This window comes from Kitasatospora sp. NPDC001664 (assembly GCF_053596675.1).
On sequence record NZ_JBSFGS010000002.1, the window covers coordinates 341323 to 396370 of the forward strand.

The following is a 55048-nucleotide window of genomic DNA, read 5'->3' on the forward strand; positions in this document are numbered from 1 at the left end:
CTTCCAACTACCTCTGTGCGCAACGGACATGGGGGGTGTCCCTTCCCGGAGGAGAGTGCGCGCGACCGCGCCGGCGGCGCTGCGGCCCCGGTGATCTACGCGTGTTGACGTCATGTCAGGCGAGAGCATGACATGACCACGGGGGAGCCGGAGTTACCGGGAGGAGGCGGTTCCGTGACGTTCTCGCATACGCCGCGGCGGGTGGGTCGCCGTCCGGGCTGCGGAGCGTCGGGTCCAGCGTCGGTCGTCGCCCCGGCTCCGGCGGGCCGGGGCGACGACCGCCCCCGATGGGACAGGTGGTCGGGGTCGGTCCGGGCCGGGGACCGGGCCTTCGGTGGTGGCCGGCGGGAGCACGGCACTCAGGTGCTGCACGGGAGGGACCTTCTCCGGTACGGTCGGGCGGACCCGGGGCGGGGCACCTTGCCCGTGCCCCGCTCCGGGGGCCGCCGCCGGACGGGAGTTCCTCGGGCGCGTGGCGTTCCGTTCTCGAAGGGTCTCGGTGGGACCGTTTGCTCTCGGGGTCCATCCTCTCCCGGGAGGGCGGGGCGGGGCTTGTAAAAATGCGAACCCCCGCCGGGGATCCGTCAACCGACCGGCGCGCGGTCGCCGTTGGGGAGCAGGGCGGTGGTGACCTCGCCGGCGAGGCGGTCGGCGGGTTCGGCACCGAGCTGGCGGCTGCGGTGCGCGAAGAACTGGGACGGTGTGCAGCCGAGGGTGGCGCGGAACTCCCGGACCAGGTGGGCCTGGTCGAAGTAGCCGCAGTGGGTGGCGATCCGGGCGCCGTCCCGGTCGGTGGAGTCGCGGTACTCGCGCAGGGCGTGCTGGAGCCGGAGGATGCGGGCGCAGCCCTTGGGCGGCAGGCCGACCTGTTCGCGGAAGACGGTCTCCAGCCGGCGGCGGCTCCAGCCGATGGTGTCGGCGAGCTCCTTGACGGCCATCTGGCCGTTGGTGCGGCGGAGTTCGCGCCAGGCCCAGTCGACGGCGGAGGTGCAGGGGCGGCTGCGGGCCAGCCGGGAGAGCAGGAAGGCGTCCATCACCCGGGCCCGGGCGTCCCAGCCGGGGGCCTCGAAGAGCTGCTCCAGCAGTCGCTGGAAGGTGCGGTGCCCGAGGGCGTCGGCCGGTTCGACCCACTGGTTGGTGAGGTCGCCGAGGGCCGGGCCGAAGACCCCGAAGGCGGTGCGCGGGGTCATCGAGACGGCGAGCCCGTGCAGCCGTCCGTCGTGCTCGCCGATGGTGCCGGTGCGCCGCATGCCGCCGATCAGCGAGGTGAACGAGGCGGTCCTGGCCGGGTCGACGGCGTCGGTCAGCCGCATCGGGCCGTCGAAGCCGAGCACCATGGTGACCACCGCGGTGGGCACTTCGAGCCGTCGGCGCGGGTGGCGCAGGTCCATCCGGTAGCCGCGGTACTCCAGCACCTGCCCGCGCAGGGCGGTGGTCGGCTGACGGACCGCCAGCTCCCAGCTGCCGCCGTCGGCGGAGGTGCCCCAACTGGTGCCCGCGTTGGCCGTCCTGCCGGTGCCCGCTCCCGCTCCCGCTCCCGCTCCCGCTCCCGCGCCAGCTCCCGTGCCCGGCGCCGCGCCGGTGCTCACGTTCGTGCCGGTGCCCGCGCCCCTGCCCGTGCTGGTGACCATGTCCGAACCCCCCGGTCGTTGGTCTGCGCATGGTGGCACGGCGGGGCGGGCGGACCGGCGGACTCCGGGGCGCGGGGGGCGAGCTGACGAAGTCCCGGCCGACCTGTTGGACGGCTCGCCCCGCCGTCCCGGAGCCCGGAGGGAGGCCGGATCAGCGCTGGATGGCGAAGTCCGGGTAGGAGTGGTGGCCGGGCTTGTCCCCGATCTCGTCGATCGCGGTGCGGATCTGGCGGAGGTGGTCGACGGTGAGCTCCAGGACGTGCTCGTCGGGCTGGTAGGAGGCGAAGTACTGGTGCTCGACGCCAGGGGTGCTGGTCATCTCGATGTGGCAGCCGAGCACGTGGGTGACGGGGTGGGTCTCGGCGAAGGCGATCAGGCGGTCGACGGAGTGGGTGAAGGCCTCCCAGTCCTCGACGTAGAGGCGGCCCGGGTAGACGGTGTCGCCGGTGAGCAGGATGCCGGTGTGCGGGTCGTGGAAGGCGACCGAGGCGGCGTGGTGGCCGGGGATGGCGAAGCAGTTGAGCACCCGGCCGCCGCCGAGGTCCAGCGGAACGGTGGCGGTGGGGTCCTCGGTGAGGCCGAGGAAGGCGTACACGGAGTCGCGGTCGGCCTGGACGAGTTCGGTGTCCGGGCGGTCGGCGAACTGCGGGTCGCCGGCCTTGTGGTCGCCGTGGCCGTGGGTGTGCAGGACGACCAGCCGGTAGCCCTCGCGCGGGTGGGCCGCGAGCCACTGGTCGATCAGGCCGTCCACGGTGGCGCGCAGCGGGAAGTACTCGGGGGAGGCGGTCGCCCCGGTGTCGATCAGGACGGCGCGCTCGGCCCCGAAGAGCAGGAAGAGGAACGGGGCCTCGAAGTGGACGGCCTTGTTCTGACGGAGGATCAGGGTGTGCTCGTCGTACGCGTACACCTGGATGTCCGGGTCGGTGTTGTGCTTGGACGACTCCGAGCCGTGGATCCACCGGACGTCCAGGGGGAGGGCGGTCGGGGTGCTGTCGTTGAAGATGATCGTGTCCACGTCGGAGCAAGCTAACGGCTCGCCAGGTGATCGTCCAGCGACTTGTCCGTCCAGGGGGCCAGGGCGGTGCGGCAGGCGTGGTCGAGGTGGCGCAGCTCGCTCAGGTCGAGGTGGACGGGGCGGTCGGCCGGCAGGCGTTCGAGGGTCTCCAGCAGGCGGGGGAGGCGGAGGAAGGTGGCGTTGCCGGCCAGCCGTAGCGTGACGCTGCCGTCGCGGTGGTCGGTGACGGACAGGTGGAGGTGGGAGGTCTCCCAGGCGGCCTTGAGGACGGCCAGCAGCAGGCCGAGCAGGACGCCCTCGAAGAGGTTGGTGGCCAGGATCGCGAGCGCGGTGACGGCGAGCACCACGGCCTCGCCGCGGTGCGAACGCCACAGCGGCACCAGGGACTTGACCGGGATGAGCTTGGCTCCGGCGTGCACCAGGACGCCGGCCAGGGCGGCCAGCGGGATGGCGGTGAGGGCGGCGGGGATCAGGGCGGCGAAGAGCAGCAGCCAGAGGCCGTGCAGGACGCGGGAGGCCTTGGTGCGGGCGCCGGCCTGGACGTTGGCGGCGCTGCGGACGATGACGGCGGTCATCGGGAGGGCGCCGAGCAGGCCGCAGACGGTGTTGCCCGCGCCCTGGGCGAGCAGCTCCTTGTCGTACTGGGTGCGGGGGCCGTCGTGCAGGCGGTCGACGGCGGCGGCGCTGAACAGGCTCTCGGCGGAGGCGATCAGCGCGAAGGCCAGCACCGTGCCGAGCGCGTCGAGCCGGCCGAGCAGGGCGAACTCCCCGGCCCCGGGCGGGTGGACGGCCTCCAGCAGCCCGGAGACCCGGACCCGGGCCACCTCCAGGCCCAGCGCCCAGACGGCCAGTGAGGCGAGCGCGACGGCGGCCAGCGGGGCGGGCAGCAGCTGGAAGCCGGGCGGCAGGTGCCGCCAGAGCAGCAGGACGGAGACGGTGCCGCAGCCGAGGGCGGCGGCGGTGAGGGCGCCCGGCGAGGCGGCGGTGGAGGCCAGCAGCCGGGGCAGGCCGGCCAGGTTGGCCAGGCCGTGGCCGGGGGCGGGGGTGTCGGTGAGGGCGTAGAGCTGGCCGGAGACCAGCACCAGGCCGATCCCGGCCAGCATGCCCTGCACCACGGCCACCGAGATGGCCCGGAAGGCGCGGCCGAACTTCAGGGCACCCATGGCGAGTTGGAGGAGGCCGGCGGCGAGCGTGAGCACGCCGAGGGCGGCCAGGCCGAAGGTGCGGACGGCCTCCAGCACCAGGACGGTGAGGCCGGCGGCGGGGCCGGAGACCTGGAGGCTGCTGCCGGGCAGCAGGCCGGTCAGCAGACCGCCCACGATGCCGGTCACCAGGCCGAGTTCGGCGGGGACGCCGGAGGCCACGGCCACGCCGACGCAGAGGGGGAGGGCCACCAGGAAGACGACCAGGGAGGCGGCGAGGTCCTGCCGCGGGAGGACGGGACGACGGGGCATCGAGTCCCTCTCAGGTTCTTGACGGTGCGTCAAGAATGAGTAAAACAACATGGTCGGACCGGTAGCAGAGTACTTCGGGGGCGCACGGCTGCACCCGCGCCGGGCCCGGTGAAGGGCGCGTGCGCGGGCGTCCGGCCGTGCTGGGCGGCGCGGCCGTCGGCGGGTGCGGTGCGCGACGGTGCGGTGCGGTCAGGTGCGGTCAGGCGCGGCGCAGTTGGGAGAGCGCGGCCACGCCGAGGACCAGGACGACGACGGCCACCACCCGGTAGCCCTGGGCCAGGCCCTCGCTCAGCGGCCCGGTGGAGATCGCGGTGCCGACCACGGCCACTCCGAGGGCACTGCCCAACTCCCGGGTCGAGCTGTTGATGCCGGAGCCCAGCCCGGCCTTCTGCGGCGGCAGCGCGGCCATGATCCCGGCCGAGAGCGGCGGGGTGGCCAGGCCCGCGCCGCAGGCCATCAGCACCATGTAGACGGCGTACAGCGGGTACGGCGTGGCCGGGCCCGTGGTGGAGAGCAGCGCCAGCCCGGCCAGCAGGAAGGCGAAGCCGTTGGCGACCACCGTGAGCCGGCCGAAGCGGGCCGCCAGTGCGGCGCTGCGGCGGGAGACCACCAGCATGCCGACCGCCAGCGGAAGCACGCCGAAGCCGGTGGCCAGCACCGAGAAGCCCTTCACCTGCTGGAGGTACTGAGCGTTCACGTAGAAGAGGGCGAACATCCCGAAGAAGACCGCGCCGATCCCCAGCGCGCCGGCCCGGACGGCCGGGACGCGGAACAGCCGCGGGTCCAGCATCGGGTGCGCGCAGCGCAGTTCGTACCAGGTGAACCCGGCCAGCAGCAGCGCGGCGGCGGTCAGGCTGAGCAGCACGGCGGGTGAGCCCCAGCCCTGCGCCGGGCCTTCGATCACGCCGTGCAGCAGGGCGACGAAGCCGAGCACCAGCAGGACGCTGCCCACCGGGTCCTGCCGGGTCCCGCGCAGCGGGGTGACCGGGACGACGGCCGCGACCAGCGCGAGCAGCACCAGGGCGATCGGCGCGGCGGCCCAGAACAGCGACTGCCAGGGCAGCAGTTGGAGCAGCACGCCGCCGCCGACATTGCCCAGCACGCCGGCCAGGCCGGTCATCGAGGCCCAGGTGGCGATGGCCTGCGGGCGCTCGGCGGGCGGGAAGACGTGCACGATGACGGAGAGGGTGGCGGGCAGGACCAGGGCCGCGCCCGCGCCCATCACGGCGCGGCCGGCGATCAGCAGGGCGACCGAGGAGCCCGCCGCGCAGAGCACCGCGCCGAGGGCGAAGACGCCCAGGCCGGCGAGCATGGTGCGCTTGTGGCCGTAGTGGTCGCCGGCGACCCCGGCCGGTATCAGCAGGCCGGCGAAGACGATGACGTAGGAGTCGACGATCCAGAGGAGCTGGGTGGCGTCGGGGTGGATCGGGCTGGCGGCGATCGGCGGCACGGCCAGGTTGATGGCGGCGACCATGGCGATGGTCAGCACCACGCAGGCGCAGAGCAGCGCGAGCACGCGCCGCGGCCGGTGCGAGGCGGTGGTGGGCACGGACGCTCCGGGCTCGTGGAGGAGTTGAGGTGGCATGGGCCCAGGCTAGGAAGTACGGACAGTTGCGTTCAAGTGCAAAGATGGCAAGGGAGGATTGCGCCGGACGCAATCGGGAGAGGTGGGCGGGATGGCCGAGCTGGACCTGAACCTGCTGGTGGCGCTGGACGCGCTGCTGGAGGAGGAGAGCGTGACCGGAGCGGCCGAGCGGCTGCACCTCTCGGTGCCGGCCATGAGCCGCACCCTCGGGCGGCTGCGCAGGGCCCTGGGCGATCCGGTGCTGGTCCGCTCCGGGCGTGCGATGGTGCCCACACCCCGGGCGGTGGCGCTGCGCGCGCGGGTGCACGGGGTGCTGGCCGAGGCGCAGTCGCTGTTCGCCCCGGACGCGGCACCCGACCCGGCCACCCTGACGGGCAGTCACGCCCTGCTCGCCCACGACGAGATCGTGCACTCCCTCGGGGCCGGGCTGCTCGCCTCGGTGGGGCGGCTGGCCCCCGGCCTCACCCTGCGGTTCCTGGCGGAGCCCTCCCACGACAGCGACCTGCTGCGGCGCGGAGAGGTCGCGCTGGAGATCGGCGTGATCGCCGACGCCCCGCCGGAGACCAGGGTGGAGGCGCTGCTGACGGACCGTCTGGTGGGCGTGGTCCGGGACGGCCATCCGCTGGCCTCCGGACGGGTCACGGCACGGCGCCTCGCCGGGGCCCGGCACCTGTCCGTCTCCCGCCGCGGCCGGCTCACCGGCCCGCTCGACCACGCCCTGGCCGAGGCCGGCCTGGCCCGGACGGTCGCGGCCACCGTGCCCACCTTCGCCGCCGCCCTGCTGCTGCTCCGCGAGACCGATCTGGTCGGCATGGTGCCGGAGCGGCTCTGCCGCCGCACGGTCGAGGGGCTGGGGCTGTGCACCTTCCCCGTGCCGGTGGACCTCCCGGAGCTGCCGATCGCGATGGCCTGGCACCCCCGCTACGAACTCGACGGCACCCACAGCTGGCTCCGCACCCAGGTCCGCGAGGTCGCCGCGACGTACGCGGGCGCGCGGTGAGGACGGTGCCTCGGACGGGCGTGCGGGCGCGGCTCCCGCGCGTGCTCACCGCCGGCGGGGGTCGGTCGGTGGTGTCAGTCCTGCTCCGGTGCGAGCGCCAGTTGACCTGACGCGCGGGCCAGCAGGTCGATCAGCAGAGCGCGTTCCCCGGGGCTGAAGCCGTCGGCGATCCGCCGTTCGATGGCGACGGCCTTCGCGTCGGCCCGTGCGAGCAGTCGGCGTCCGTCGTCGGTGAGGTGGACCTCGGCCACCTTGCGGTGCCAGGGGTGCGGCTGACGGGTGATCAGGCCCTTCGCCTCCAGATTGGCGAGCACGGTGGCGATGGTCTGCGGTGTGACCAGGCAGGCGCGGGCGAGTGCGGCGGCGGAGAGCCCCGGCTGGTCGTCGAGCGTGTACAGCGCGGCGTACTGCGGAACGGTGAGCCCGAGCGGCCGGAGTGCCGCGTGCTTGGCCGCCATCAGCTCCTGCTCCACCCGCTTGATGTGCAGTCCGACGCGTTCCGTGACCGGCATCTCCATGGGGGCGATCGTACGCCACCGGCTCGAACCCTGGCTCATGGCAGAACTCTGCTACATGACAGAACTCTGTTATCTTCGGGGCGTCACTCGGCCACTCACCCATGGAGGCACCCCTTGGCCAGCCGCGAACCGCTCGATCACGTCGTCGCAGGGTCCGGCCCGGGTCTGGTCCTGATCCACGGCACCGGCGCCGATGCGACCTCGAACTGGGAAGCCCTCATCGACGCGATGCGTGACCGGTACACCGTCGTCGCCCCGAACCTGCCCGGCGCCGGCGACACCCCCGTCGATCCCGGACCGATCGACCTGGACTCCCTCGCCGACCGGGTCGCCGCCACCGCCCGGGCCGCCGGACTGGAACGGTTCCACCTGGTCGGTCACTCGCTGGGCTCCGTCGTCGCCACGGCCGTGGCCGCCCGCCATACCGATGCCGTGACCTCGCTCGTCCTGCACGCCGGATGGGTCAGGACGGGCCCGCGCGAGGCGTTCATGTTCGACCTGTGGGCGCGCCTGCTGCGCACCGACCCGGCCCTGCTGGCCCGCCAGTTGATCCTCACCGCGATGGGGCCCGGGCTCCTCGGAACCCTCGACGACGCGCAGTTCGCCGACATGGCCGCGGGCTTCACGGCCATGCTCGACGAGCGCATCCTCGGGCAGATGGAGCTCGACGCCCGCATCGACCTCCGTGACGCGGTGGGCCGGGTCACCGCGCCGACGCTCGTGCTGGCGAGCGCCGACGACCTGGTCATCCCGCCCCACCACCAACGCGAGCTGGCCGCCGCCATCCACCGGGCCGACCTCCTCCAGGTCCCCGGCGGCCACGGCCTGCCGTTCGAGGACCCGGCGCGGTTCTTCTCGCTCATCGCCGAGTACGTGGACAGGCGCCAGGCGCAGGACGGGGCCTGAGCCGTCGTCACCGACTCGCGGCGGGTTCGCCGCGAGTCGGTGCGGGCCCGGGGTGCGACGGCGACTAGCGGGTCAGCCTCAAGGTGACCAACTCGAAGGGGCGCAGGCGCAGTTCGACCGCGTCGCCGTCCGTGGTGGCGGAGCCCGTCGGGCGTTCCAGGAGGTCGCAGAGCTGCGCCCCCGCCAGCGGGAAGCCGGTGGTGAGGCGGGCGGTGGCCCGGGTGCCGTGGGCCTCGTAGAGGCGGACCACCACGTCGCCGCTGCCGTCGTCCGCCAGTTTGACGGCGCTGAGCGCCACGGCCTCCTGATCCACCGTCACCAGCGGTGCCACCCCGTCCGCCGCGCCGGTGATCCGCCGTTCCGGCAGGTTGATCCGGTACCCCTCGCGGACCGCGTCGCCGACCGTCGCGCCCGGCGCCAGCGCGTGGTGGAAGCGGTGCAGCCCCTGGTCGGTGTGGGGATCGGGGAAGCGCGGGGCGCGCAGCAGTGAGACCCGGACGGTGGTCGTGGTGCCGTGGTCCTCGGGGCGCACCGTGCGGGTGACGTCGTGGCCGTAGGTGGAGGCGGTGACCAGGGCCACGCCCCAGTCGGGCTCGCCGAGGTGGAGGAAGCGGTGGTTGCAGGCCTCGAACTTGGCCGCCTCCCAGCTGGTGTTGGTGTGGGTGGGCCGGTAGAGGTGGCCGAACTGGGTCTCGGCCGCGTACCGCTCGGTGTGCAGGTCGAGCGGGAAGGCGGCCTTGAGGAACTTCTCCGTCTCGTGCCAGTCCACCTCGGTGTCAAGGTCGAGCCGGCGGGCGCCGGCGGCCAGGGTGAGGGTCTGCGTGACGGTGGAGGAGCCGAAGGACCGGCGTACCCGGACGGAGACCAGGCCCGGGGAGTCGGCGGCGACCTCCAGCGAGTCGAGCATCGTCAGGTCGGTGCCGGTGTTGCGGTAGAACTGGTCCACGTCCCAGGCGTCCCACATGTTCGGGAAGTCCGGGTGGAGTTGGAGCAGGTTGGCCGCCGCGCCGGGTGCCACCGCCTCCCGGCCGGTGGCACCGTCCAGCACCGAGACGACCAGGCCGAGCCCGTCCACCTCGACCGTCAGCAGGCCGTTGGCCAGCCGGAAGCCGCCGCCGTCCCGCTCGGTCACCGAGCAGCCCGCGCCGGGAGCCACCACCGCGCCGGCCCCGGCCGGAACGCCCGAGCGCCCGTGCGGCGCGGCGTTGAAGACCAGTTCGGCGGAGCCCTCGCCGGCCAGCGCGGCCAGCGCTCCCTCGATGATCCCGGTCAGCTCGGCGGCCACCGCCGCGTAGGTGGCCTCGGCCTCCCGGTGCACCCAGGCGATCGAGGAGCCGGGCAGGATGTCGTGGAACTGGTGCAGCAGCACCGTCTTCCAGATCCGGTCCAACTCCTGGTGGGGGTAGGGGAATCCGGCCCGGACGGCGGCGGTCGCGGCCCACAGCTCGGCCTCCCGCAGCAGGTGCTCGCTGCGGCGGTTGCCCTGCTTGGTGCGGGCCTGGCTGGTCAGGGTGGCGCGGTGCAGTTCGAGGTAGAGCTCGCCGACCCAGACCGGCGGGGCCGGGTACTCGGCCTCGGCCTTGGCGAAGAACTCGGCGGGGCGCTCCCAGCGGACCCTGGGCGAGCCCTCCAGGTCACGCAGCCGGGCCGCCTTGCCGACCATCTCGCGGGTGGTGCCGCCGCCGCCGTCGCCCCAGCCGGTCGGCGCGATGGAGTGCCTGGCCCGGCCCTTGTCCTTGAAGTTCCTTGCAGCGTGGGCGATTTCGCGCCCGAGCATGGAGCAGTTGTAGGTGTCGACGGGCGGGAAGTGGGTGAAGATCCGGGTGCCGTCCAGGCCCTCCCAGAGGAAGGTGTGGTGCGGGAACTTGTTGACCTGGCTCCAGGAGATCTTCTGGGTGAGCAGCCACTTGGAGCCGGCCGCCTTGATGATCTGCGGCAGCCCGGCGGCGAAGCCGAAGGTGTCCGGCAGCCAGGCCTCCTCGTTCTCGATCCCGAACTCGTCGAGGAAGAACCGCTTGCCGTGGACGAACTGACGGGCCATCGCCTCCGAGCCGGGCATGTTGGTGTCCGACTCCACCCACATGCCCCCGGCCGGGACGAACCGGCCATCGGCCACCGCCTTCTTCACCCGGGCGTAGACCTCGGGGCGGTGCTCCTTGATCCAGGCGTACTGCTGGGCCTGGGACATGGTGTAGACGAACTCGGGCTCGTCCTCCAGCAGCGCGGTCATGTTGGCGGTGGTGCGGGCCACCTTGCGCACCGTCTCGCGCAGCGGCCAGAGCCAGGCCGAGTCGATGTGGGCGTGGCCGACCGCGCTCAGCAGGTGGGCGGTGGGCTCGGCGGGGGAGGCGAGCACCGCCTCCAGCTGCGAACGGGCGGCCGCGGCGGTGGAGTTGACGTCCTGGAGATCGAGGGCGTCCAGGGCCCGCTCGACCGCCCGCAGGATCTCCCAGCGGCGGGCGCCCTCCACCGGCAGCTCGGCCATCAGCTCGCCGAGCACCTCCAGGTCGAGGACCAGCTCGTGGACGGTTCGGTCGAAGACGGCCAGGTCGAGCCGGGCGAGCCGGTACTGCGGCTCGGAGCCGGCCGTCTCCTTCTCGCCCAGCTCGGTGGGCAGGAAGGGGTGGTAGTCCAGGATCACCGGGTTGGAGGCGGCCTCCACGTGCAGCAGCACCTCCTCCCCGCCGGCGGCCGGGTCGGCGATCCTGACCCACTGGTTGCGCGGGTTGAGCCCCTTCACCGGGGTGCCGTCGGGCCGGTACACCAGGCCCTCGCACTGGAAACCGGGCATGTTGGCGTCGAAGCCCAGGTCGATCAGCGCCTCCACGGTCCGGCCCGCCCACTCCGCCGGCACGGTGCCGCTGACGGTCAGCCAGCTGGTGCCCCAGGGTGCGCCCCAGCGGTCACCGGCCGCCACCGGCGTGCGGGGAGCGGCGATCCCCTCGGCGACCGGCACGGGCTCGTCCGGGGCGGTCCAGATCCCGGCGGTCAGTGGCACGCTCTCCGGGTACACCGCCGGGCGGACGCGCTCCTCCAGGACGCGCTTGAGCCGGGCTTCGACAAGGCTGCGGTCGTCGTGCATGGGGTGAGGGCTCCCTGGAGTGGTCAGCGGACGTCGTCGACTGTGAGGATCTCGGTGATGCCGCGCGCGGCCAAGTGGGCCTCGTCGTTCACGCGTTCGAGCAGAAGGGCGGTCGGGCGGGCACCGTCGGCGGCGAGCGCGGCGAACGCCTCGAAGTACGGGCCGCCGGGTGCGCAGACCGAGCGCTTGGGCGCCTCCCGTTCGCCGCCCACGTCCAGCACCAGCGCGGTGCTGCGCGGGGCCGGCGGCCGCCAGTCGGCCCGGGCCTCGGCGACCGCGGCGGCCAGCGCCAGGCCGGCCGGCTTGGGGCGCCGGTCGTTGGTCAACAGGCCGAGGGTGTACTCCAGTTCGGGGAAGTCCGCGAGCGAGCGGCTGACGTCGTGGGAGCACCACCAGGTGATGCCCCACAGGTCCGGGCAGTCCAGCGCGGCGGCCACCGTGGCGGCGGTGAAGCGGTCCGCCCGCCCGGGCGGGACGTGCGGGGCGGGGGCGCCCACCTCCTGGAGCCAGACCGGCCGGGCGGGGTCCTCGGCCCAGGCCTTGGCCAGCTCGATCAGGTAGGCGGCGTGGCCGGTGGTGGCGGGGGCGTCCGGGCCGTGCCGCTGGGCGGTGCCGTTGAAGACCCAGGAGTGCACGGCGGTGGCGCCGCCGATCCGGGCCGCCTGGCCGGGGGTGAAGGGGTGGTCGTCCTGGTGGTACGCGGCGTCGTACTCGGCGTGCACGTGCAGCTTCCCCGGGGCGCCGCGCTCGCAGGCGGCCAGCATCCGGGCCAGCCAGTCCTCGGCCTGCTGAGGGGTGATCAGGTCCGGGTCGGGGTGCGGGCCGGAGGAGAACTGGTTGATCTCGTTGCCCACCGTCATGCCGAGGAAGTTCGGCCGGCCGGCCAGGGCGGCGGCCAGGGTGCGCAGGTACTCCTCCTGGGCCGTCGTCACCTCCGGGTCGGTGAAGATGTTCCGCCGGTGCCAGGTCTGGGTCCAGGCGGGCAGGAAGTCGAAGCTGGACAGGTGGCCCTGGAGGCCGTCCACCGCCACGTCCAGCCCGCGTTCGGCGGCCGCGTCCACCAGGTCGGCCAGCTGCTCCACGGCGCGCGGGCGGATCAGGGTGCGGTTGGGCTGGAACAGCGGCCAGAGCGGGAAGACCCGGAGGTGGTCGAGGCCGAGCGCGGCGATCGAGTCCAGGTCCGCCCGGACGGCGCCGGGGTCGTAGTCCAGCCAGTGGTGGAACCACCCCTCGCTCGGTGTGTAGTTGACGCCGAAGCGCGGTACGGCAGTTGACCTGGTCAACCCTTCACTGCTCCTTCCTCGACCCCGCGGAAGAAGAACCGCTGGAGGGTGGCGAAGACGACGACGATCGGGAGGAAAGCGATCATGGTCCCGGCGGCGATCAGCCGGGGGTTGGCGCTGAAGGTGCCGTTCAGGTACTGGAGCCCGACGGTGAGGGTGTACTTCTGCGGGTCGTTCAGCACGATCAGCGGCCAGAGGAAGTCGTCCCAGGCGCCGATGAAGGTGAAGATGACGACCACGCTGAGCATCCCGCGCACGTTCGGCAGCCCGACGTGCCACAGGCGCTGCCACACGTTGGCGCCGTCCACCAGCGCGGCCGCGTCCAACTCCGGCGGCACGGCGGCGAAGGCGGTGCGCATCAGCAGCACGTTGAGCATCGCCAGCGCGCCGGGCAGCGCCACCCCGAGCAGGGTGTCGGCCAGCCCCAGGCCGCGCACGGTGACGTACTGGGAGACGATGGTGACCTCGCCCGGCAGGATCAGGGTGGCGAGGAAGAGGCCGAGCAGCAGCCGGCCGCCGCGGAAGCGCAGCCGGGCCAGCGCGAAGCCGGCCAGGGTCGCGCCGACCGCGTTGCCGAACACCGCGACGGCGGCCACCAGCAGGGAGTTGGCGGCGTAGGTCCAGACCGGGATGGTGTCGGCGACGGCCCGGTAGTTGGCCAGTGTCGGGTGCTCGGGGAGGAAGGCCGGGGTGCGGGTGTAGATGTCCTCGGCCGGGCCCTTGAGCGAGGTGGAGAGCTGCCAGAGGAAGGGGCCGACGGTCAGCAGGAGGACCAGCAGCAGCAGCGCGTAGCGGACGGCGTTCCCGGACGGGGAGGGGGAGTTGAAGCCGCGGCGGGCGGTCCGGGCGGTCCGGGCGGTCCGGGCGGTGCGGGCGGTCGCGGCGGTGCGGGTGGCGGGGCCGGTACGGGTGGGCATCGTGGTCAGGCCGCCTTCCGGTTGAGCCGGGCCAGCAGCAGCATCGGCGCCAGGGTGATGGCGAAGAGCAGCAGGCTGAGCGCGGAGGCGTAGCCGAGGTGGCCGGTGAAGCCGCGGCTGTACATCTGGATCAGCATCACCACCGACATGTCGCGCCCGCCCGGCCCGCCGGTGCCGTTGGAGAGCACGTACAGCTCGGAGAAGACCCGCAGCGCGGAGACCGAGATCAGGACGGAGACCAGCAGCATGGTCGGGCGCACCCCGGGCAGGGTGACGTGCCAGAACCGGCGCAGCGCGGAGGCCCCGTCCACGGCGGCCGCCTCGTGCAGCTCGCGGCCGACGTTGGCCAGCGCGGAGAGGTAGATGACCATGTAGTACCCGAGGCCCTTCCAGACCGTCAGGGCGATGGCGCTGAGCAGCAGCAGCCACCGGTCGGTGAGGAAGGGGACGGGGGCGGTGACCACCCCGAGCTGCTGGGCCAGGCCGTTGACCACGCCCCGGTCGTCCAGCACCCAGCCCCAGATCAGCGCGACCACCACGGCGGAGGCGATCACGGGGGTGTAGAAGGCGGTGCGGAAGAAGGTGATGCCGGGGAGGCGGTGCTGCACCAGCAGGGCGAGCAGCAGCGGGAGCAGGGTGAGCAGGGGGAGGCAGACCAGCAGGTAGACGATGCTGTTGACCAGTGCGTCGGCCAACTGCTCGTCGCTGAAGGCCCGTTCGTAGTTGGCGAGGCCGGTGAAGTGCCCGCCGCCGAGCGGCTTGGCGTTGGTGAACGAGAGCACCACCGTGTTGAGGGTGGGCCAGAGGTTGAAGACCGCCAGCCAGATTACGGCGGGGCCGGCCAGTAGCCAGGGGGTGAACCAGCGGCGGTGGGTCATCCGTTCCTTCCTGGGGCCGGGGGCGTCGGGGTGGGGGGAGCGGCGGAGCCGGGGGTGCGTTGGGGGCGCGGCCCGGCTCCGCCTGACCTGGGGGTGCGTCAGTTCTTGAGCAGCTGGTTGCAGCGGGCCACCGCGGTGTCCAGGGCGGCCTGGGAGGTGGTGTCCCCGCTGATCGCCAGGGCGATCTGCTGGTTGATGACGTCGCTCATCGCGTCCTGCACCTGGACGGGCTGGAGCATCTTGGCCTTGGCGAGCGAGCCGAAGGCGATCACCTTGGCGTCGCTCGCGTTGGTGCCGTCGCTCTTGGCGAAGTACGGATCGCCCGCCGAGGCCTTGGTGGAGGGGAAGATGCTGGTCAGGTGGGCGAAGGCGGCCTGGTTCTCCGGGCTGGTGACCCAGCGGGCCAGCGCGATCGCGGCCGGGGCGTTCTTGGTGGACTTCGCCACCGAGACGCCCTGGACGTAGAGGGGCGGGGTGCCGAAGGCGGCGGAGGGCACCACCTTGGGGGCCAGCGTCGGGTTGTCGGTGGCCAGCGAGGTGATCAGGTTGCCGCCGCCGGTGGTCCAGGCGACGGTGCCGGCGGTGAAGAGCTTGGAGTTCCCCGCGTACTTGTCGGTCAGCACGTCGCGCGGGAGCAGGCCCTCCTTGAAGGCGGCCCGGTACTTGTCCAGCAGGGCGGCGGCCTGCGGGGTGTTGAAGGTGAAGCTCTTCCCGTCGGCGGCCATGATCGGCACGCCCTCGTTGGCCAGGTCGCCGAGGCCGGGCTTGCGGCTCATCAGGTAGGCGTCGGCTCCCGCCTTCTCCTTGAACACCCGCGCCTGGGCGATGAGTTCGTCCAGGTTGGTGGGGAGCTTCCGGGGGTCCAGGCCGTACTTGGCGAGGAGTTCGGAGTTCCAGTAGTTGACGTCGGTGTTGAGGTACCACGGGTATCCGTAGGCGCCGTCCTGGCCGGGGAAGCGGTAGGCGTCGATGCCGCCGGCCACGTACTCCCCGGTCAGCTTGGGGTCGGACGTGGCGAGGTCGAGCAGCAGACCCTGCTTGGCCAGCGGGAGGGCGAAGTCGGGCGGGAGGTTGACCACGTCCGGCAGGGTGCCGCCCGCCGCCTGGCTGAGCACCTTGTCCGAGTACCCGTCACCGGGCTGGTCCAGCCACTCGACCTCGGTGCCGGGGTACTGCTTCTGGAAGCCGTCGATCACGCCCTGCACGTAGGCGGTGAACTTGGGCTTCAGCGCCCAGGTCTGGAGCGAGACCTTGCCCTTGACCTCGCCGCCGACGGGGACGGTGTCGTGGCTCTTGCTGTCGTTGCCCAGGCCGCAGCCGGTGAGGGCGGCGGTGGCGAGCACGGCGGTGGCCAGTGCCGCACGGATTCGTCTCATGAGGGTTCCGGTGTCCGTCCTGCCGAGGGGTGGAAGAGGAACGTGCTAAACCGGTCTAGTGACGTCGGGGAGCATGCTCCTGGCTAGACTCCGGTGTCAAGAGAGAGGTCAGGTTCGATGGGCAGACCGACGATTGCCGACATCGCCCGCGAGGCGGGGGTCTCCAAGGGCGCGGTCTCGTTCGCGCTCAACGGGCGGCCGGGGGTGAGCGAGGCCACCAGGCAGCGCATCCTCGCGGTGGCGGAGCGGATGAACTGGCGCCCGCACAGCGCCGCGCGGGCGCTCGGCGGGGCCCGGGCAGGAGCGGTCGGGCTGGTGATCGCGCGCCCGGCCCGGACCATCGGGGTGGAGCCGTTCTTCGCCCAGCTGCTGTCGGGTCTCCAGGCCGGGCTCTCCGCCCGCTCGGTGGCGCTGGAGCTGATGGTGGTCGAGGACACCGCCGCCGAGACCGAGGTCTACCGCCGCTGGGCGTCCGAGCACCGGGTGGACGGCCTGGTGGTGGTGGACCTGCAGACCCGGGACCGGCGGATCGCCGTGCTGGAGGAACTCGCCCTGCCCACCGTGGTGCTGGGCGGCCCCGGTGGCCACGGCACGCTGTCCAGCGTCTGGGCCGACGACCGCGAGGCGATGCTCTCGATCGTGGACTACCTGGCCGCGCTCGGGCACCGCCGGATCGCCCACCTGGCCGGCCTGCCGGCCTTCCAGCACACCCAGCGCCGGATCCGGGCCGTGCGGGACGCGGCGAAGCGGCTCGGCCTGGAGGCCGTCTCGGTGCCCACCGACTTCAGCGACGCGGAGGGCGCGGCGGCCACCCGGGCGCAGCTGGCCAAGGCGGCCCGGCCGACCGCGCTGGTCTACGACAGCGACGTGATGGCGCTGGCCGGGCTGGGCGTGGCGGCCGAGATGGGGGTGTCCGTGCCGGGAGAGCTCTCGGTGGTCTCCTTCGACGACTCGGTGCTGACCCGGGTGGTGCACCCCGCGCTGACCGCCCTCACTCGGGACACCTTCGCGCTCGGCGAGCAGGTGGCCCGCACCCTGCTGTCGGCCGTGGACGAACCGGGGCGGCAGGCGGTGCTGCAGATGCCCACGCCGCGCCTGGTGGTCCGGGAGAGCACGGCCCGCTGCGCGACCCCGCACCCTTGACAGGGACAGCTAAAGCGATTTAGGTTCCCGCCCAGCCCGGCCGCACACCTCGACGGCCGGGCCACAGCGCCATCCGCACCAGCCCACCCTCTCGGCGTCCCCTCGCCGGATCGGAGCACTCGGATGAGACGAACCCTTCTGCCCCTGCTGCTCAGCGCCGCCCTGGGCACCGCCGCGCTCGCCGTACCGCAGGCGGCTGTGGCGGCTCCCGTCGCAGCGGCGGGGAACCAGCCCTACGCGTCCTACTGGCACCCCAGCACCATCCTGAACTGGGACCCGGCCGCCGACCCCGACGCCCGCTTCAACCGCTCCAAGGTGCCGCTCCAACCCCGGTTCTCCGACCCGCAGTTGAAGGCCAACCCGAACGCCAGGGCGGGCGAGGGTAAGGTGGTCTCGCTGGTCTCCTTCGGGCCCACCTCCAACAACCCCTCCCAGGGCTCCGCCAGCCCGAACTACTACGCCTTCAGCCACTGGCAGTACGTCGACACCCTGGTGTTCTGGGGCGGCTCCGCCTCCGAGGGCCTGATCCTGGCCCCCAACTCCACCGTGATCGACGCCGCCCACCGCAACGGCGTGAAGGTCTACGGCACCGTCTTCTTCCCGCCGGCCGCCTACGGCGGCCAGCTCCAGTGGGTGCGCGACTTCGTCCAGAAGTCCGGCTCCACCTACCCCGTCGCCGACAAGCTGGTGCAGGTCGCCCAGCAGTACGGATTCGACGGATGGTTCGTCAACCAGGAGACCGGCGGCGGCGATGCGGCCCTGGCCACCGAGGTGCGCAACACCATGCGGTACGCCAAGTCCAAGGGCGCCGTCGACTTCATGTGGTACGACGCGATGACCGAGGGCGGCTCGGTGAGCTGGCAGAACGCCCTCACCTCGGCCAACGACGCCTTCCTCCAGGAAGGCTCGCAGCGCACCTCCGACTCGATGTTCCTGAACTTCAACTGGAGCTCCTCCGGGCTCAACTCCTCGAAGAACCTGGCCCGTTCGCTCGGCCGCAACGAGTTCGAGCTCTACTCCGGCATCGACACCGAGGCCAACGGCTACAACACCTCGGTGGACTGGGCCTCGCTCTTCCCGGCCGGTCAGCCGCACACCACCTCGCTCGGCCTCTACCGCCCCGAGTGGACGTACAACTCCTCGTCCTCCCGGGCCGATTCGCACGCCCGCGAGGCGCGGTACTGGGACGGCGCCAACGGGGACCCCTCCAACACCACCACCTCCTCGTCCTGGAAGGGCCTGGCCGCCTACGTGCCGGAGTCCTCCCCGGTGACGGCCAAGCCCTTCGTCACCTCCTTCAACGGCGGCCAGGGCGACTTCTGGAACTCGGCCGGGACGCGGGTGAGCCCGACCGGCTGGAACAACCTCTCGCTCCAGGACGTCCCGCCCACCTACCGCTGGCTGGTCTCCTCCTCCGGCAGCAGGCTCACCCCCTCGGTCGACTTCACCGACGCCTACGAGGGCGGCTCCTCGCTGCGCCTGTCCGGCACCCTGGACGCCGTCAACACCCTGCGGCTCTACCAGACCCGTCTGCCGGTGGCCGCCGACACCAAGCTCTCGGTGGTACTGAAGACCCCGGCCGCCGGGGCCTCCAACCTCAAGGCCGCGGTGGCCTTCAGCGACGCACCGACCACCTTCGTCCCGCTCGACCTCGGGGCCACCACCGGCACCGGCTGGGAGCGCAAGACCCTGGACCTGTCGGCGTACGCCGGACGGACCATCGCCCAGCTCGGCCTCCAGGTCACCGGCGGCGCCGCCTCCTACGATGTGAAGGTGGGTCAGCTCGCGGTCCACGACGGCGCGGTGGACGCCCCCGCGGCGCCCTCGGGCCTGACGGTGCTCGGCTCCACCGACGTGACCGCCGCGCAGAAGTCGCTCCGCCTGGCCTGGACGGCCTCCTCGGGCGGCGCCCCCGTGCACCACTACGAGGTCTACCGCCGCAACGCCGACGGCAGCCGCACCCTGCTCGGCGCGACCCCGAACGACGCGCTCTTCGCGCCCCGGCTCGACCGGGCCGGCAGCGAGACCACCACCACACTGGAGGTGGAGGCGGTCTCGACCGAGTACGGCCGCTCGGGCGTCGCCACCACCACGGTCACCTGGGGCGGCACCACCCCGCAGACCAACCTCGCCCTCAACCGCCCCGCCACCGCCTCGGGGACCTGCAACGCCAACGAGGGCCCGGCCAAGGCCGTCAACGGCAGCGTCTCGGGAGGGAACGGCGACAAGTGGTGCACCCTCACCTCCACCAAGTGGCTGGAGGTGGACCTCGGCGCGGCCAAGCCGCTCTCCAGCTTCGTGGTCAAGCACGCGAGCGCGGGAGGCGAGAGCACGAGCTACAACACCCGCGACTTCACCGTCCAGGTCCGCAACGCCACCACCGACGCCTGGACCACCGCCGTCACGGTCACCGGGAACACCGCCGGCACCACCACCCACCCGGTCAGCCTCACCGCCCGGTACGTCCGGCTGGTGGTGAGCAAGCCGACCCAGACCACCGACCCGGCCGCCCGGATCTACGAGTTCGAGGCCTGGGGCTCCTGACGCCCCGTCCGCGTTCGAGGTGACGAGAGAGAGGACCAGCCCCGTGCCGGTCAGCATCACCGCCGTCGAGTCCACCGACCTGTTCACCGGCACCGCCGAGGCCCCGCGCCAGCTCCTGCGGGTCACCCTGGACGGGCCGCCCGCCGTGGTCACCGTGACCGGGCCGGGGGTCGAGGGCGCCGCGGCCGGCACGGGGACGGTCGAGGTCCCGCTCGACCTCACCGCCCACCCGGTGGGCACCGAACTCCCGGTCACCGTACGGGCCGGGGACGCCCTGGCGGCCGCCAGCGTGGTGGTCGCCGAGCCCGGCTGGACCATGTACATGGTCTCGCACTTCCACTACGACCCGGTCTGGTGGAACACCCAGGCCGCCTACACCTCCCCCTGGGAACTGCTCGCCGGGGACGCCACCACCCGGCCGCTCTGGGAGCGCAACGGCTTCGCCCTGATGGAGGCCCACCTCGACCTGGCCCTGCGCGATCCGGACTACCGCTTCGTGCTGGCCGAGGTCGACTACCTCAAGCCCTACTTCGACCTCCACCCCGAGCGCCGGGCCGAGCTGCGGCAGTTGACGGCCGAGGGCCGGGTGGAGCTGGTCGGCGGCACCTACAACGAGCCCAACACCAACCTCACCGGCGCAGAGACCACCATCCGCAACGTCCTCTACGGCATCGGCTACCAGCGCGACGTCCTCGGCGGGGACCCGCGCACCGCCTGGCAGTTGGACGTCTTCGGCCACGACCCGCAGTTCCCCGGGCTGCTCGCCGAGGCCGGGCTCACCGGCAGCGCCTGGGCGCGGGGGCCCTTCCACCAGTGGGGCCCGATCCAGAAGAACTTCCGGGAGGCCAAGGACGACGCCACGGTGATGCAGTTCCCCAGCGAGTTCGAGTGGCTCGCGCCCTCGGGCCGGGGCGTGCTCACCCACTACATGCCGCACCACTACTCGGCCGGCTGGTGGATGGACAGCTCGCCGGACCTGGCCGCCGCCGAGGCGGCGGTGTACGGGCTCTACCGCAAGCTCAAGCCCGTCGGCGCGACCAGGAACCTGCTGCTTCCGGTCGGCACCGACTACACCCCGCCCAACAAGTGGGTCACCGAGATCCACCGCTCCTGGGCCGCCAAGTACCTCTGGCCGCGCTTCGTCTGCGGCACCCCGCGCGACTTCCTGGACGCCGTCCGTGCCGAACTCGCCTCGTCGGGACGGGCCTTGAGCCCGCAGAGCCGGGACATGAACCCGGTCTACACCGGCAAGGACGTCTCCTACATCGACACCAAGCAGGCCCAACGGGCCGGCGAGACCGCCGCCGTGGACGCCGAGAAGCTCGCCACCCTGGCCGCCCTCCAGGGCCTGGGCCGCTACCCGGCCGCCGCCCTGGACAAGGTCTGGCGCCACCTCGCGTACGGCGCGCACCACGACGCCATCACCGGCTCCGAGTCCGATCAGGTCTACCTGGACCTGGCCGGCGGCTGGCGGGAGGCGCACGATCTGGCGGTAGGCGTGCGGGACGCGGCCCTGGCCGCGCTCACCGGTGCGGTCGACACCCGGGGGGAGGGGCTGGCGGTGGTGGTCACCAACACGCTCTCCTTCGACCGCTCGGGCGTGGTGCGGGTGCCGCTGCCGGAGGGCGTGACCGGCGGACGGCTGCTGGCGCCGGACGGGGGAGCGGAGCTGCCGAGCGCCGTCCGGGACGGCGAGCTGTGGTTCCGGGCCGAGCAGGTCCCGGCGCTCGGGTGGCGCTCCTGGCGGCTGCTCCCCGGCCCCTCCGCCCGGCCGCTCTGGTCGGCGGCCGAGGGCACGACCGCCGCGAACGCGCGCTACCGGGTGACGGCCGACCCGGCGCGTGGCGGCGCCCTGAGCAGCCTCCTGGACCTGCGGTGCGGGCGCGAGCTGCTGCAGGAGGGGCGGGTCGGCAACGAGCTGAGGGTCTACCAGGAGTACCCGCAGCACCCCGACTTCGGTGAGGGGCCCTGGCACCTGCTGCCCAAGGGGCCGGTGGTCGGCTCCGCCGCCGGGCCCGCCGCGGTGCGGCGGGAGACCGGGCCGCTGGGGGAGCGCCTGGTGGTCACCGGAGAAGTGGACGGTCTGGCCCACCGGCAGACCGTCACCCTCTGGGCCGGGGAGGACCGGATCGACTTCCGCACCACGGTCGTGGACCACCGGGGCGCCGACCGGCTGCTCCGGGTCCGCTTCCCGGTCGAGCTGCCCGGCGCCCTGCCGGTCAGCGAGGTGGCGGACGCCGTGATCGGCCGTGGCTTCGCCCTGCCGGACGTGGACGTGGCCGAGGCGCCCTGGACGCTCGACAACCCCGCCAACACCTGGTTCGGCCTCGGTTCCACCGCCAGGGTCCGGCTCAGCGCGCCGGACGGCTCGGCGCTGGGCGAGCGGGCGATCGGGGTGGCCGAGGTGGTCGTCCCCTCGCTGGAACGGGCGGGGGAGGCACGGGAGTTGGTCGTCGCGCTGGCCCGCTGCGGGGTGACCGCGACCACCGCCGGCGCCGACTGGGCGCGCTACGGCTGGCTGGAGGTGGACTCCAACCTGCCCGACGTCCGGATCGTCCTCGGCGGGCCCGAAGTCAACCCGCTGGCCGCGGAGTTGCTGGCGTCGGCCGGGGACGCGCACCGCGCCGTCCTGGCCGAGCACGGGCGGGTCTGGGTGCCGGCGTACAAGCCGCTGCGCGAGGTCTGGCAGCCCAACGCCGACCTGCGCGGGCCGCGGGCGCTGCCCGTCCTGATCCTGGCCGACCCCGCCTCGGTCCCGCTGGACGGCGCGGTGATCGATGCCGTCAGCCCCGACGGGCCGCTGCCCGAGGCCGAGCGGCTCACCGACCACACCGTGGCCCTGCTCAACCGCGGCATGCCCGGCTTCGCGGTGGACCCGACCGGCGCCCTGCACCTCTCCCTGCTGCGCTCCTGCACCGGCTGGCCCTCGGGCGTCTGGATCGACCCGCCCCGGCGCACCGCCCCGGACGGCTCCTCCTTCCAACTCCAGCACTGGACACACCAGTTCGACTACAGCCTGGTCTCCGGCGAGGGCGACTGGCGGGCCCTGCACCTGCCCTCCCAGGGGCAGGAGTACAACCACCCGCTGCTGCCGGCCGTGCTCCCGGCCCGGCCGGGTACCCTGCCGGCCCAGCACTCCTGGCTGCGGGTCGAACCGCAGCGGGAGGTGCGGCTGAGCGCGCTCAAACCGACCGGGAACCCGCACGCGCACGGCTCGGCCGCCCCCGCCGATCCGGCGAGCGGCGTCACGCTGCGCCTGGTGGAGTCCACCGGCCTCGGCCGGGCGGCCACCCTCTCCGGCGCGCTCACCCTCGCCGACCCGCACCGGGCCGACCTGCTGGAGCGTCCGCTCGCCCCGGTCGCGCTCCCGCTCGCACTGGACGGCGCCGGGATCGTCACCCTGACGGCCCGTCCGGCCGCGCCCGAGGCCCCCGGCGGTGCGCTGCTCGGCCCGGCGGCGGAGACGGCCCAGCCCGTCCACTCCCGCTACTGGCTGCACAACCGGGGCCCCGCTCCGCTCGGGTACCTCCCGGTCTCGGTCGGCCTGACGCCCGGCCTGGTCCCCGTGGCGGACGGCGCCCCCGTCGAGCTCTCCGCCGTCCTCGCCTCCCAGCTGGTGGACGCCGAGGTGGAGGGCACCGCGGAGGTGATCGCCCCCGAGGGATGGGGCGTGAACCCGCGCCGCCGCCCCTACCGGCTCGCCGCCTCCGGCCACGTCCGCTTCCCGGTCACCCTCGCGCCGCCCGCCGACGCCGCGCCCGGGCTGTACTTCGTGGCGGTCCGGACCGAGCACGACGGTCAACTGGTCGAGGACGTCTGCACGGTGGCCGTCGGTGTCGACCTGCCTTCGCCCGGGCCCGCGCCCGAGGAGTGGTCCCAGACCAAGGGCACCACCGCCACCGAGGGCCGGGACACCGGGCTCACGGTCGACGTCGCCGCGGACACGGTGCGGGTCGCGCCCGGCGGCCGGGCCGAGCTGGTGCTGCGGCTGGCCAACCGGACCCGGGGCGAGATCCGCGGCGAGCTCCAACTGGTCTCCCCCTGGGGGAGTTGGGAGCTGCTGCCCGACCCGGTGCGGGGCTTCCACATCGCGGGCGGTGCCACGGCCGAGGTCCCGTTCACCGTCCACGCCCCGACCGGCAGCGCACCGGGCACCTTCTGGGCCGTCATCAAGGTGATGTGGTACGGCCGCTGCCAGTACGCCCCGACCGTCGAGTTGGTGGTGTCCCCGTGAACGGCCCCGCCGTCCCTGGCGCCGCCGGCGGTCACGGCACCCACGGCACCCACGGCGCCCCGTCCGTGCTGGGGCTGCTCGACGGGCGTCCGATCCCGCGCACCGGGCTGGACCGCCGCCTGGCGGCGCTGCGCTCCGGCCCGCGCTCCTCCGCCCTGCCCGCCCCCGGCAGCGCCGAGGACCGCCAACTCACCCGCTGGGTGGCCCAGGTACTGCTCACCGAGGAGCTGTGCGCCGCCGTCGCCGCCGAGCGCGGCCTCGACCTCGCCGAGCCCGGCCCCGTCCGCCTGGACCAGCGCGCCGCCGTGGAGCTGGGCTCCATCACGGCCGCCGCCTTCGAGGGCAGCGCCGCCGTCCGCGCCGTCTACACGGCCGTCACCTCCGCCGTTCCCGCCCCGCCCCCACCGCCTCCGCAGCCGGTCGATCCGCTCTGGCAACTGGCCACCCCGGACGGAGAGTTCGAGGCCGCGCCGGAGAGCCTCCCGGCCGCCCTCGCCGCCGCCCTGCGCGCCGCCCCACCCGGCACCCAGGTCACCGCCGACGGCTGGACCGCCACCCTGGTGGGCCTGCGCTCCCGCCCCGCCACCACCCCCACCGCCGACCCCCACGGAGCCGCCCGCCGCCTCACCTTCGCCCGCTGGCTCGACCACACCCGCGCCACCCGCCTGACCCTCGTCCCCGGCCTGGAACACCCCGGCGACCCGTCCCAACCGGACAACCACCACCGGCACTGAGGGTCACCCCGCCGACGCCTCCCGGAGCAGCAACTCGCGCAGGGCGAGGGCGGTTTCGGAGGGATCGGCCGCGGTGAGCACCACCTGCTCGGCAGCGGTCGACGGCCCGGTCAGCGGTACGGCCCGCAGCCCGGGCGGAGTCACGTCCAAGGCCGACTCGACGGTGATGCCGATGCCCGTGCCGGCCGCCACGTGGGCCGCGATGGCGTGCACGCTGTCGGCGGTGCGGATGATGCGCAGGTCGGCGCCGCCGATCCGGAAGGCGGTCAGCAGGCGGTCGCAGAGGCCGCTGTTGACCTGGTGCGGCCAGGTGAGCAGGCTGCTGGCGGAGAGCTCGGAGGTGCTCAACTCACTCTGCCGGGCGAGGGGATGGGTGACGGGCAGCAGAGCCACGAACCGCTCCGTGGAGAGTGCGGTGGCGCTGACCCCGGTGACCTCGCCGAGCGCCCACGCGACGCCCAGCCCGAGCGTCCCGGCCCGCAAGGCGGAGACCTGGGCGGCGGTGGACATCACCTCCGGCACGATCGTCACCTCCGGGAACCTCTCGCGCAGCAACGGCAGGCAGCGCAACAGGAGTTGGTGGCAGGTGTACTCGGCGTGCGCGACCACGAGAGTGGTGTGGGCCCGCTCGCCCGCCGCCAGCGAGCGTCCGCGCTGCTCGAAGCGGAGCAGCTGCGCCAGCGTGGCCCGGGCCTCGGGCAGCATCGCCTCCCCGAGCTCGGTCAGCGAGACCCGGCGGCTGGTGCGGTGGAACAGCCGCCCGCCCAGGCTCCCCTCCAGCCGTCGGACCGCCTCGCTGACGGTGGGCTGCCCCCGGTGCAGCCGGGCGGCGGCCCGGCCGAAGTGCAGCTCCTCGGCGACGGCGACGAACGCTTCCAACTCGATCCTGTCCACGGGAGCCACGCTACCCCGACCGATCGCCGCGGCCGATCGCTGCGGTCCGCAGATCGCCGTTGATGGCCCGTCAGCCACGGGGTGTGATGGACGGCGAGAGCGAAGGACCGACGAACGGAAGCGGTGAACAGCTGTGATGACCTCGCACGATCCGGACGGCACTCCCACGGTGACCCTGGCGGTGGTGTACCACTCCATCCACGGACACACCGAGGTGCTGGCCGAACACCTGGCGGCCGGGGCCCGGTCGGTTCCGGGGGCGGAGGTGCACCTGGTGCCGCTGCACGCCGCGGACGTCAACGCCGGCCGCTGGTACGACCCGGAGGTGATGGCCCTGCTGGAGCGGGCGGACGCGATCGTCTTCGGGTCCCCGACCCTGATGGGCAGCGTCTCGGCGGTGTTCAAGGCCTTCATGGAGGCTGCCTTCACCCCGTTCACCACCCAGGCCTGGAAGGACAAGCTGGCCGGGGCCTTCACCATGTCGGCCTCGCAGAGCGGCGACAAGCTCACCGTCCTGGAACAACTCGCCGTGTTCGGCGCCCAGATGGGCATGCAGTGGGTCGGCGTCGGCGACATGCCCGGCAACAACTGGAGCGGCGGTAGCCGCGACGACCTCAACCGCCTCGGCTCCTGGCTCGGCCTGATGAGCCAGAGCCACGCCGACCAGGGCCCCGAGAGCGCCGGCTCCCGCGGCGACCTGCTCACCGCCGAACGCTACGGCGAGCGGCTCGCCCGCCTCACCCAACGCTGGGTCAACGCCGTCCCCTACGAGACCCCCCGCATGACCGAACACGAGGCCCGCGCTCTCTCCGCCTCCCTCCGCGCGCCCGGCTCCTGACAGCACCTTCGGTGGACCCCTCGGGCCCGCCCCGTAGGAGGCCGGGACCGCCGTCCGGTCACCCGCTCCCGGCGAGGGCGGCCACGGCGAGGGCCGCGGCGGTGCCGATGGCGGTGCTGATCGCGGCGTCGTCCGCGCCGGGGGCGGAGCGGGTGAAGACGGCGGCGGCGTAGCGGCGGCCGTCGGGGAGGGTGACCACGCCGGCCTCGTTGCGGACGATGCCGAAGAGGCTGCCGCTCTTGGCGGCGACCCGGGTGGGTGGGCGGAAGGCGCTGCCGAGGCGGTGGCGGGTGAGTTGACGGGCCATCACCGAGCGGACCCGGGCGCAGGCGGCGGGCGGTCCGGCCCGGTCGGTCCAGATCAGGGCGAGCAGGCGGGCCATGTCGCGCGGGGTGGTGCGCAGCGGGGAGCGTGCCGGGTCCAGGGTGCGGGAGGCGAGCAGCAGCCGGTCGGCCTCGGCGTGCTGTAGGGGAGTGGCGGTGGGGGACCAGCGCTGGAGGTCGGCCCAGTCGGCCCGGCCGAGGTCCTCGCCGACGGTGTCGAGCATGGTCCGCAGGTCGGAGCCGAGCACGGTGCCGGCGAGGCCCAGCCGTTCGGCGGTGGCGTTGACGGAGGCGGTGCCGACCCGGCGGAGCAGCTCGTCGGTGGCGGGGTTGTCGCTGACGGTCAGCATCAGCACCACCAGGTCCCGCAGGGAGAGTTCGACGTCGTCCGCCAGCAGCGAGAGCCCGGTGGGCCCGTCGGTCCGCTCCCCGGCCCGCAGCACCACCCGCTCGCGCGGGTCGAGCCGGCCCTCGGCGAACCAGGTCTCGACCTCCAACGCGATCTGCACCTTGCTCACCGAAGCCGCCACCACCGGCGCCTCGGCGTCGAGCGCGACCTCACCCTCACCGCCGACCTCCAGGACACACAGCGCGCCCTCGCAGCCGGCCGCCTCGAAAACCGCTCGGATGTCGTTCCCCGTCATGACGCCGATTGTGCCGGACGCCCCCGCCCGGGGAGGGGGCGGGGGCGAGGGGGTCAGGACAGCTGGGCGTCCGAGAGGGGGCGGACCGTCGCCAGCGTGGCGACCTCGGGGGCGGTCACCGGGGGGACCGTGCGGGTCTCGGTGCGGTCGGCGTAGCGGAGGAACTGCGGGAGGCGGTCGACCCGGCGGAGGTGACCCTTGATCAGGGCCAGGCCGTGCAGGTGCTCGCCGTCCTCGCGCCAGCAGACCAGCGGGACGCGGTAGGTGTCGCCCTCGGGGGTGCCGAAGACCGCCTCGTAGGACTGGGCGTCGAGCAGGCTCATGCCGCGCCCTCCTTCGGGGAGACCGAGAACAGGTGGCCGTAGTCGGTGACGGCGGCGGCCAGGTGGGCGGCGTCGGCGAGGTGCAGGGCGTGCCACATGAGGACCTGGTTGGCCGTCAGGACGTGGAAGCCGAGCTCCTCCTCCAGGGGCCTGATGGTGCCGACCGCGCGGATGCCGTTGCCGGCCACCAGGACGGCGTCCGGGCGGTGCGCGGCGACGGTGGTGCGGATCCAGGCGGAGAGGTTCTCCGGGGTGATCGCCTTCTGGTTCGAGGGCAGCCCGCACGGGCCGTGGTGGATCACCTGGTAGCCGAACTCCTGGAAGTAGTCGGCTCCTTGGGTGGAGAGCGCGTCGTCGAACCAGGGCGGGTTCACCACCGCGATCCGCCGGGCGCCGAGTGCGTCGAAGGCGGCCCGGGCGGCCTTGGTGGTGCCGGTGAGCGGCAGTCCGCGGGTGACCGGCAGCAGCCGCTCGTAGAGCTCCTGCTCGCCGGCGGCCTTGAGCGCGTACGAGGAGGAGGTGAACCCGAGGGTGAGGGCGTGCAGCGGGGAGGCGGCCAGCAGCTCGACCGCCTGGTCCAGATAGGGGGCCTGGACGAAGGAGCGGATCGGGTCGTGCGGGATCTTCTCGTCCATCTCGCCGCCGGCCCTCATCGCGGCGAAGTGGATCCGGGAGCCGTGGATGGTCACCGACTCCGGTGCGAGGGCCTGGAGTTCGGCCTCCGGGCCGACGTCGGCGTGCGGGACGACGACGCCGATCCGGGTGGAGGCGTCCCAGCCGTCGACGGGCGGGGGAGTGCTGCTCATCGTCGCTCTCCTCAGTGGGTGGGGGCGGCGGCCTCGTCGGCCAGCCGTCCGCCGGACACGGTGCCGGTGCCGGTGTCGTCCAGGAACTTGGGGTGCTTGCGGCGCATGTTCGCCAGCACGAAGTCGTACGGCAGGTCGTCGTAGGCGCCGTGGTCGGTCAGGAACTCCATCGAGCCGCCGCCCTCGGCGGTCGGGTGGTAGAGGCTGTCGGTGCGGCCGTCGAACTCCAGCGGCTGCATGCCGTAGAGCTTGCAGAGCAGCTTGTTGAAGACGGGAGTGGCCTTGACCCACTTCCCCTCCAGGTGCACCTGGGTGAGCGAGTGGAAGAACACGTCGCTGCCGATGTGCTCCAGCAGCCGGGGCGAGGCGAGGTGGTTGCGCACGTCGCTGTAGAGCAGCCGGGAGGGGATGCCGACGGCCCGGACGGCGGCGGCGTAGAGCACCGACTTGTGCATGCAGAAGCCGGACCTGGTGGTGACGGTGTTCGAGGCGCGCAGGCCCTCGGGGGTCAGCGGGGCGCCGTAGACCTCGTAGAAGACGCCGTCGCGGACGGCGTAGTAGAGCTCGACCGCCTTGGTGACCGGGTCGGCGGAGCGGTCCTTGACGGCGTGGTCGACGAAGGCCTGCACCTCCTCGGTCTGGTGGTCCAGGAAGGCGGTGGGGAGTATGAGGTGGTCCAACTGCTCGGTCATGACGGGAAGTTCCTCTCGGAGGGCCCTCTCAGAGCCCGAGAAGGGTGGCGATCCGGTTGCGCTGGATCTCGGAGGTGCCGGAGTAGATCGTCCCGGCGATCGAGTTGCGCAGGTCGCGCTCGATGCCGTACTCGGTGAGCACGCCGCGGCCGCCGTGGATCTGCACCGCGTCCAGCGCGGTCTGCAGGTTGGCCTCGGAGACCACGGTCTTGGTGGCGGCGAGGTCGAGGGCGGAGTCCTCGTTGCGCTCCACCTTGGCGCCGGTGTCGGTCAGCCACTTGCGGGCGGTCTCGATCCGGATCTTCATGTCGGCGATCTTGTGCGAGACGGCCTGGTAGTCGCCGATCGGCCGGCCGAACTGGTGACGCTCCTTGGCGAAGGCGATGGTGGTCTCCAGCCGCCTGGTCATCTCGCCCAGGGTGAGCGAGAAGCCGAACAGCACCTCGCGCTTCATCACGTGGTCCAGCACCAGGAAGCCGGTGCCCTCCTGGCCGACCCGCTGACGGACCGGCACCCGCAGGCCCTCGAAGGAGAGGGTGCCGATGGGGCTGGTGCGCAGACCGATCTTGTCCATCGCCGGACCGACCGTCAGGCCGGGGGTGCCGGCCTCCACCAGCAGGGTGGTCAGGCCGAACGGACCGGGCCTGCCGGTGCGGACGTAGAGCAGGAAGAGGTCGGCGACGGGCGCGTTGGTGATGAACATCTTGCCGCCGTCGACCACGTAGTGGTCGCCCTCGCGGCGGGCGGTGGTGGTCAGGTTCGTCGCGTCCGAGCCGCCGCCGCTCTCGGTGATGGCGTGCGCGGTGACCGCCTCGCCGGAGGCGATCCGGGGCAGGTGCTGCTCCTTCAGCTCCGGGCTTCCGAAGCGTTGGAGGGGCACTCCGACCGAGACGATCTGGGTGGAGGCGGAGAAGGAGAGCCCGGCGTCGTGCGAGACGTACCCGAGGCCCTCCAGGGCGCGCATGGTGGCGGTCAGGCCGTGGCCGGCGCCGCCGTACTCGGTGGCGACGTGGGTGCGGAGCAGACCGGTCTCCCGGAGCACCTCCCACTTGTCGCGCGGGAACTCCCCGGCGGCGTCCGACCTCGCCAGGTCGGCGTTGAGCCGGTCGGCCCAGGGCGCGGTGAGCTGGTACAGGTCCTCGGTCACGTCAGGCTCCTCGGGTGGGTCGCGCGCGGGCCGGGTCCGCCGGCCGCTCGGGTCGGGCCCGCCGCCAGGGGGTGCGGCGGGCCCGGGTGCGGGGCGGATCAGTACTGCGAGAACCCGTCCTCGGAGAGGGTGTGCTTCTCGGTGCCGACGATCGGCGGGTTGAAGATCGAGACCAGCAGCAGGTCCTCGTCGTCCGAGGCGATCAGGTAGTGCGGGTCGTGCTGGTCCAGGACGTAGATGGTGCCCTTGGTGATCTTGTGACGGGTGCCGTCCTTCTCCACGACCTCGCCGGAGCCGCCGACGCAGTAGCAGGCCTCCAGGTGGTTGCGGTACTGCAGCGCACTGGAGGTGCCCTTGCGCACCAGGGTGTCCGCGACGGCGAAGCCCATGCCGTCGGACTTGGTGAGCAGGCGGTGGCTGGTGCCGTTGCCCCACTCGACCGGGGCGACGTCATCGAGGCTGCGAACGAACATGTCTGTCTCTCCTATGCGAAACGCGGAAGGTGTTCCGTGTGGGTGGTGGGGTGCCGGTGGAACGGTGACGCGGTGGAACGGAGGGTGCGTCAGACGGTGGCGGGGCTGTGCTCGAGGATCAGCGCCACCATGGAGTCGATGGTCCGGAAGTCGTCGGGGGTGAAGTCCAGGTCGTCGACGGGGAGTCGGTAGGCCTCGGTGAAGTGCGACAGCAGGCGCACCAGGCCCAGGCTGTGGAGCACGCCGGACTCGATCAGGTCGTAGTCGCCCGTCAGGTCCGAGGCGTCCTCGCCGGCCAGGAACTCGGCCGCGACGTAGGTGCGGACCTCGTCGGCGATCTCGGTGCTGCTGCTCATGTGTCGCTCTCCTTCAGGCGGTTCTGCTTGATGAGGTTGCGGTCGGGCTTGCCCGTCGAGGTGCGGGGCAGGGCGGTGCCGGTGACGTGCACGGAGCTGGGGATGGCGTGGCGCGGAAGGTGGCGGCCCAGGTGGGTGCGCAGCCGCAGACCGGTGAGCGGGGTCCCCGGCCGGTGGGTGACGTGGGCGTGCAGGCGGACCCCGGCCTCCGGGTCGGGCAGCGGGACCACCACCGCCTCGGCGACGTCCGGGTGGGCGGCGATGACGTTCTCCACCTCCTGGAGGTTGGTGCGGATGCCGCGGACCTTGACGTGCCAGTCCGCGCGCCCCTCCAGGAAGTGACGGCCGTCCGGGGCCCGGCTGACGATGTCGCCGGTGCGGTAGAAGACCTTGCCGTCGAGCTCGGTGAAGGCCGCCGCGTTCAGCTCCCGGCGCAGGTAACCGGTGGTCTGGAACGGTGTGCTGACCAGCAGCTCGCCGCTCCCGGGGCCGGCGATCCGCCGGCCGTCCGGGTCCAGGACCAGGGCGTCGGTGCCGCGGATCGGCCGGCCGATCGGCATCGGGCCGGACAGGTCGGCGAGGTCCAGCCGGTGGATGAAGGAGTCGTTGGTCTCCGTGCACCCGAACACGTTGTGGAACGCCGCCCGGGGGAAGGCCGGTGCGGTGCGGCCGAGCAGTTCGGCCGGCATCCGGTCGCCGGTGAAGACGGCGTGCCGGACGGTGCGGAAGACCCCGGCCCGCTCGAGCATCAGCCGGTACATCATCGGGACGCCCTGGAGGAAGCTGACGCCGTGCCGGGCCACCAGGTGGGCCAACTGCTCGCCGTCGGTGGACCGTTGACGGTCGACCAGGACCACGGTGGCGCCCAGCCGGAGGAAGGCCCAGACGTCCAGCAGGGCGAGGTCGAAGTTGAGCGGGGCGTAGGACAGGGCGGTGTCGTGGGCGGAGAGCCCGAACTCCTCGGTGGCCCAGTCGGCGAAGGCCTCGAAGCCGTCCTGCTCGATCGGCACGATCTTCGGCGTGCCGGTGGAGCCGGAGGTGGTCAGCAGCAGCCTGGTCCGGGCCGGGTCCGCCACCGCGAAGCCCTCGGCCTCCAGCTCGTCCGCCGCGACCGGGGCGGCGGCGAGGGCGCCGTTCTCCTCCGCGGTGAGCACCCGCACCGCCCGGGCCTGCCGGGCGAGGCGGTCGAGCACCTCGCGGCCGAGGTCGGGCGAGGGGGCCAGGGCGACGTGCCCCCGGCCGGCCAGGGCCAGCAGAAGGGCGACGGTGCGCGGCGTCTTGTGGGCCGGCACGCAGACGGTGCTGCCTTCCGGCAGCGCCAGCTGTGCCAGTTTCCTGCTCAACTCCTCTGTGAGAGTGAGCAGTTGACCGTAGGTGACGGCCTGATCGTGGTGGTGGAGTGCGATCTGGTGGGGCCGAGTGCGGCCGTGGGAGGCGACGGTCTCGGCGAGGCGGGACGATGGCACGGCGGGATTCCTCGCGGTCGCAGCCTGGGGCAGTCGGGGTGCCGTTCGGCTGTTCGAATCGTGCGCTGTCGAGAGAAAAGTTAGCCGAGCAGGTACATGCTTGGTCAAGCATCCACTTGGCGAAGTGGTTGTGATGCGGACCACTCAACTTGCTTGTGCAAATAAAAATGACCCCGAACGCCGAGGCGTTCGGGGTCGGGCGCGAGGCCGGGCGGTCAGCCCTGGGCCGCGCGCAGTGCCTGGACCGTGGGGCCCAGGGCGGGGTCGGCGGTGAAGGTGTTGAGCGCGGAGGAGAGCACCTCCGCGTAGGTGGCCCTGGCCGCCTGGTAGCGCTGGCGGCCCTCGTCGGTGATGACGGCGTAGACGCCCCGCTTGTCCGACGGGCACAGGTCCTTGAAGGCGAAGCCGGCCGTCTCCAGGCGGCCCACCAGGCGGGTCACCGAGGACTGGCCGAGGCCGACCTTGTCGGCCAGGTCCTGCATGCGCAGCTCACTGGTCGCGGAGTGCTGGAGGTGCTCCAGGGAGCGGTACTCGGACAGTCCTATCCCGTGCCTGCGCTGCAGGGCCAGGGCCAACTCGCGCTCCACGTAGGAGTGCAGCGTGAGCACGCGGTTCCACACCGCGTGGTCGGAGGTGGGTAGGGACACGGGTGGAGAGTTCGCCATGGTGCCTCCTCTGGGGTTGCTGCGGTCTCCCGGGAATGATACATGCTCATGCAAGTTTCTGGGTCGGGCGGTCGGTTTTCCGGCCCGCGTACTGACGGAGCAGCCCCCGGACAACATCGGGAAGGGGTGCTTCCGGGCATTCGGATTTGACGGAGTGGTGGCACTACTTTCCGCCGGTGGAAAACGGCGCGGACGTTCTTTACTGTGAGGGAAGCCCGAATTGACGCCGCGTTTGAGCAGCCACGGGAGGGACCAACGACATGAGCAGGCGGGATCCCGTCGCCCAGTTCTCGGACCAACTGTTCGCCCACTTCCGCAGATCCGACCAGCGCAGGTGGGCACACGCGTATGTGTACGGCCTGCTCGGCACCTCCGGCAAGAAGTCGGTGCGCCGCCTGGCCGAGCTGGCCAGTGACTCGCCCACGGCGGCGCAGGCGCTGCACCAGTTCGTCAACGAGAGCCCCTGGGGCTGGGAGCCGGTCCTCGACCGGCTGAGACAGTGGACCGAGGACCGGGCCAGTCCGCGGGCCTGGACGGTCACCCCGGTGGTCCTGCCCAAGCGCGGGGACAAGTCCTGCGGCGTTCACCGCCGCTTCGTCCCCGGCGCCGGACGCACCGTCAACTGCCAGGTGGGCACGGCCGTCTTCATGTCCACCGACGCGGGAGACCTCCCGGTCGGCTGGCGGCTGCTGCTCCCCGAGTCCTGGACGGGCGGCGCGCTGCGCGAGCAGGCCCGGATCCCGTTCGCGGTCACGGCCACCACCGAGGAGGAGGTCCTGCGGCTGGTCGACCTGACGGTGGGCCGCTCGCGCCACGCGGCCGTGCCGCTGGTGGTGGACCTCGACGGATACCTGGATCCGGCCCCGATCGCGGAAGGGCTGAACCGGCGCGGTCTGGAATTCCTGCTGGCGATTCCGGACGGATTCCCGCTGGCCCCGCTGGACGTCCGCGCCTGCAATTCCGGACGGGCCGTGATGCCCGCGGTGCGGATCCTCGCCGACTGCGGCGGAGGCGATCCGGCCGCGCCGGGGCGGGTGGGGGAGCGGGGCGGTCTGGTGCAGGTGCCCGGAGTCACCGCGGCCGCCGGCCGGGCCCGGCTGCACCGCGTGTTCGCCCAGCCCGCGCTGCGCGCCAAGGAGCAGGACCGGCTGTGGATCACCAACATGGTGACCCGTCCGGCCGGAGAGCTGCTGGCCTACGCGGAGCGCCGGCCGGCGGCCGAGGAGACCCTCGCCCAGCTCCAACGGGGCTTCGGGCTAAGGGACTTCGAAGGGCGTTCCTATCCGGGCTGGCACCACCACATGACGCTGGTGGCTGCTGCCTTCGCCTACAGCAGGCTCGCCGCCGCCCCCGTCGCCGAGGCCTCCGAGGACGTCCTCCGGGCCGCCTGAGCTCGGTGCTTGACAGTCAGATGCTTGCTCATGCAAGCTTTATTCATCGCCAGGCCCCAGTCATGGGGCCCTGTGCGAGAGATGAAGATGCATATACATGCAAGTGCTTCGGCTATGACCAGGGGGAAGCATGCGTCACTCCGAGATCTCGGAGAGCGAGCTGACCGAGTACGTCCGCGAGGCGGTCCGGATCAGTCGCGAACACGTGGCCAGGGGCGGCATTCCGTTCTCCGGGGTCGTCGTCAACCACGGCCGCATCCTCGGCACCGGCTTCAACCGGGTGCGGGAGGACAACGACCCCACCGCGCACGCCGAGGTGGTGGCACTGCGCCAGGCGGCCGCCACCTACGGGCTGCACGCCACCGCAGGGGCCACGCTGATCGCTTCCGGCGAACCCTGCGCCCTCTGCTACATGGCCTCGCTCTACTTCAACGTGTCCCACATCGTGCACGCCGTCGACCGCCTGACCGCCGCCCGGTACGGCTTCGACTACACCGGCTCGTACTCGATCTTCGCGGACGACCCGGAGAGCTGGCCGCTGCGCGTCACCTCGCTGCGCACCTCGGGTGACACCGAGCCCTTCGAGGACTTCCTCCGTGTGGATCGCACCGACCTCAGCGCCGCCGACCGCACCACCACCCGCACCGCCGACCGGGAGCGACCGTGAACGAGCTGGAGAACGAACCCGCGGCCGAGAAGGTCCGGATCAAGGTCTGGTCCGACTACGTCTGTCCGTTCTGCATGCTGGCCGAGGGCCCGCTGCACGAGGCCACCCACGACCTCGACGTCGAGATCGAGTGGATGCCCTTCGAGCTGCGGCCCCACCCCACCCCGACGCTGCGCCCCGAGGACGCCTACCTGCCGGCCGTCTGGGCCAGGTCCGTCTACCCGATGGCCCGTCGGATGGGCGTGGACATCACGCTGCCCACCGTCTCGCCGCAGCCGTACACCCGGCTGGCCTTCGAGGGCTACCAGTACGCCGCCGAGCACGGCCGGGCGGCCGAGTACACCCCGCGCCTCCTCCGGGCCTTCTTCCAGGAGAACCGGGACATCGGCCGGACCGAGGTGCTCGCCGACATCGCCGCCGAACTCGGCCTGGACGCAGAGGAGTTCAACCGAGCCCTGGCCGAGGGAAGCTACACCGAGACCCACCGGGAGGCGCTGCGGACCGCCGAGGCGTACCGCATCTCCGTCGCCCCCACCCTGATCATCGGCGAGCGCCACCGGATCGAGGGCGTCGCCACGGCGGCCCAGATCCGCAAGGCCGTGCTCGACGTCCAGGCCGAGCAGGCCGTCGCGAGCGGAGCGGCCTGCGGCATCGACGGCTGCTGACCGGCACCCGATCCCCGTCTCCGCCCGTGCTCCACCCCGCGCCACCGGTTCGACCCCAACTCCCCAGCAGCGAAAGGGCATCAGCCATGCAGTGGCTCTACCTCGGCATCGCGGTCATCTTCGAGATCGCGGTGGCCATCGCGGCCGGCAAGGCCGAAGGCTTCAAGAACCGCCCGTGGACCGCCGCCACCCTGATCAGCGGCGCGATCGGCACCTACTTCCTCAGCAAGGCACTGCAGACCTTCAACGTCGGTGTCGGCTACGCCATCTGGACCTCCGTCTCCGGCATCGGCATCACCCTGCTGGGCGCCGCGCTGTTCGGCCAGAAGCTCAGCTGGCAGAAGGCGCTCGGCATCCTCGTCATCATCGCCGGCGTGGTCGGCCTCCAGCTCAGCGGCGTCTGAGCCCCCGCACCCCACTCCGATCCACCAAGAAGGGACCGCGCACATGTCCAACACCAGCTCCACTTCCGGATCGGCCAACTCGTGGCTGATGCTACTCCTCGCCGGCGCGTTCGAGGTCGGCTACGCGCTCTCGGTCGGCGGCAGTGACGGCTTCACCAAGCTCTGGTGGTCGCTGGTCGCGGTGGTGTTCTTCCTGCTGACCCTCTGGGCGCTGAGCGCCGCGCTGCGCACCATCGACGTCAGCATCGGCTACGCGGTCTGGGCCGGCATCGGTTCGGTCGGCGCCGCCCTGCTCGGGCCGGTGGTCTTCGACGAGCACCTCACCGTGGTGCAGGGCGTCTGGCTGGCCGTCATCATCGTCGGCGTGATCTGGCTCAAGCTCGCCGACCGGATGCAGGGCAGCGCCGCGGCGCCCGAGGTCGAGCAGCCGGCCCGGCCGGAGGCCCCCGTCCAGCCCGTGAAGATCTGACGGATGCCCAGCCCCGCAGCCGGGGGCCGTCGTCCGACCCGGTGGGCCGTCCCCGCGCAGCGCGGAGGCGGCCCACTGCCGCGTTCCCGCCCGGGGGAGTAAACGCTTCATCCGTACGGGTGAGCGGCGCCCAGGGGCGCGTGCCGGATGGCCTACGCTCCCCCGGGGACGAGGACCGGGAGAGGGGTGCCGCCGTGGAGCTGTGGCTGCTGAACGGGCTGGACACCGCGGCGTTGAGCCTGGTGGTGGTCGGCGGGATCGTCCTGCTGGCCGTGGCGGGCGCGCTGCTGACCAGGCGCCGCTTCCCGCAGACCGTGCACGGTGAGCACAACGAGATGGTCGGTGTGGTGCTCGGCATGTTCGGCGCGATCTACGGCATCATCCTGGCGTTCGTCATCGTCACCCTCTGGACCCAGCTGGAGACCACCAACTCCATCGTCGCCTCCGAGTCCACCGCCGCCGCCTCGCTGGTGCGCAACGTCCGCGCCCTTCCCCCGCAGGAGCAGGACCGGGTGAACGCCGCGATGAGCGGCTACCTGCACGCGGTGGTGGACGTGCAGTGGCCGCTGATGCGCGAGGGCGAGCCCAACTACGAGTCCACGGCCCGGAGTCTGGACGCGGTCTACGACGCGCTCCAGTCCTACGAGCCGCAGACCGAGACCCAGCAGACCTTCTACGAGCTGGCGGCCGGCAACCTCAACGAGGTGGTCGCCCAGCGCCGGGCCAGGATCACCATGGCCACCCAGCAACTCCCGCTGCTGCTCCAGGTGCTGGTCTTCGGCGGGGCGCTGGTGATCATCCCGCTGACCTTCCTCTACGGCGTCCGCAGCCGGCGGATGCAGCTCCTCTTCGTCGGTACGGTGGCCGCGCTGGTGGGCTTCAGCCTGCTGCTCACCCTGGTGCTCGACCGCCCGTTCTCCGGCGAACTGAGCGTCAGCCCGGCGCCCTACAAGGAGGGCGCGCTGGCGCAGTTCTGGTACGGGCAGCCGGGCGCCGGGTCCGTGGTCGCACGCTGAACCGCGCCGCCTCCCGGGAGGTGCGCACCCGCCGGGCTGCCGGGCGGTGTCGCTCCGCCGCGCTACCGTGGGCCGCATGAACGATCACAGGGCCCGGCCCGCCGGCGGGATGCTCACGGGGGCGGCCGGGGCACTGCTCCCGGCACTGGGGCGGATCACCGTCAGCGGTGCCGAGCAGCTCGCGGAGGGCGGCGGGCGCGGCCTCATCCTGACGGCCAATCACACCTCGCTCGCCGACCCGGTGCTGATGCTCGGTGTGCTGGGGCGGCTGGGCGTACGGCCGGTGGTGCTGGCCACCGCCGGGCTCTGGAAGGTCCCGGTCCTGGGCCGGGCCCTCGTCAGGGAGGGCCACGTCCCGGTCCACCGGGGCACCGCCCGCGCGGGGGACGCGCTGGTCGCCGCCGGGGCGGCGCTGGCAGCCGGACGCTGCGTACTGCTCTACCCCGAGGGCGGCCTGCCCCGCTACCGGGCCTCGGCCGACCGGCCGCCGCGCCCGCTGAAGTCCGGCGCGGTCCGCCTCGCCGAGGCCACCGGCGCCCGCCTGCTCCCGATCGGCCACGCCGGTGCCCGCCGCGTCGCCTCCGGCGGCACCGCCAAACAGCTCGCCGGCTGGGTCACCGCCCCGCTGCGCCGCCCCCGCGTCCACGTCCACTTCGGCACCCCCCTCCACCCCGACCGGGACGGTGCCCTCGAAACCGCCCTGGCCGAGGCCTGGAGCTCCGCCGTCCGCGCCCTCGACCCCACCGACGTCCCCGACCTCTACCGCTGACGGGCGCGGCGGTAGGGGCGGCAGTTACTTGACACTCTCAACCATTTAGGTCTACGGTCGGTGAAGTACTTGAGGAGCTGAAACATCTAGTGCCTCAAATCTTTATGCACAGGAGTGTCACCATGAAGGCCATCACCTACCGTGCCTACGGCGGAGCCGACGTCCTCGAGTACGGCGAGGTCCCGACGCCGAAGGTCGGCCCGGACGCGGTGCTCGTCAAGGTCCGCGCCGCCGCGGTGAACCCGGTGGACTGGAAGATCCAGGCCGGCTACCTCGACGGGTTCCTGGACGCGGTCTTCCCGGTCATTCCGGGCTGGGACGTGGCCGGTGTGGTCGAGCAGGTCGGCGTCGGGGTGACCGAGTACGCCGTCGGCGACGAGGTGATGGGGTACGTGCGGGAGGACATGGTCAGCCGCGGCACCTTCGCGGAGTACGTGGCCGCCCCGGTCCGGACGCTGGCGCACAAGCCCGCCGCGCTGAGCTTCGAGCAGGCGGCCGGTCTGCCGCTGGCCGGGCTCACCGCGCACCAGGCGCTGACCCAGGCGCTGGCCGTCCGGGCCGGCGAGACCGTCCTGGTGCATGCCGCCGCCGGTGGCGTCGGCTCGCTCGCCGTCCAGATCGCGGTCGCCCTGGGCGCCAACGTGATCGGCACCGCCAGCGAGCGCAACCACGAGTTCCTGCGCGGCCTCGGCGCCGAGCCGGTCGCCTACGGCGAGGGCCTGGCCGAGCGGGTCCGCGCGCTCGCCCCGCAGGGCGTGGACGCCGTGCTCGACCTGGTCGGCGGTGACGCCCTGACCGTCTCCCCGTCGCTGCTGGCCGAGGGCGGCCGGCTGGCCTCCATCGCCGACGGCGCGGTGCTGGCCCTGGGCGGCCGGTACGTCTTCGTCCGCCCCGACACGGCCGGGCTGACCGAGCTCGCCGAGCTGGCGGACAAGGGCCTGCTCACCGTCGAGGTGGCCGCCACCTTCCCGCTGGAGCGGGCGGCCGAGGCCCAGCGGCTGAACGCCGAGGGCCACACCCGCGGCAAGATCGTGGTCACCGTCGCCTGAGTGGCGTGAGCCAGGGCCCGCACCGTCGCGACGCGGTGCGGGCCCTTCCGCATGCCGGGCCCTCAACACCCTTGTGGAGGACGGAAAATCACTTGGGACGCGGTGGTCGGCCGACGATACTGACGCGATGTTCACCGACGCCGAAGCGGCCGCGCTCTACGACCAGCTGAACCCCTGGGACCCGGACCACTGGCCGGGTGACGCCTTCTACGACGGCCTGGTGGCGGCCGCACCCTCCGTCCTGGACGTCGGGTGCGGGACGGGGCAGATGCTCCACCGCGCCCGCGAACGCGGCCACACCGGTCGGCTCGCCGGGATCGACCCGGACCGGGCCTCGCTGGCGCGGGCCCGCCGCCGCACCGACGTGGAATGGGTCGAGGGGACGGCGGCGCAGTCGGCCTGGGACGCCGAGTTCGACCTCGCCACCATGACCGGCCACGCCTTCCAGTGCCTGGTCACCGACCAGGAGGTGACCGCCTCGCTGGCCGCCGTCCGGACCGCCCTGCGCCCGGGCGGCCGCTTCGTCTTCGAGACCCGCCACCCCCGGGCCCGCGCCTGGGAGGCCTGGAACCCCGCCAACGCCTCCGAGCTCACCACCGCCACCGGCCGCAGCCTCCGGGTGGAGCACCGCGTCGAGTCCGTCACCGGCGACGTGGTCACCTTCACCGAGACCACCGCCGAGGCCGGACGGGTCGTCCGCACCGACCGCGCGAGCCTCCGCTTCCTCGACGTCCCCGCCCTCGACGCCTTCCTCGCCGTCGCCGGCCTCCAGGTCGAGGCCCACTACGGCGACTGGCACCGCGGCCCGATCACCCCCGACAGCCGCGAGATCGTCACCGTCGCCCGCCGCCCGTAGCCCGGTCCGTCCGCCGTGGCGGGGGCCGAGCCGGCGCCGGGAGTACCCACTTAATTGTGCGTACTGGGCAGGGCGGGGCGGGGCGCGCAGACTTGTGGGCAGAGGGGAGATGACAGCGGGTCAGGAGGCCGGACGTTCGGCCGCCGCTTCGGCGGCCAGCAGGTCGAGGCGCTCGTGGCCCAGGTCGGAGACCGGGCCGAGGGCGACCGAGAGGCGCCGGCCGAAGTCGGTGAGGGAGTAGACCGTCTTCAGCGGCAGCACGTCGTGCACCTCGCGGTGCACCAGGCCGTCGGCCTCCATCTCGCGCAGCGCCTGGGTGAGGACCTTCTCGCTCAGGCCGGGCAGCCGTCGGCGGATTTCGGCGGGGCGGTGCGGGCCGGCCTCCAGCAGCCAGAGCAGGGACGTCTTCCACTTGCCGTCGATCACGGCGATCGCGGCGGTGACCCCGCACACGTTCGGGTCCACGGCCTGACTGCGCGTCATCTCTTCCCCCGAGGTTCTTCGTTGTCCACCACCATGTCTACAGGAGACGCCGTATGTCCACCAACCACGCCTTCCCGTCCGTCACCGTGCTCGGCCTCGGCCCGATGGGCCGCGCCCTGGCCGCCGCCTTCCTGGCGGCGGGCGTCCGCACCACCGTCTGGAACCGCACCCCCGGCCGCGACGCCGAGCTGCTCGCGTCCGGGGCCGCGAGTGCGGCGACGGCCGAAGAGGCGGTGGCGGCGAGCGAGTTGACCGTCGTCTGCCTGGTCAACTACGACGCCTCGGACGCGGTGCTGCGCCGCCCCGAGGTCGAGGCCGCGCTCAAGGGCCGCACCCTGGTCAACCTCACCGCCGACTCCCCGGACCGCGCCCGCGACACCGGCGCCTGGGCGGCCGGGCACGGCATCGACTACCTGGACGGCGCCATCATGACCCCGGCCCCGAGCATCGGCGGCCCGGAGGCGGTCTTCATCCACAGCGGACCGGCCGCCCTGTACGAGCGCTACGCGCCGGTCCTGGCGGTGCTCGGTGGCACCCACACCCACCTCGGCGAGTCCATCGGTCGGGCGGCGGGCTTCGACATCGCCCTGCTGGACATCTTCTGGACCGCGATGGCCGGCTACGTGCACGCGTTGGCGCTGGCCAAGGCGGAGGGCATCAGCGGACGGGAGCTGGCGCCGTTCGCCCAGGGCATCGGGGCCATCCTGCCGCCGCTGTTCGCGGAGTTCGCCGAGGACTTCGACAGCGGGAGCTACTCCGGCGCGATCAACCCGCTCACCTCCGGCGTCTCCACCATGGCGCACGTGGTGCACACCGCCGAGGCGCACGGCATCGACTCCGGAGTGATGCGCGCCGCCGAGGGGCTCACCCGCCGCACCATCGCCCTCGGGCACGGCGCGGACGGCGTCAGCCGGCTCGCCGAGGTGCTCGGACGGCGCTGACCGCCGAGGTGGCGAAGGGAGTTCAGGCGATGGCATCGAGTTCGCTGAGCAGTGCGGACACCCCCAGGCCGGTGGTGAGGTACTGCACGAACACCTCGTTGTTCAGCGCCCAGGGCGAACGCCGCCGCCGGATCAGGTCGATCGCGTCGGGCACCCGGTGGCCCAGCCCCACCAGGGCCTGCGCGGTCACCAGCCCCGAGCGGTTGTAGCCGGAGTGGCACCGCACCAGCACGGTGCGGCCGCTCCGGACGGCGCCCGTCACCGAGGCCGCGAGGCGCTCCGCCGCCCGCAGCTGAGCACCCGTCAGCCGGGCGTCCGGCATCTCGGCCACCAGGTGCTCCACCCCCGGGGCGGGGCCGTGCCCCGGGCTGCGGTACAGGCTCGCCACCAGGTCGAACTCGCCACCGACCACCGCGAGATGTAACTCCCCGGTTCGGTCGGTCCAGACGTGACCGCCCATCCAGAGCCCGGGAACGATCTCGTTCCACGGCTGCTCCGGCCCCGGCGCCTCCCGGTCCTGCTGCCTCGTACGCATCGTACGCATCCCTCCTTTCCGCCCCAACGGGGGAGCCTGCGCCGGAGTTCCGGGCTGTGGTTAGGGTGTCGGCATGGCGGATGACCTCGGCGCGGCGGCGCAGCGGACGGCGGACGGACTGGCGCGGGAACGGGTCGGAGTGGTGGTGGCCGCGCTGGCCGGCGGGGCGGTGGAGGTCCGGGCCGCCGGGGCGGTGGGGGTCGACGACGTCTTCGAGATCGGCTCGGTGACCAAGCTGTTCACCGCGCTGGCACTGGCGGCCCTGGTGGTGGACGGTGAGCTCCGGCTCGACCAGCCGCTGGCCGAACTCCTCCCGGAGGCGGGCCACTTGCACCGGGACGGGGTCGCGGTGACGCTCGGTCAGCTGGCCCAGCACACCTCCGGCCTGCCGCGCCTGCCGCACGGCATGATGCTGCGCGCGCTGCTCCGCCCCTCCACGCCCGACCCGTACGCCGGACTGACCGAGCCGGTGCTCCTCGGCACCCTGGCCAGGACCCGGCTGGGCGCGGTGCCCGGCAAGCGCCACCGCTACTCCAACCTCGGCGCCGGACTGCTCGGTCTGGCGCTGGCCCGGCACACCGGAACCGACTACGAGTCGATGCTGGCCCGCCTGGTGACCGGGCCGCTGGGCCTGCCCGGGGTGCGGGTGGTCACCGAACGGCCTCAGACCCAGGGCCACGACCGCCGCCGCCGTCCCGTCCCGGCCTGGGACCTGGCCGCGCTGGCCGGGGCGGGGGCGCTGCGCGCCACCGCCGGGGAGCTGGCCTCCTTCCTCGGGGCCCAGCTCGCACCGGAGAGCGGCGCCCTGCCCGAGGCGATCGCCCTCACCCGGAGCGTCCGCCACCCGCTGACCCCGTTCGCCCGGGCCCATCTCGGCTGGTTCGGCCAGGACCTGCACGCCAAGCTGGGCGGCGGCACCGAGCTCTGGCACAACGGCGGCACGGGCGGCTTCTCCTCCTTCGTCGGCCTCGCCCCGGAGCGCGGCACCGGCGTCGTGGTGCTGACCGACACCCAGCACTCGGTCGACGGACCGGCGTTCGCCCTGCTGCGGGAGCTGTCGTCCCGGCAGGTGGAGAACGGCTAACCCCGCACGGCCGGCAGGCCCAGGGGGACCGGTCCGGCGGCGGGCCGGGTGCAGACGTCGTGGCAGTCGGCGTCGAGGCTGCAGCAGAGGGAGCAGATCGTCCCGCTGTGGAAGGGGCAGGAGGCGGTGTCGGGGATCTCGTAGTGGCCCTCGCAGACCACGCACTGCCGGGTCTCGGTCGAATCGGTCATCCCCGCTTCGGGGTTGGGCCGGGCGAGGTAGTAGCGCCCCTTGGTGGCCCAGGCGATGAGCGGGCAGAGCGCCATGGCCAGCGCGAGGGCGATGAACGGGCTGAACGCCTCGGCGTAGGTGCCGAACAGCCCGAAGAAGGCGGCGATGGAGACGGCGGCGGCCACGCACATGGCGCCGAACCCGGCCGGGTTGACGGGGTGCAGGTGGGCGCGCTTGAACTCGATGTGCTTCGGGCTCAGGCCCAGCGGCTTGTTGATCACCAGGTCGGCGGTGACGGCGCCGATCCAGGCGATGGCGACGTTGGAGTAGAAGCCGAGCAGGGAGCCGAGCGCGCTGAACATGTCGAGTTCCATCAGCAGCAGTGCGACACCGCAGTTGAGGAAGATGTACCAGACCCGGCCGGGGTGGCGGTGGGTGATCCGGGAGAAGAAGTTCGACCAGGAGAGCGAGCCCGAGTAGGCGTTGGTCGAGTTGATCTTGATCTGGGAGACCACCACGAAGAGCCCGGCCAGCGGCAGGGCGGCGCCGCCCAGCCAGGGACGCAACGACTCCACGTACGGGGCGATCGGCTCCAGCGCCTTGGCCTCGCCGACGGCGCCGAGCGCCGCGAACGCCAGCAGTGCGCCGCCCAGTTGCTTCAGGGCGCCGATCACCACCCAGCCCGGGCCGGCGGCGAGCACGGCGAGGTCCCAGCGCCGGGCGTTGGCGGGCGTCCGGGCCGGCATGAAGCGCAGGTAGTCGGCCTGCTCGCCGATCTGCGCGATCAGCGACAGGGCGACGCCGGTGCCGAGGCCGAAGCCCAGCAGGGTGAAGCCCGAACCTACCCCGTGGGTACCGCCGAAGGAGGTGAACTCCCGGAAGGAGGAGGGTGATTCGACAGCCAGGATGACGAAGGGGGCGACCAGGCCGACGATCCACACCGGCTGTGTCCAGGACTGCATCCGGGCGATCCACGCCATTCCCTTGAAGACGATCGGGACGACGATCACCGTGGTCAGCAGGTAGCCGAGGGGCAGCGGCAGGCCCAGCACCTCGTGGAAGGCCTGCGCCATGATCGAGCCTTCGAGGGCGAAGAAGATGAAGGTGAAGCTCGCGTAGACCAGTGAGGTCAGGGTCGAGCCGAAGTAGCCGAAGCCGGAACCCCGGGTGAGGAGGTCCATGTCGACCCCGTTGGCCGCACAGGCCCGGGCGATCGGGATGCCGGTCAGGAAGATCACCACCGCGGCGGTGAGGATCGAGGCCAGCGCGTTGGTGAAGCCGTAGGACATGACGATGCCCGCGCCGATCGCGTAGTCCGCGAGGTAGGCGATCCCGCCCAGGGCGGTGGAGGCGACCGCCGCGGGCGACCAGCGGCGGAAGGAGTGCGGGGCGTACCGGAGCGAGTAGTCCTCGAGGCTCTCGTCCGCGGCCGACTTGGCGTAGGAGCGCCGGGGGCCCGGTGTCGGGGCGCCTGCCGTCGCTTCGCTCGCTGCTTGGGCGGGCGGACTGCTGATCTCGGTCATCGCCACTCCTGGGAGTCGGAGGCAGATGACCGGTGAGGCTAGGGACGCCGTGTGAAGCCGTGGTGCCCGCGCCGTTTCGTCCGGGTAACCCCGTGAACGGCCCGCCGTGTACGGCAGTTGGTGCCCCGTCAGGCCGTGGGACGGGCGTGTGGGAGCTCGTCGTCGAGCCAGCAGGCGGCGTCCTCGGTGACCAGCAGCAGCTCCTCGAAGGCGACGCCGACACCGCGGAAGGCGACCCGGGGGGCGATCGACCACAGGCCGGGCGGCAGCCGCTGGCCGTCCGGGAGGGGCCGGGCCGGGTGCACGACGACGCCGCCGGGCAGCGCCCGGTCGACGGCGGCGTAGCCGTGCCGGGCGGCGAGGACGTCGACGGCCCGGCGGATGCGGAACAGCGGTCTGCCGCACCGGACTTCGTGGAGGACGAGGTCGCGGTAGGCGGGCAGGTCGGCCCGGAGGGCGTCCCAGACGGGGTTGCCGCCGAGGTGCCCGGCGAGCGCGATGCCGATGGTGCAGCCCTGCGCGGTGACGACCGCGTCGAGGAGGTAGGGCGTGCCGTCCCGGAGGCGCTCCGGTTCGCGCAGCAGGGAGAGGAAGCGACCTCCCGTGCGCGCCAGTCCGGCGCCCGCCAGTCCGACGCCCGTCGGCCCGGCGGCCGTCCGCCGTCCGAACCGGGCCGCCGGCCGCCGGACGAAGCCGCCGAGGCCGGCCGCCCGCAGGGACTGCCGCAGCCACTCGGCCGCCTCGGACTCCCGCATCCCCGAACGCAGTTGCCCCGCAGCCCGTTCGGCCACCCGGTAGGCGAGTTGCTGCAGGTCGCGGTAGCGGTCGAGGTCCGACTCCTCGTAGGGCAGCGCCGGACCCCGGGTGCGGGCCGGGGCCGTGCCGGGCGACCGGAGGGGGCTGCTGGGCATGGCGGGTACCTCGCCTCGCGGGTCGGCCGGACGGAGCTTGTTGAGTAGTACTCAAAAGTAGCCATGAGTGCGGTGAAGTCAATAGGATGCGCAGATGCTTCCCCCACCCCGCGCCGGACGGCGGCTCTCGGCGGACCAGCGCCGCCGCCAGATCCTGGACTCCGCCCGGGAGTTGGTGCACTCCAGCGGGCTGGAGACGCTCTCCGTCGAGTCGGCGGCCCGTTCGGCGGGGGTCTCGCCCGGGCTGCTGTTCCACTACTTCGGCTCCCAGCGCGGGTTCCGGTCCGCGGTGGTGCAGCTGGTGGCGGAGGAGCTGCTCGGGCAGGTCGCGCCGGACCCGACGCTCAGCGGGGCGGAGCAACTGCGCGGCGGGATCGAGACGTTCATCGCCTTCGTCGGACGCCACCCCACGCTCTACCTGGCGGTGGTCCGGCAGGTGGAGCGCGGCGGCACGGGCACCATGGCCACGCTGCACCGCGACCTCCGGGCCCGGTTCGCGGAGTGGATCCTGGCCGCTCTGGTCGGCGCCGGGACGCCCCGGACTCCCGCCGTCACCGCCACCGTGCACGGCTGGCTCGCGTACATGGAGGAGCTGCTGGTCGGCTGGCTGGACGGGACCGAGCTGACCGCCGCCGAGCTCGCCGATCTGTGCGAGCGCAGCGCCTACCAGCTGGTCGCGGTGGCCGTCGACGACCCGCACCGCTGGCGGGAGATCCGGGCGGCCCTCGACCACCGGCCCTGAATCCGGGGCGGTCCCGGGTCTTCCCGAACGGCCGGTGGCCCGGCTACCGTCCCACACCGGCGAGCGGTGATCGGCGAGCCGTGCCCGGCATCCGCGTCCGTGCTCGCATCCGCATCCGCATGCGCATCCGCACCGTCCACTGGCCCTCTCCCCTCAGGAGCGCCCGATGTCGACTGCCCAGCCCGCCACGGGTGTTGCCGTGGACGCCGAGTCCGCGCCGCCGCGTCGCCTCCTCGCCCGGGTGCTGTCCGGCGTGCTGGTGGGACTGCTCGTCGCCTGCGTCCTGGCGGCGGTGGCGGTCGCCGCGCTCGCGGTGCGGGTGGACGGGTCCAGCATGCGGCCGACGCTGGCCGACGGTCAGCGGCTGCTGACCGTGCCCGGCAGCGACGGGACGGACGTGCACCGGCTGGACGTGGTGCTGCTGAAGCGGCCCGGCCGGGACGAAGTGATCGTCAAGCGGGTGATCGGACTGCCCGGCGACCGGGTGGAGATCTCCTCGACGCCGCAGGACACGTTCGCGGTGCTGGTGCAGCCGGGCGGCAGCGGCCCGTGGTTCCGGGTCGGCCTCCCCGCCTGGACGGCGCAGGCGCACCGGACCGTCAGCTGCTGTACCCCGGACGGCACCCGGACGGCGGGGCCGGCCACGCAGACGGTGCCACCGGGGCGGCTGTTCTTCCTCGGGGACAACCCGGACGGCTCGGAGGACTCGCGCACCTTCGGCTGGGGCGACCTCGCCACCGTCTCGGGCCGGGTCGGCCTGCGGGTCTGGCCCCCGGCCGCGTTCGGCGGGCTCGACGCCGCGCCGACCCTCACCGAGGTCCCGGCGCCGACCGACTGACGTGCGGCGCCCGCCTCAGGCGCGGGCGACCCGGACGAAGACCTCGGCGATCCGGCGGGCGGAGGCGCCGGGGTCGTCCGCGCCCTGGACGATGTGACTGGCGGTCAGGCGCACGGCCGTGTCGACGGCGAGCTCGCGCGAGTCGGGGTCGATCGCTGGCCAGGCCGCGGCGGCGTAACCGTCGAGCATGGCCGTGGCGGTGGTGAAGGCCGACTCGGCGCGGGTGGTGAGGTAGGAGAGCAGGCCGTCCTCGCCGTCCCGGGTGGCGGTGAGCATGGCCTTGACCAGCGGGTTGCGCCCCGCGAGCCGGAGGGTGAAGAGGGCGGCGGCCTCGGCCGCGGCCCGCGGGTCCTCGGGGTGCTCGTCGAGCTGCTGCTCGATGCCGCCGAGGCAGAGTTCGAGCTCGCGGTTGAAGAGCGCTTCGCCGAGCGCGTCCTTGGAGCCGAACTCGTTGTAGACGGTCTGCCGGCTGACCCCCGCGACGGCGGCGACCTGGGTCATCCGCAGCCGGTCGAAGCCGTCGGCGGCGACCAGGTCCCGGGCGGTGTCGAGCAGCCGGTCCCGCAGCAGTGACCTGACGGTCTCCCTGATCCATGCCATCCGCCGACTATAGCCACGCCGCAGGTCAGCTGAGCAGACACCTGTACCGGTCCGTGCCAACGCTATTGACACCTACTCACCTCCTGCTTACTTTCTGGACACGCAGCCGAAATATGTAAAGCGCTCCGGGGGTGTCGGGATGGGCGCTCCCGGAGCCGGCCGCGCCTCAGGTACCCGCGCACACCCTCAGCGGCGCGGGACGACGGATGGAGACCCCATGCAGGAAGAATCCAGAGGTGTCACGCGCTGGCGCAGATCCGCGCTGATCGCGGTGCCGGCCACGGCCGCCGTCGCCGCGATGACGCTGGCGATGGCCCAGGGCGTGCTCGCCGCGAACCTCTCGCTCACCAGCGTTCCGTTCACCCTGTCCTCGAACACCGTCGCGGCCTCCAAGGGCCTCGGCGCGGTCATGACCACCGTGACCGCGGGCAGCCCCACCGCCGCGGCCGAGGTCGGTCTGCCCAAGGCGGGTCTGGACGGCATCTGCATCCACGCCGTCCAGTCGGTCAACCTGCCGGTCGTCGGCACGATCGGCACCTGGTCGATGAACATCTCCTCACCGGCCGCGGCCACCCCCCTCACCACCGCCCAACTCGCCGCCGGGCAGGGCATCCAGGCGAACAACCTGATCCTGGACGCCCAGTCGGTGAAGGGCGCCACCGCGACCCTCAACGCCACCGCCGCCACCCCCAACCAGATCGGTGCGGCGGCCGACAGCGCCAACATCAAGGGCACCGGCATCACCGACGGCACCGCGGGCCAGTTCGGCCTGGACGCCACCGGCGGCCAGACCGACATCCTCGGCCTCAAGGCCAACGCCAACGGCGCCACCATCGGCGGCGCCATCACCCTGCCGAACCTGGCGATCAACCTGGCCAACGGGGACACCGCCGGGAAGGGCGCGGGCGGCGGCGACTGCTGACGGACCCTCGGTCCGCCGGTACCGCCCGCACCCGGGGTGGAGCGCCGTGCACGGACGGCGCTCCACCCACCCCCGAACCTTCGACGCCCGACCTCCGAAGACCCCAGCGAGGACCCCGATGGCAACCACCCCCGCCGCCCCCGACCACTCGGCCGACGTCTCCGGCCCGTCGGCCCCGGAAGCCCCGCCCGGGCAGACCCGGCCCGCCGCGCCCACCCGCGCACGGCTCGCGCTCCGCCGCTGGCGCCGCACCCGTCCGTTCTGGGCCGCGGTGTGGACCGCACTCGGCGGCTTCGTGATCCTCTACCTGCCGCTCGCCCCGATCGGCCAGATCCTGCACGTCGGCGTCGGCGGCATCACCGGCATGGCGGGCGGCGCCATCCTGATGGCGCTGGCCGGGCTGATGCTGCTGCTCCCGGGCCAGCGGCACACCGCCGGAGTGGTGGCCGTGATCGTCGGCGTCGCCTCGTTCCCGCTGAGCAACCTGGGCGGGTTCTTCGTCGGCATGTTCCTCTCCGTGCTGGGCGGCTCGATGGCGGTCGGCTGGCTCCCGGAGAAGCCCGCCCGCCGGCCCGGACTCCTCCGCCGCCGCACCGGCAAGGGGCTCGTCCCGTCGGCGCCCGAGACGGCGGAGGCCTGAGACGGTGATCATGAACCTGCGTCAACTCCCGCGGCGCCTGCGCGAGTCGGCGGTCGACTGGAACCGGACGATGCGCAGCGAGGCCGCCGACGGCAGCGTGCACGGCACCCGCTGGGCCCGCTCCGCCGCCGTCCTGCTGCCGGCCACCCTGACCGTCGGCGCGCTCGGCGCGGCCCTGGCCCACGGCGCGCTCGCGGCGGGCTTCAACGTCACCAACACCCCGTTCACCCTCACCTCCAACGGCGTCTCCGGCACCGGCTTCGGCGCGATCCTCAACACCCCGACCATCGAGAACGCCAACGGCTCCACCTCCACCAGCACCGCGATGGCCCGGGTCGGCTTCGCCAGCGCCGGGCTGGCCGGGCTGTGCGGGATCGTCCACCAGTCGATCGCCGGCGTGCCGTACTCGCTGCTCCTGACGGCCGGTCAGCCGGTGGCCGCGACCCCGCCGGCCACCGTCACCACCGACATCAACGCCTCGAACCTCTACATCGAGGCGCCGACGCTCACCGCTTCGGGCAACACCACGCTGCAGAACGCGGTGCTCGGCATGTCCGCCGACCAGGTGATGGTCGCCGGACAGCCGCTGACGGGAGCCCAGGCGGGCGGCTTCGGCCTGGGCTCGGCCGGGTCCGGACCGAACGGCTCGACCGTCAACCTGGCCGGGCTGAACGCCAACGCGTACACCGCCGAGATCGCCGGTTCGCTCACCCTCCCCGCCCTCAACATCCGGGTCGTCGCCGGATCGGCGAACACGTGCTGACCGGGACGCGCGCCGCCGCCAGGACGCGCGCCGCCACCGGGGCCGGCTGGCGCTGGTTCACCGCCTTCCGCCGGACCAGGCCGTTCTGGGGCGGGCTCTGGCTGGTCGCCGGTGGCTGGACGGTGCTGAAGTTCTCGCTCGGCGCGATCCAACTGGTCACCGCGGTCGGCTTCAACGCGGTGGCCGGGTACCTGGTCGGCGGCGGGATGATGCTCTGCGGGCTGATCCCGATCGCCGCGCCGCGCCAGCGGGTCACCTTCGGGCTGATCGGCACCGTGCTGGCGGTGGTGTCGCTGGTGGTGTCCAACCTGGGCGGCTTCCTGCTCGGGATGGTGCTGGGGGTGCTCGGCGGGGCGATGACGGCGGGTTGGGGGCCGCGGCGCGGCCGGGCACCTGCCGCCGGAGCCGACCGGGGAGGAGCGGGAACATCCGGTGAGAGCCGGGGAGCCGGAGGATCAGGAGCCGCCGGGGCCACCGGAGTCGGCGCCGCGGTCGGCGGGGGCGCGCCGTGATCCGCACGCGGCGGGCCGCTGCCGTCACCGCCGCCTTCGCGGCCCTGGTCGGGACGGCCCTCGTCCCCGACCGGTCGGCGGGTGCCGCCGGGCCGCCGCGGCTCGCCGCGCCCGCCGCCGTGCTGCCGGGTGAGCCGCAGCCGCTCGGAATGCCGTTCCTCCCCACGCCCACGCCCATGCGCGTCACCATCGACAGCATGGTCGCGGTCGGCCTGACGGTGAAGAACAACGTCACCATCCGGCTCTCCGACGGCACCACCCGGGTCACCACCCAGTACACCTTCACCAAGCTGCAGATCCGCGACAACATGCAGGTCCGCCACACCGCACCCGACGGCACCGCGATCTCCATCTCGGTGCCCGACACCGGCTCGCTCGGCGGCATCGACAAGGCCGGCCAGCCGGAGACCACCGTGATGTGGGGCGACATCAGGCAGATCTGCGTCCCGATCCTGCTGATCCCGATCTGCGGCATCCAGGGCCTGCTGAACTTCTTCGGCTCCTTCATCCAACTCACCGCGGGGGCCACCAACTTCGACGCCGACGTCTACGGGATCCGGACCATCGACGACCACTCCGACCTCAGCAACACCAACAACCCGGTCCACCTGCCCGGCACGATCTCGGTGACCGGCCCGTGAACGGCGAGACGGGGCGCACCCACTGGCGGCGCAGCGCGCTGATCGCGCTCCCCGCCCTGGTGGCGGCGGGCTCGCTCGGCGGCGCGATGGCGAACGGCGCGCTGGCGGGCGGGCTCCAGATCCAGTCCGGCACCGTCCAGCTGACCACCAGCAGCCTCTACGGCACCCGGTACGCGGCGGCCGTGGTCGACCAGACCTCGGTCCGGGCGGACGGCACCACCACGACCGTCCACCCGCTGCGGATGGGCTTCGCCAAGGGCGTGATCAACGGACTCTGCCTCGCCCAGCAGCAGCAGATCATGGGCGCCACCTACACCTTGATGTTCTCGCTCGGCGACAACGACCCGGCCACCTGGGAGATCGTCACCGAGAACACCGTGCTCGACCTGCGCAGCGCGACCGGCGAACTCGACATGGACGGCCTGGTCGACCTCAACATCAACGGCCCGGACACCGTGATGGCCCCGGACGGCAGCCCGCCGGTCCCCAACCCCCTCGGCAGCCCCGAGCACCGCTTCGGCATCCAGGCCGGCTACGCCAAGTTCGACCGCGTCACCGCCACCGTCCACGACCTCCAGCTCCCCGGGCTGCTCTCCACCCCGGGCCTGCGCATCACCGTCCGCCCCGGTGCCGTCAACTGCCCGGCCCCCGCCGCCCCGACGGGCACGCCGGGCACGCGCTGAGCGGCCGCGGGCTCGACGCGCGCTCCGACGCGGTGACCGTCGGCCTCGCCCCGGCACGGAACCCGCGGGCCGGGCGGCGCATGATCGTCGGTTCGGCGGCCGGGCGTCACCGTGGATTGTTAGGGTGATGGTCGATCAAGAACGGCTGAGGGGTGGGGATCCATGAGTTCGCAGGACGGCAGTGACCGTGCGGGTTTCGGGTGCGCGGCGTGCTTCGCCGAGGACGCTGCGGTGGCGCAGGCGCACCACCACAACCGTGACGGGGTCCGGCTCGAGAGCTACATCCAGGACGACTCGCATTTCATCGTCTCCGTCAAGCGGTGCGTCCTGTGCTCGCAGGCCTTCGTGAGCGTGTTCACCGAGTTCGTCGACTGGGCCGGCTCGAACGACGCGCAGTACCGCACGGTGCTGCCGATCACGGATGCCGAGGCGGAGGACCTGGTGGCGGGGCGGTTGACCCCGCACCAGGTCGGGGCGCTGGGAGCAGACCGCCGCCATCTGCACAGCGACCGGCCGACCGGTGCCGAGGAGGCGACCGTGTACTGGCGCAGCGGCGCCTTCGCGGTCGTCGAGGGGCACTGACCGCCGGACGGGGCCCCCGACCCACCACGGGTCGGGGGCCCCGTCCGTCGGTGGGTCAGCCGCAGGGGGAGCCGTTGAGGCGGAACTGGGCCGGGGGCTGGTTGGCGCCGGTGTTGGTCGCCTGGAAGCCGAAGGAGACCGAACCTCCCGGGGCCACGGTGGAGTTCCAGCCGAGGTCCTTGGCGGTGACGGTGGTACCGGACTGCGTCGCGGCGGCGTTCCAGGCGTTGGTGAGGCGCTGGGCGCCGGGGAAGGACCAGGTGAGGGCCCAGCCGTTGAGCGGGGTGGTGCCGGTGTTCTTCAGGGTGACGTCGGCGGTGAAGCCGGTGCCCCAGTCGCCGGCCATCTTGTAGGTGACGGCGCAGGAGGCGGCGGGCGGCTGGGTGGTGCTGTCCGCCTCGGTGGCGGTGAGGGTGGCGGCCTCCACGCCCGGGCCGGCGAGGGTGAAGACGGCGGAGCCGTTGGCGGTGTCGGCGTCGGGGGCGGCGGTCAGGGTCAGGTTCTGCGCGGTGGACCAGTTGGCGGCGGTGAAGAGCAGCGAGCCCGAGGCACCGAGGTCCTGGTCGCCCGAGGTACGGGTCGCGGTCACGGTGACGTTCTGGGCGGGGGCGGCCGAGAGCCGGACGCCGACCGTGGCCGAACCGCCCTCGGGGACGGTGACGGTCGGGGAGGCCAGCACCTTCGGGGTGGTGGGCGTGCCGGTCGGCCGGTCGGCGGCGAAGGAGACCAGCCAGGCCAGCGCGGCGTTCCAGTTGATCGCCACCTCGTTGGTGGAGTACGAGCCGATGTCGTCGACGTAGCACTTGGCGGGCGCGCACCCGGCCAACTTGGCCTGCGCCACCGGGTCCTGGAGCCCGGCGTTCGGGCCGCCCGCGAAGGAGCCGGCCGGCGGGTGCGGCAGCGAGGCGTCGTACTGGTGGGCCCAGAAGCGGTGGTGCTGGTTCTCCACCGCGCGCTCGCCGTAGCCGGTGACGTAGGAGAGGTCGAGCGCATTGCGGCCCAGCAGGTAGTCCAGCGACTCCAACGCGCCTGCGCGGTAGCGCTGTTGGCCGGTCAGCTCGTAGGCCACGGCCATCAGGGCGCCGTTGCCCGCCACCGCGCTGTTGGAGCCCCAGACGTAGCCGTCGGGTGCGAGCGGCACCGCGTAGCCCTGGCCGTTCTGGGTGGTCAGCTGCGCGTCCGCGACGGTGGTCAACGAGGCCCGCACCTTGGCCAGTTCGGCGGCGGGCAGCGCAACCCCCGGCACCGTGGCCAGGGTGATCCGGCCCAGCGTCCCGGTGTCGCCCCACCAGAACGGGGTGGCCGGGGCCGCCTGGACCGGGGAGTTGACCACCGCGTCGCGGTACTGGGACTCCCCGGTGGTGGCGAGGAGCTCGGCGGCGGCCCAGTAGAACTCGTCCGAGAGGGCCGAGTCCTCGTACGCCCCGCCGCCGGTGGAGTCGGTGGCCGGTGCGTAGACCGCCGGGTTGGCCTGGGCGGCCGACCAGGCCCGCTTGGCCGCGGTCAGCGCGCGGGCCGCGAAGGCGGCGTCGTAGGGGGCGTAGACCCGGGCGGCCTGGGCGGCGGTGGCGGCCAGGTTGAGCGTGGCGGCGGTCGACGGGCGGTGCAACTCGCGCTGCTCGGAGTCGAGTTCGGGCCTGGTCGGCAGGGCCGTCCACTGCGCGTCGTGCACCTTGTGGAAGGCCATGCCGGCCTGCGGCCGGCCCTCCGGCACCTGCATCCGGAGCAGGAAGTCGAGCTCCCAGCGGGCCTCGTCGAGCACGTCCGGCACGCCGTTGCCCCGCTCGGGGACCTTCAGCGTGGAGTCGCCGAGGGCGGCCTCGGTGCCCGAACGGCGGGCCCGCTCGAAGGAGTTGACCAGCTGCCAGGTGGCGATGCCGCCGTTGACCACGTACTTGCCCTGGTCGCCGGCGTCGTACCAGCCGCCGCGCACGTCCTGCCGGTAGTCGCAGACCCCGGCCTGGCAGGGCACCGAGGTGTCGCCCTTGTTCGGTGCCACCCCGAGGTGACCGGCCGGGCGGGCGTACGCGGAGCCGACCAGCGAGGCGTCGATGGCGATGCCGCTGCGCTGGTGGTGGAAGAAGGCGAGGCTGTCCGAGCGCAGGCCGTCGTAGAGGGCGGGGGAGAGGTCGAAGGGGTGGCCGGCCTGCCCGTCCACCACCAGGGTGTAGCCGGTGCCCGTGCCGGAGTAGGAGGAGAAGTCGGCGGTGTGGAGCGACTCGCCGGAGGCGCGGTCGGCGCCGCGCACGGTGGTGGTGCCGGAG

54 protein-coding genes (2 of these 54 running past the window's edge) are annotated in these 55048 nt (G+C 73.1%); 27 read left to right on the top strand and 27 right to left on the bottom strand.

The window, feature by feature from the left end:
• From ACWCYY_RS03915 to ACWCYY_RS03935, 5 genes are all read right to left on the bottom strand, one after another.
• Positions 1 to 30, bottom strand: partial view of an endonuclease I family protein gene (locus ACWCYY_RS03915; protein ID WP_380150317.1) — the 5' portion only. 774 nt of this gene lie to the left of the window's left edge; 30 of the gene's 804 nt are visible here — the first part of the coding sequence; it begins with the start codon at positions 28 to 30; its stop codon lies off the left edge, out of view.
• Between the two features lie 554 nt (positions 31 to 584).
• The gene (locus ACWCYY_RS03920; protein WP_449794999.1) at positions 585 to 1631 is read right to left on the bottom strand and encodes a helix-turn-helix domain-containing protein; all 1047 of its coding nucleotides are present in this window, start codon (positions 1629 to 1631) and stop codon (positions 585 to 587) included.
• Positions 1632 to 1782: 151 nt separating this feature from the next.
• Positions 1783 to 2646 carry an MBL fold metallo-hydrolase gene (locus ACWCYY_RS03925; protein ID WP_380150315.1) on the bottom strand — a complete coding sequence of 288 codons (864 nt, stop codon included), beginning with the start codon at positions 2644 to 2646 and terminating at the stop codon, positions 1783 to 1785.
• An 11-nt stretch (positions 2647 to 2657) separates the two neighbouring features.
• Positions 2658 to 4100: a SulP family inorganic anion transporter gene (locus tag ACWCYY_RS03930; protein WP_345282953.1), complete on the bottom strand. Its 1443-nt coding sequence runs from the start codon at positions 4098 to 4100 to the stop codon at positions 2658 to 2660.
• A gap of 199 nt (positions 4101 to 4299) precedes the next feature.
• Positions 4300 to 5685 carry an MFS transporter gene (locus ACWCYY_RS03935; RefSeq protein ID WP_345282951.1) on the bottom strand — a complete coding sequence of 462 codons (1386 nt, stop codon included), beginning with the start codon at positions 5683 to 5685 and terminating at the stop codon, positions 4300 to 4302.
• A 91-nt stretch (positions 5686 to 5776) separates the two neighbouring features.
• Here ACWCYY_RS03935 and ACWCYY_RS03940 point away from each other — a divergent pair, with 91 nt between their 5' ends.
• Positions 5777 to 6685, top strand: coding sequence for a LysR family transcriptional regulator (locus ACWCYY_RS03940; RefSeq protein WP_345282949.1), 909 nt, complete (start codon positions 5777 to 5779; stop codon positions 6683 to 6685).
• Positions 6686 to 6759: 74 nt separating this feature from the next.
• Here the strand turns inward: ACWCYY_RS03940 and ACWCYY_RS03945 are convergent, their stop codons facing one another.
• A complete protein-coding gene (locus ACWCYY_RS03945) occupies positions 6760 to 7203 on the bottom strand; it encodes a MarR family winged helix-turn-helix transcriptional regulator (RefSeq protein WP_449795000.1) in 444 nt (147 codons plus the stop codon).
• A gap of 114 nt (positions 7204 to 7317) precedes the next feature.
• Between ACWCYY_RS03945 and ACWCYY_RS03950 the strand changes: the two genes are divergently transcribed.
• On the top strand, positions 7318 to 8109 hold the full coding sequence (locus tag ACWCYY_RS03950; protein WP_449795001.1) for an alpha/beta fold hydrolase: 792 nt from the start codon (positions 7318 to 7320) through the stop codon (positions 8107 to 8109).
• A gap of 64 nt (positions 8110 to 8173) precedes the next feature.
• Here ACWCYY_RS03950 and ACWCYY_RS03955 read toward each other — a convergent pair whose 3' ends face one another.
• From ACWCYY_RS03955 to ACWCYY_RS03975, 5 genes are all read right to left on the bottom strand, one after another.
• Complete coding sequence (locus ACWCYY_RS03955; RefSeq protein ID WP_449795002.1) at positions 8174 to 11191, bottom strand: alpha-mannosidase; 3018 nt, start codon at positions 11189 to 11191, stop codon at positions 8174 to 8176.
• 23 nt (positions 11192 to 11214) lie between these two features.
• Entirely contained in the window at positions 11215 to 12474 is a 1260-nt protein-coding gene (locus ACWCYY_RS03960; protein WP_449795003.1) for a glycoside hydrolase 5 family protein, read from the bottom strand.
• Positions 12471 to 13391 (bottom strand): carbohydrate ABC transporter permease, encoded by a 921-nt coding sequence (locus ACWCYY_RS03965; protein ID WP_449795004.1) that lies wholly within the window; start codon positions 13389 to 13391, stop codon positions 12471 to 12473. Before ACWCYY_RS03965 ends, ACWCYY_RS03960 begins: the two co-directional genes overlap by 4 nt.
• Before the next feature lie 5 nt (positions 13392 to 13396).
• The gene (locus ACWCYY_RS03970) at positions 13397 to 14269 is read right to left on the bottom strand and encodes a carbohydrate ABC transporter permease (protein WP_449795005.1); all 873 of its coding nucleotides are present in this window, start codon (positions 14267 to 14269) and stop codon (positions 13397 to 13399) included.
• 98 nt (positions 14270 to 14367) lie between these two features.
• Positions 14368 to 15645, bottom strand: coding sequence for an ABC transporter substrate-binding protein (locus ACWCYY_RS03975; RefSeq protein WP_449795006.1), 1278 nt, complete (start codon positions 15643 to 15645; stop codon positions 14368 to 14370).
• Positions 15646 to 15762: 117 nt separating this feature from the next.
• Here ACWCYY_RS03975 and ACWCYY_RS03980 point away from each other — a divergent pair, with 117 nt between their 5' ends.
• The 4 genes from ACWCYY_RS03980 to ACWCYY_RS03995 all read left to right on the top strand — a co-directional run bounded on the left by ACWCYY_RS03980 (position 15763) and on the right by ACWCYY_RS03995 (position 24300).
• Positions 15763 to 16788 carry a LacI family DNA-binding transcriptional regulator gene (locus ACWCYY_RS03980; protein ID WP_449795007.1) on the top strand — a complete coding sequence of 342 codons (1026 nt, stop codon included), beginning with the start codon at positions 15763 to 15765 and terminating at the stop codon, positions 16786 to 16788.
• A gap of 123 nt (positions 16789 to 16911) precedes the next feature.
• Entirely contained in the window at positions 16912 to 19332 is a 2421-nt protein-coding gene (locus tag ACWCYY_RS03985) for an endo-beta-N-acetylglucosaminidase (RefSeq protein WP_449795008.1), read from the top strand.
• A 43-nt stretch (positions 19333 to 19375) separates the two neighbouring features.
• Positions 19376 to 23566, top strand: coding sequence for a glycoside hydrolase family 38 N-terminal domain-containing protein (locus ACWCYY_RS03990; protein ID WP_449795009.1), 4191 nt, complete (start codon positions 19376 to 19378; stop codon positions 23564 to 23566).
• Positions 23563 to 24300: a DUF7158 domain-containing protein gene (locus ACWCYY_RS03995; RefSeq protein WP_345282930.1), complete on the top strand. Its 738-nt coding sequence runs from the start codon at positions 23563 to 23565 to the stop codon at positions 24298 to 24300. Before ACWCYY_RS03990 ends, ACWCYY_RS03995 begins: the two co-directional genes overlap by 4 nt.
• A 3-nt stretch (positions 24301 to 24303) precedes the next feature.
• On the opposite strand, the gene ACWCYY_RS04000 is transcribed toward ACWCYY_RS03995, so the two are convergent.
• Complete coding sequence (locus ACWCYY_RS04000) at positions 24304 to 25194, bottom strand: LysR substrate-binding domain-containing protein (RefSeq protein WP_449795010.1); 891 nt, start codon at positions 25192 to 25194, stop codon at positions 24304 to 24306.
• 136 nt (positions 25195 to 25330) lie between these two features.
• Here ACWCYY_RS04000 and ACWCYY_RS04005 point away from each other — a divergent pair, with 136 nt between their 5' ends.
• Positions 25331 to 26032 carry a flavodoxin family protein gene (locus ACWCYY_RS04005; RefSeq protein WP_449795011.1) on the top strand — a complete coding sequence of 234 codons (702 nt, stop codon included), beginning with the start codon at positions 25331 to 25333 and terminating at the stop codon, positions 26030 to 26032.
• Between the two features lie 58 nt (positions 26033 to 26090).
• Here the strand turns inward: ACWCYY_RS04005 and ACWCYY_RS04010 are convergent, their stop codons facing one another.
• From ACWCYY_RS04010 to ACWCYY_RS04050, 9 genes are all read right to left on the bottom strand, one after another.
• Positions 26091 to 26999, bottom strand: coding sequence for a serine hydrolase (locus ACWCYY_RS04010; protein WP_449795012.1), 909 nt, complete (start codon positions 26997 to 26999; stop codon positions 26091 to 26093).
• A gap of 53 nt (positions 27000 to 27052) precedes the next feature.
• A complete protein-coding gene (locus ACWCYY_RS04015; RefSeq protein ID WP_449795013.1) occupies positions 27053 to 27322 on the bottom strand; it encodes a DUF6253 family protein in 270 nt (89 codons plus the stop codon).
• A complete protein-coding gene (locus ACWCYY_RS04020) occupies positions 27319 to 28128 on the bottom strand; it encodes a maleate cis-trans isomerase family protein (RefSeq protein WP_449795014.1) in 810 nt (269 codons plus the stop codon). Before ACWCYY_RS04020 ends, ACWCYY_RS04015 begins: the two co-directional genes overlap by 4 nt.
• An 11-nt stretch (positions 28129 to 28139) precedes the next feature.
• Positions 28140 to 28820: a transglutaminase-like domain-containing protein gene (locus tag ACWCYY_RS04025; protein ID WP_449795015.1), complete on the bottom strand. Its 681-nt coding sequence runs from the start codon at positions 28818 to 28820 to the stop codon at positions 28140 to 28142.
• A gap of 28 nt (positions 28821 to 28848) precedes the next feature.
• Complete coding sequence (locus tag ACWCYY_RS04030; protein ID WP_449795016.1) at positions 28849 to 29967, bottom strand: acyl-CoA dehydrogenase family protein; 1119 nt, start codon at positions 29965 to 29967, stop codon at positions 28849 to 28851.
• Between the two features lie 98 nt (positions 29968 to 30065).
• On the bottom strand, positions 30066 to 30440 hold the full coding sequence (locus tag ACWCYY_RS04035; protein ID WP_345282915.1) for an ectoine synthase: 375 nt from the start codon (positions 30438 to 30440) through the stop codon (positions 30066 to 30068).
• Positions 30441 to 30529: 89 nt separating this feature from the next.
• Entirely contained in the window at positions 30530 to 30796 is a 267-nt protein-coding gene (locus ACWCYY_RS04040) for an acyl carrier protein (protein ID WP_345282912.1), read from the bottom strand.
• On the bottom strand, positions 30793 to 32262 hold the full coding sequence (locus tag ACWCYY_RS04045; RefSeq protein WP_449795017.1) for an AMP-binding protein: 1470 nt from the start codon (positions 32260 to 32262) through the stop codon (positions 30793 to 30795). Before ACWCYY_RS04045 ends, ACWCYY_RS04040 begins: the two co-directional genes overlap by 4 nt.
• Before the next feature lie 215 nt (positions 32263 to 32477).
• Positions 32478 to 32927, bottom strand: coding sequence for a MarR family winged helix-turn-helix transcriptional regulator (locus tag ACWCYY_RS04050; RefSeq protein ID WP_380150314.1), 450 nt, complete (start codon positions 32925 to 32927; stop codon positions 32478 to 32480).
• Between the two features lie 260 nt (positions 32928 to 33187).
• On the opposite strand from ACWCYY_RS04050, the gene ACWCYY_RS04055 reads away from it, so the two are divergent.
• The 9 genes from ACWCYY_RS04055 to ACWCYY_RS04095 all read left to right on the top strand — a co-directional run bounded on the left by ACWCYY_RS04055 (position 33188) and on the right by ACWCYY_RS04095 (position 40213).
• Positions 33188 to 34318 carry an IS701 family transposase gene (locus ACWCYY_RS04055; RefSeq protein WP_449795018.1) on the top strand — a complete coding sequence of 377 codons (1131 nt, stop codon included), beginning with the start codon at positions 33188 to 33190 and terminating at the stop codon, positions 34316 to 34318.
• Between the two features lie 130 nt (positions 34319 to 34448).
• On the top strand, positions 34449 to 34985 hold the full coding sequence (locus ACWCYY_RS04060) for a nucleoside deaminase (RefSeq protein WP_449795019.1): 537 nt from the start codon (positions 34449 to 34451) through the stop codon (positions 34983 to 34985).
• Complete coding sequence (locus ACWCYY_RS04065) at positions 34982 to 35650, top strand: DsbA family oxidoreductase (RefSeq protein ID WP_449795020.1); 669 nt, start codon at positions 34982 to 34984, stop codon at positions 35648 to 35650. Before ACWCYY_RS04060 ends, ACWCYY_RS04065 begins: the two co-directional genes overlap by 4 nt.
• Positions 35651 to 35736: 86 nt before the next feature.
• The gene (locus ACWCYY_RS04070) at positions 35737 to 36054 is read left to right on the top strand and encodes a DMT family transporter (protein WP_345284374.1); all 318 of its coding nucleotides are present in this window, start codon (positions 35737 to 35739) and stop codon (positions 36052 to 36054) included.
• Between the two features lie 43 nt (positions 36055 to 36097).
• On the top strand, positions 36098 to 36523 hold the full coding sequence (locus tag ACWCYY_RS04075) for a DMT family transporter (protein WP_345281806.1): 426 nt from the start codon (positions 36098 to 36100) through the stop codon (positions 36521 to 36523).
• Between the two features lie 194 nt (positions 36524 to 36717).
• Positions 36718 to 37539, top strand: a complete 822-nt coding sequence (locus ACWCYY_RS04080) for a bestrophin-like domain (protein WP_345281807.1) — start codon at positions 36718 to 36720, stop codon at positions 37537 to 37539.
• A gap of 76 nt (positions 37540 to 37615) precedes the next feature.
• Complete coding sequence (locus tag ACWCYY_RS04085) at positions 37616 to 38308, top strand: lysophospholipid acyltransferase family protein (RefSeq protein WP_449795021.1); 693 nt, start codon at positions 37616 to 37618, stop codon at positions 38306 to 38308.
• Positions 38309 to 38430: 122 nt separating this feature from the next.
• The gene (locus ACWCYY_RS04090; protein WP_345281809.1) at positions 38431 to 39357 is read left to right on the top strand and encodes an NADP-dependent oxidoreductase; all 927 of its coding nucleotides are present in this window, start codon (positions 38431 to 38433) and stop codon (positions 39355 to 39357) included.
• A gap of 127 nt (positions 39358 to 39484) precedes the next feature.
• Positions 39485 to 40213, top strand: a complete 729-nt coding sequence (locus tag ACWCYY_RS04095) for a class I SAM-dependent methyltransferase (RefSeq protein ID WP_449795022.1) — start codon at positions 39485 to 39487, stop codon at positions 40211 to 40213.
• A 120-nt stretch (positions 40214 to 40333) separates the two neighbouring features.
• Here the strand turns inward: ACWCYY_RS04095 and ACWCYY_RS04100 are convergent, their stop codons facing one another.
• Entirely contained in the window at positions 40334 to 40696 is a 363-nt protein-coding gene (locus tag ACWCYY_RS04100) for a winged helix-turn-helix transcriptional regulator (protein WP_345281812.1), read from the bottom strand.
• A gap of 53 nt (positions 40697 to 40749) precedes the next feature.
• On the opposite strand from ACWCYY_RS04100, the gene ACWCYY_RS04105 reads away from it, so the two are divergent.
• A complete protein-coding gene (locus ACWCYY_RS04105; RefSeq protein ID WP_449795023.1) occupies positions 40750 to 41637 on the top strand; it encodes an NAD(P)-dependent oxidoreductase in 888 nt (295 codons plus the stop codon).
• 22 nt (positions 41638 to 41659) lie between these two features.
• On the opposite strand, the gene ACWCYY_RS04110 is transcribed toward ACWCYY_RS04105, so the two are convergent.
• Positions 41660 to 42172 carry a protein-tyrosine phosphatase family protein gene (locus tag ACWCYY_RS04110; protein WP_449795024.1) on the bottom strand — a complete coding sequence of 171 codons (513 nt, stop codon included), beginning with the start codon at positions 42170 to 42172 and terminating at the stop codon, positions 41660 to 41662.
• A 73-nt stretch (positions 42173 to 42245) separates the two neighbouring features.
• Here ACWCYY_RS04110 and ACWCYY_RS04115 point away from each other — a divergent pair, with 73 nt between their 5' ends.
• On the top strand, positions 42246 to 43256 hold the full coding sequence (locus ACWCYY_RS04115; RefSeq protein ID WP_449795025.1) for a serine hydrolase domain-containing protein: 1011 nt from the start codon (positions 42246 to 42248) through the stop codon (positions 43254 to 43256).
• Here the strand turns inward: ACWCYY_RS04115 and ACWCYY_RS04120 are convergent.
• Positions 43253 to 44950 (bottom strand): purine-cytosine permease family protein, encoded by a 1698-nt coding sequence (locus tag ACWCYY_RS04120; protein WP_449795026.1) that lies wholly within the window; start codon positions 44948 to 44950, stop codon positions 43253 to 43255. The genes ACWCYY_RS04115 and ACWCYY_RS04120 overlap by 4 nt on opposite strands.
• A gap of 128 nt (positions 44951 to 45078) precedes the next feature.
• Entirely contained in the window at positions 45079 to 45861 is a 783-nt protein-coding gene (locus tag ACWCYY_RS04125) for a M24 family metallopeptidase (protein ID WP_449795027.1), read from the bottom strand.
• 94 nt (positions 45862 to 45955) lie between these two features.
• Here ACWCYY_RS04125 and ACWCYY_RS04130 point away from each other — a divergent pair, with 94 nt between their 5' ends.
• Both ACWCYY_RS04130 and lepB read left to right on the top strand, forming a co-directional pair.
• The gene (locus tag ACWCYY_RS04130; protein WP_345281824.1) at positions 45956 to 46603 is read left to right on the top strand and encodes a TetR/AcrR family transcriptional regulator; all 648 of its coding nucleotides are present in this window, start codon (positions 45956 to 45958) and stop codon (positions 46601 to 46603) included.
• A 166-nt stretch (positions 46604 to 46769) separates the two neighbouring features.
• Positions 46770 to 47441 (top strand): signal peptidase I, encoded by a 672-nt coding sequence (gene lepB / locus ACWCYY_RS04135; RefSeq protein WP_345281826.1) that lies wholly within the window; start codon positions 46770 to 46772, stop codon positions 47439 to 47441.
• Positions 47442 to 47456: 15 nt separating this feature from the next.
• Here lepB and ACWCYY_RS04140 read toward each other — a convergent pair whose 3' ends face one another.
• Positions 47457 to 48041, bottom strand: a complete 585-nt coding sequence (locus ACWCYY_RS04140; RefSeq protein ID WP_345281828.1) for a TetR family transcriptional regulator — start codon at positions 48039 to 48041, stop codon at positions 47457 to 47459.
• Positions 48042 to 48258: 217 nt separating this feature from the next.
• On the opposite strand from ACWCYY_RS04140, the gene ACWCYY_RS04145 reads away from it, so the two are divergent.
• The 7 genes from ACWCYY_RS04145 (at position 48259) to ACWCYY_RS04175 (ending at position 52784) form a co-directional block, all read left to right on the top strand.
• On the top strand, positions 48259 to 48963 hold the full coding sequence (locus tag ACWCYY_RS04145) for a DUF6230 family protein (protein ID WP_345281829.1): 705 nt from the start codon (positions 48259 to 48261) through the stop codon (positions 48961 to 48963).
• A 118-nt stretch (positions 48964 to 49081) separates the two neighbouring features.
• Positions 49082 to 49603, top strand: coding sequence for a DUF6114 domain-containing protein (locus tag ACWCYY_RS04150; protein WP_345281830.1), 522 nt, complete (start codon positions 49082 to 49084; stop codon positions 49601 to 49603).
• Between the two features lie 10 nt (positions 49604 to 49613).
• Complete coding sequence (locus ACWCYY_RS04155; RefSeq protein ID WP_345281911.1) at positions 49614 to 50366, top strand: DUF6230 family protein; 753 nt, start codon at positions 49614 to 49616, stop codon at positions 50364 to 50366.
• Complete coding sequence (locus ACWCYY_RS04160) at positions 50360 to 50878, top strand: DUF6114 domain-containing protein (protein WP_449795028.1); 519 nt, start codon at positions 50360 to 50362, stop codon at positions 50876 to 50878. The genes ACWCYY_RS04155 and ACWCYY_RS04160 overlap by 7 nt, the downstream gene beginning before the upstream one ends.
• Positions 50875 to 51519 (top strand): hypothetical protein, encoded by a 645-nt coding sequence (locus tag ACWCYY_RS04165; protein WP_449795029.1) that lies wholly within the window; start codon positions 50875 to 50877, stop codon positions 51517 to 51519. The genes ACWCYY_RS04160 and ACWCYY_RS04165 overlap by 4 nt, the downstream gene beginning before the upstream one ends.
• Positions 51516 to 52202 (top strand): DUF6230 family protein, encoded by a 687-nt coding sequence (locus tag ACWCYY_RS04170; RefSeq protein WP_345281834.1) that lies wholly within the window; start codon positions 51516 to 51518, stop codon positions 52200 to 52202. Before ACWCYY_RS04165 ends, ACWCYY_RS04170 begins: the two co-directional genes overlap by 4 nt.
• Before the next feature lie 162 nt (positions 52203 to 52364).
• Entirely contained in the window at positions 52365 to 52784 is a 420-nt protein-coding gene (locus ACWCYY_RS04175) for a hypothetical protein (RefSeq protein ID WP_345281836.1), read from the top strand.
• 55 nt (positions 52785 to 52839) lie between these two features.
• On the opposite strand, the gene ACWCYY_RS04180 is transcribed toward ACWCYY_RS04175, so the two are convergent.
• On the bottom strand, positions 52840 to 55048 hold the 3' portion of the coding sequence (locus ACWCYY_RS04180; RefSeq protein ID WP_449795030.1) for a glycoside hydrolase family 9 protein. 236 nt of this gene lie beyond the right edge of the window; only the last 2209 of its 2445 coding nucleotides appear in the window; the start codon falls outside the window, past its right edge — the gene reads right to left on this strand; the stop codon is at positions 52840 to 52842.

Bases quoted from the DNA above. Each gene is read 5' to 3' on its own strand.
- ACWCYY_RS03920 (WP_449794999.1), bottom strand. From the start codon at position 1,631: ATGGTCACCAGCACGGGCAGGGGCGCGGGCACCGGCACGAACGTGAGC.
- ACWCYY_RS03930 (WP_345282953.1), bottom strand. From the start codon at position 4,100: ATGCCCCGTCGTCCCGTCCTCCCGCGGCAGGACCTCGCCGCCTCCCTG.
- ACWCYY_RS03935 (WP_345282951.1), bottom strand. From the start codon at position 5,685: ATGCCACCTCAACTCCTCCACGAGCCCGGAGCGTCCGTGCCCACCACC.
- ACWCYY_RS03940 (WP_345282949.1), top strand. From the start codon at position 5,777: ATGGCCGAGCTGGACCTGAACCTGCTGGTGGCGCTGGACGCGCTGCTG.
- ACWCYY_RS03945 (WP_449795000.1), bottom strand. From the start codon at position 7,203: ATGGAGATGCCGGTCACGGAACGCGTCGGACTGCACATCAAGCGGGTG.
- ACWCYY_RS03955 (WP_449795002.1), bottom strand. From the start codon at position 11,191: ATGCACGACGACCGCAGCCTTGTCGAAGCCCGGCTCAAGCGCGTCCTG.
- ACWCYY_RS03965 (WP_449795004.1), bottom strand. From the start codon at position 13,391: ATGCCCACCCGTACCGGCCCCGCCACCCGCACCGCCGCGACCGCCCGC.
- ACWCYY_RS03970 (WP_449795005.1), bottom strand. From the start codon at position 14,269: ATGACCCACCGCCGCTGGTTCACCCCCTGGCTACTGGCCGGCCCCGCC.
- ACWCYY_RS03975 (WP_449795006.1), bottom strand. From the start codon at position 15,645: ATGAGACGAATCCGTGCGGCACTGGCCACCGCCGTGCTCGCCACCGCC.
- ACWCYY_RS03980 (WP_449795007.1), top strand. From the start codon at position 15,763: ATGGGCAGACCGACGATTGCCGACATCGCCCGCGAGGCGGGGGTCTCC.
- ACWCYY_RS03985 (WP_449795008.1), top strand. From the start codon at position 16,912: ATGAGACGAACCCTTCTGCCCCTGCTGCTCAGCGCCGCCCTGGGCACC.
- ACWCYY_RS04005 (WP_449795011.1), top strand. From the start codon at position 25,331: ATGACCTCGCACGATCCGGACGGCACTCCCACGGTGACCCTGGCGGTG.
- ACWCYY_RS04010 (WP_449795012.1), bottom strand. From the start codon at position 26,999: ATGACGGGGAACGACATCCGAGCGGTTTTCGAGGCGGCCGGCTGCGAG.
- ACWCYY_RS04015 (WP_449795013.1), bottom strand. From the start codon at position 27,322: ATGAGCCTGCTCGACGCCCAGTCCTACGAGGCGGTCTTCGGCACCCCC.
- ACWCYY_RS04020 (WP_449795014.1), bottom strand. From the start codon at position 28,128: ATGAGCAGCACTCCCCCGCCCGTCGACGGCTGGGACGCCTCCACCCGG.
- ACWCYY_RS04025 (WP_449795015.1), bottom strand. From the start codon at position 28,820: ATGACCGAGCAGTTGGACCACCTCATACTCCCCACCGCCTTCCTGGAC.
- ACWCYY_RS04035 (WP_345282915.1), bottom strand. From the start codon at position 30,440: ATGTTCGTTCGCAGCCTCGATGACGTCGCCCCGGTCGAGTGGGGCAAC.
- ACWCYY_RS04040 (WP_345282912.1), bottom strand. From the start codon at position 30,796: ATGAGCAGCAGCACCGAGATCGCCGACGAGGTCCGCACCTACGTCGCG.
- ACWCYY_RS04050 (WP_380150314.1), bottom strand. From the start codon at position 32,927: ATGGCGAACTCTCCACCCGTGTCCCTACCCACCTCCGACCACGCGGTG.
- ACWCYY_RS04055 (WP_449795018.1), top strand. From the start codon at position 33,188: ATGAGCAGGCGGGATCCCGTCGCCCAGTTCTCGGACCAACTGTTCGCC.
- ACWCYY_RS04060 (WP_449795019.1), top strand. From the start codon at position 34,449: ATGCGTCACTCCGAGATCTCGGAGAGCGAGCTGACCGAGTACGTCCGC.
- ACWCYY_RS04070 (WP_345284374.1), top strand. From the start codon at position 35,737: ATGCAGTGGCTCTACCTCGGCATCGCGGTCATCTTCGAGATCGCGGTG.
- ACWCYY_RS04075 (WP_345281806.1), top strand. From the start codon at position 36,098: ATGTCCAACACCAGCTCCACTTCCGGATCGGCCAACTCGTGGCTGATG.
- ACWCYY_RS04085 (WP_449795021.1), top strand. From the start codon at position 37,616: ATGAACGATCACAGGGCCCGGCCCGCCGGCGGGATGCTCACGGGGGCG.
- ACWCYY_RS04090 (WP_345281809.1), top strand. From the start codon at position 38,431: ATGAAGGCCATCACCTACCGTGCCTACGGCGGAGCCGACGTCCTCGAG.
- ACWCYY_RS04095 (WP_449795022.1), top strand. From the start codon at position 39,485: ATGTTCACCGACGCCGAAGCGGCCGCGCTCTACGACCAGCTGAACCCC.
- ACWCYY_RS04100 (WP_345281812.1), bottom strand. From the start codon at position 40,696: ATGACGCGCAGTCAGGCCGTGGACCCGAACGTGTGCGGGGTCACCGCC.
- ACWCYY_RS04105 (WP_449795023.1), top strand. From the start codon at position 40,750: ATGTCCACCAACCACGCCTTCCCGTCCGTCACCGTGCTCGGCCTCGGC.
- ACWCYY_RS04110 (WP_449795024.1), bottom strand. From the start codon at position 42,172: ATGCGTACGAGGCAGCAGGACCGGGAGGCGCCGGGGCCGGAGCAGCCG.
- ACWCYY_RS04115 (WP_449795025.1), top strand. From the start codon at position 42,246: ATGGCGGATGACCTCGGCGCGGCGGCGCAGCGGACGGCGGACGGACTG.
- ACWCYY_RS04120 (WP_449795026.1), bottom strand. From the start codon at position 44,950: ATGACCGAGATCAGCAGTCCGCCCGCCCAAGCAGCGAGCGAAGCGACG.
- ACWCYY_RS04125 (WP_449795027.1), bottom strand. From the start codon at position 45,861: ATGCCCAGCAGCCCCCTCCGGTCGCCCGGCACGGCCCCGGCCCGCACC.
- ACWCYY_RS04130 (WP_345281824.1), top strand. From the start codon at position 45,956: ATGCTTCCCCCACCCCGCGCCGGACGGCGGCTCTCGGCGGACCAGCGC.
- lepB (WP_345281826.1), top strand. From the start codon at position 46,770: ATGTCGACTGCCCAGCCCGCCACGGGTGTTGCCGTGGACGCCGAGTCC.
- ACWCYY_RS04140 (WP_345281828.1), bottom strand. From the start codon at position 48,041: ATGGCATGGATCAGGGAGACCGTCAGGTCACTGCTGCGGGACCGGCTG.
- ACWCYY_RS04145 (WP_345281829.1), top strand. From the start codon at position 48,259: ATGCAGGAAGAATCCAGAGGTGTCACGCGCTGGCGCAGATCCGCGCTG.
- ACWCYY_RS04150 (WP_345281830.1), top strand. From the start codon at position 49,082: ATGGCAACCACCCCCGCCGCCCCCGACCACTCGGCCGACGTCTCCGGC.
- ACWCYY_RS04155 (WP_345281911.1), top strand. From the start codon at position 49,614: ATGAACCTGCGTCAACTCCCGCGGCGCCTGCGCGAGTCGGCGGTCGAC.
- ACWCYY_RS04175 (WP_345281836.1), top strand. From the start codon at position 52,365: ATGAGTTCGCAGGACGGCAGTGACCGTGCGGGTTTCGGGTGCGCGGCG.